This window comes from Absicoccus intestinalis (assembly GCF_033971885.1).
Lineage (GTDB): Bacteria > Bacillota_I > Bacilli_A > Erysipelotrichales > Erysipelotrichaceae > Absicoccus > Absicoccus intestinalis.
In genome coordinates this window covers 57,672-103,918 of record NZ_JALBUS010000008.1, presented here as the reverse complement: position 1 = coordinate 103,918, position 46,247 = coordinate 57,672, and the positions used below count along the sequence as shown (strand labels likewise).

Here is a 46,247-nt window from a genome sequence, read left to right as displayed (position 1 = left end):
TAATCCAATACAGCTTGTAGCTTTTGTTCAAATGTATATTTGGCTTTTCGTCCCATAATAAAATCCCCCAAAAGCAGGGCAGTACATTTTGTGTATTTGTACTGTCTACTTTTAGGGGATCATATCAGAGGCTTGCCTCCCTTTTTCTTTTCGAGTATAATACAGATTATTCTAGGAGGGGATACATCATGGCAAAAAAGACAATTCCAGACTGGGTTTATCAATGTTTGGATCAATATGGCAATTGTGCATGTGGTCGCAACTTAACAAAAAAATTAGGAAAAGAAGGTTTGATTCAAGAATTGGAAGCCAATGGCTATCCATGTGAATTAGAAATTCTCTCGGATTCAACCGATGAAGAGTATCCAAAAGAGGGCACCTATATTGTAGTATCAAAGAATCGTGAGATCTTATTGGATAGTGAAGATACAGAAAACGAAGAAGACTATTGATCTTCTTCGTTTTCTTTTTCCAATTCATTTTCAAACAGCAGGTATTTCCTTGCCGACAACAATAAGAATATGCAACAAATTTCAAAAAATAGAGCTATTGCTTCTGGATGGCCAACAATGATGCTTCGTGCAATCGCAAAGATCAATACTTCGGTGACACTTTCCATCGAATGAATCAACAACATGCGAACGAATTCAATCGTGATGATAAAGTTGAAGACATACGATAAAACATCAGAAAGCGGTACTTTATTAAAGAAGAAGGATGGCAATTGGGCAATGATATCAAAACATTGGATCACGACGACTAAGATCAAGATGATCGCCATGATCACTTCGATCCAATGGAGCAGCCAGATTGAGAATTCATTGATTTTTTTCATATCTATATTTTACCATATAAACAAGATTATGATACACTTTTGAAAAGGATGTGAAAAAATGGAAAATTTAACACAGAAGATTTTAAGAGCCCATTTGATCAAAGGGGAGCTAAAAAAAGGATCTCCGATCGAGATTCGTATGGATCAAACATTGACCCAAGATGCAACAGGAACCATGGCTTATATGCAGTTGGAAGCCATGGGGGTAGACCAAGTCAAAACGGATCTGTCCGTTAGTTATGTAGATCACAATACTCTACAAAATGGTTTTATGAATGCGGATGATCATGCCTATCTACAATCCGTAGCGGCTAAGCATGGCATCTATTTCTCAAAACCAGGAAATGGGATTTGTCATCAGGTGCATTTGGAACGATTTGCGACACCAGGAAAAACATTGATTGGATCGGATAGCCATACGCCCACTTCATCGGCCATGGGCATGATTGCGATTGGTGCTGGTGGACTGGACGTTGCCAAAGCGATGGCAGGGATCCCCTATCGATTGACCATGCCTGAAGTCATCGAAGTTCGCTTGAGCGGTCAATTAAAACATGGTGTTTCTGCCAAAGATATCATTTTAGAACTACTGCGTCAATTGAGCGTAAAAGGTGGCGTTGGCAAAGTCTTCGAATATACAGGTGAAGGAGTCAAGACATTAAGTGTGTATCAACGTGCAACCATCACCAATATGGGTGCCGAATTAGGTGCAACCACTTCGATCTTCCCGAGTGATGAGATCACCAAAGAATTCTTGACCCGTCAAAATCGGGTGAAAGATTGGCAACCATTGGCTGCTGATCCAGGCGCAAGCTATGATGGCCTGGTTGAAATTGATCTTGATCAATTAACACCATTGGCCGCTTGTCCGAATTCCCCTGATGCCGTCAAACCGATTACGGAATTGCGTGGAATCAAAGTTGATCAAGTAGCGATTGGGTCTTGTACCAATTCTGGCTATGAAGATATGATGAAAGTGGCCAATGTCTTAAAAGGCAAAACAATCAATCCTAATGTTTCGTTAGTCATTTCTCCAGGTTCTCGTCAAGTCTTAGAAAAATTGATTGAAACGGGAGCTTTGAGCGTATTTATCAAAGCGGGTGCACGAATTCTTGAATGTGCCTGTGGACCATGCATTGGTATGGGACAATCGCCGAAGAGCGATGGTATTTCTTTGCGTACCTTCAATCGTAATTTCTACGGTCGTTCCGGAACATTGAGTGCAGGTATTTATCTGGTTTCACCCGAAACCGCTGCGGTTTCTGCTTTGACTGGATCGATCAGTGATCCAACCCAAGAAGACTATGAAGATACCTTTAGCGCGGAACCCATCTTCATTGATGATTCCATGATCTTGCCACCAAGTGATCGACCTGAAGATGTGGAAATTGTTCGTGGTCCAAATATTAAACCGTTACCACAAAATACCAAGATGACCGAAAATATTGATAAGAAAGTTGTGATCAAGTTGCCTGACAATATCACGACCGATCACATTGCTCCAGCTGGTGCGAAAGTCTTGCCATATCGTTCTAATATTGAAAAATTATCTACTTTTGTCTTTATGAACAACAAAGAACATTTTGATGAAATTTGTAAGGCCAACCATGGCGGCATTATTGTGGCGGGTGAAAACTATGGGCAAGGATCTTCTCGTGAACATGCGGCTTTGGCACCGATGTATTTAGGCATCAAAGCAGTATTGGCGAAGAGCTTTGCACGAATCCATCATGCCAATCTAATCAACTTTGGAATCCTACCATTGGAATTTGTGGATAAAGCCGATTATGATGCGATCGATGAAATGGATGAATTGGAAGTTGTCCATGTTCCAGGGCTATATGACCAACCAACCATAGAAGTCAAAGATCTGACAAAACATAAAACGTTTAAGGCTACGGCACAATTGACCAAAGAAGATTTGGATATCTTGATGGATGGTGGTGCTTTGAATTATATTCGTAATCATCAATAAGAAGAGGACAAGCTCCTCTTTTTATCTTGTAGTTTTGCTTGGGAAATGATACACTCCATGCGGGAGTGACAATATGAAATTCAAAGAATTAACAATCCAAGAATATGAAGATTTTGCGACACATTGTGCAGGTCGTTTTTATTTAAATAGTTCCAAGATGATCGAATTAAAGAAACAAAATGGTTGGGAAACCTACTATGTGGGTGTGGTGGATGATGCCAACCAAGTTTTGGCAGCTGCCGGCTTTAGTAAAGTACCCGTCATGCGATTCTATCATTATGCCTATGCCCAACGTGGTATCTTATGTGATTTTCATGATCCGGAATTGACCACTTTTTTTACGGAAGCATTAAAGAAATATATTGCTGATCATGGCATGGCCTATCTACGAATGGATCCATATGTGGAGTATCAACAATTGGATGACGATGGACAAGTTGTTGAAAATGGTTGGAATCATCAAGCGATGACGGATTTTTTGGCCAGTCTTGGCTATGCACATCAAGGTTTCTTCAAAGGATGGCCCGAAGATCGACAAGTTCGCTATATGGTCGTGATGGATCTGGATGATCTAAGCGAAGACGATATTGTTGCGAATTACGAACCCAATACGAGAAGAACCATTGCCCGAGCTAAAAAAATGGGGGTCAAGACCAAAGAATTGGATCTTGATCATCTAGATCCTTTTATGGAATTGATGGACTATACCGCAAAGAAACGACATTTTACGGACATGGGATTGGCTGCTTATCAAAATCAGATTCGTGCGTTAGGAAGTGATCATGCCAAAGTTATCGTATCGTATTTGGATACGGTCGAAGTGCATGAAAAAAATGCCAAAGATCTTGCGGATATCCAAAAGGAACAAGAAAAAACCAATGCGATCTTAGTGAAGAATCCCAATAGTAAAAAGATGAATCGACGGCAAAAGGAAGAGTTGGAGCGAATCGCACAAATTGAACGTTGGGAACAAACAACGAAGGAATTGGAAGCAAAATATGGCAAAGAAATTATTCTATCAGGTGCCTATTTTGTGATTTATGATGGGGAAATGGATTATATTTCTTCCGGCTCTTATGATGAATTAAGAAAATATTCGGGTCCGTATGTGATCCAAGACCAAGCCATCCGAACGGCCAAGCGTTTGGGGCTGCATCGATATAATTTTACCGGAACCAGTGGAATCTTTAATGAAGAAGGTCCGGACTATGGAGTCTTCTTATTTAAAAAGCATTTGGGTGGTCGTCCCATCGAACTATTAGGGGATTTTGATTTGGTTTGTGATCCGAAAATGATGAAAAATATCAATCGGATGCAGAATTTAAAGCATGTATTCAAAAAATAGTCAGAAGTCAGTTATCAAATTTGGTAACTGGCTTTTTTTGTGTTGTCTTAAAAATCGAAAAAAAAGTAGCGAAAATGATGGGGATGGGGTATTATTGTGGTACAAAGTAGCAGTTTGTGTCAGAAAGTGGGGGTGATGACACGTGTTCATGGGTGAATATGCGCATAACATCGACCGTAAGGGGCGGTTGATCATGCCAGCTAAATTTCGTGAAGAACTCGGTGGACACGTTGTCGTAACACGTGGTTTGGATGGCTGTTTGTATGTCTATACGATGCAACAATGGGAAAAAGTTTATGAGGGGCTTTCAAAATTGCCAACCACAAACAAAAATGCACGTTGGTATCAACGTATGGTTTTGTCCAAAGCCGCAGAATGTGAAATGGATAGTCAGGGGCGAATTCTCATTCCATCGTCATTGGCCGCTCTGGCTAAATTAGAAAAAGAATGTTTGATCATTGGGATGGCTAATCATCTGGAAATCTGGGCAAAGGATGTCTGGGAAAATGAAGAAGCAGAACAAAGTGATGCTTTTGAAGATATGGCTGAACAATTATCAGAAATCATGGGGTAATTATGGAACATAAGAGTGTTTTACTAAAAGAATCCATTGAAATGCTTCAGATCAAAGACGATGGAATCTATGTCGATTGCACGTTGGGTCGTGGAGGACATAGTAGCGAAATATTAAAACGGTGCACCCAAGGACATTTATATGCGTTGGATTGTGATCAAAGCGCCATTGATGAAAGTACGAAGCGATTGTCTGCCATTGGTTCCAATTTCACGTGTATTCATACACCTTTTGAACGTTTGGCCCAAGTGCTGGATGAACAAGGAGTATCTGTCGTCGATGGGATCTTTATGGATCTTGGCGTTTCCAGTCCACAATTTGATGATGGTTCGCGCGGTTTTAGTTATCGGTATGATGCACGTTTGGATATGCGCATGGATCAAAGCCAGGAATTAGATGCATGGACCGTTGTCAATACGTATTCACAAGATGAATTGACCGGTCTTCTCAAATCTTTTGGCCAAGAGCCATTTGCGCATAAGATTGCCCAACAAATTGTACAAACGAGGCAAGAACATCCCATTGATACGACATTTCAATTGGTGGATGTGATCAAACAGTCTTTGCCACAAAAAGTCTTGAATAAAAAGGGACATCCTGCCAAAAGGACTTTCCAAGCGATTCGCATGGAAGTAAATGGGGAACTCCCACAATTGGAATCGGCTTTACATCAGGGCTTGCACCGCTTAGCTATAGGTGGGCGGATGTGTGTGATCACTTTTCATTCTTTGGAAGATCGTATGGTCAAACAGACGTTCAAGCAGGTGGCAACACCACCAAAAGTCAATCGACGAATACCAGTGATAGGGGAAGAAAGATTGGAATATCAGCTGATCAATCGCAAGCCCATTTTGGCAAGCGAAACAGAATTGGCAGAAAACAATCGGGCACATAGTGCAAAACTAAGAGGGATAGAAAGGCTGAGAAATTTTGAAAATGAAGCAAAAGAAAATAAATAATAATACATCAAGAAAAAAACGTATGAATACAAAGAAACATCGTTTTTCACAGGATTCAAAAGTAATTGCTTTTTTTGTTCTCGCATTGGTCTTCTATATCCTATCAAAGACGGTGATTTGTTCGCAAAATATGACATTGTCGATGCGTGACCAGGAATTATCAAAAAAATTGAGTCAAACGCAGCAACAAGTCGATCAACTAACGAGCCAAGTGAATAACTTGGAAGAAAAGTCACGCGTATTGGGTCTATTAAATGACAAGGTTGCAGAGAATCAAAAAAATGTATATATTATTGATTAATAGATGGGATTGATGATATGAAAATCAAAGCGACCAATAAGCGACTCTTTCGGGTGATACAAGTGATGATTATTATTGGAACATTAGTGAGTGCTAATGTTCTTTTTACCATGGTCACAAAAACCCATATATGGACCGGACACAATGTATTGGATCCGCGCATCAGCAATAGTATTGTCCATACGACAGTCTCGGCCAAACGAGGAGAAATCCTGGATCGCAATGGCACGGTCATTGCCCAAGATACACAAGCCTATACCGTTATTGCGTATGTGGATTCTAGCAATGTAGATGCCAATGGCAAGGCGAACTATGTCAAGCATCCCAAACAAGTGGCAAAAAAATTAAAGACGGTCTTGACCGATATTGATGTGGATCAAGTGGCCGACACCATTCAAAATGCGAAAGATAAAGGGTTGTCTCAAACCGAGTTGGGATCGGGAACCAAACGAATCTCAAAAGCGAAAATGAAAAAAATCAAGAAGTTAAAATTGACAGGCATTGATTTTGAGCAAACCGTTACGCGAAAATATCCAAGTACCCCTTTTGCATCCAATTTAGTTGGTTTTGCCGCATATGACGAAGACAAACAACAAATTGTGGGTAAATTGGGTTTGGAACAAACCTTAAACAAATATTTATCGGGTACCCAAGGAGAGGTGACTTACCAACAAACGGTCAGTGGTGATGTTTTACCAGGTACGACCAATGTAATCAAACAAGCCGAAGATGGTGCCAATGTTAAGCTGACCTTGGATGCCAATCTGCAAAAGACCGTGGAAACCCAATTGAAAAAAACAATGAAAGACAATGATGCCGAAAGTGCCTGGTGTGTGGTCATGGAACCAAGCACCGGCAAAGTATTGGCTTGGTGTTCGTATCCAACCTTTAATCAAAATACCCATAAAACAATTTCTACGTTTACCGATTTGATCAGTGAATCGGCGTATGAACCGGGTTCTGTCATGAAACCTTTTACGTTTGCGACCGCCATTGATACAGGTGTGTATCCAAAAGATCAAACCTATCGGGCTGGTTCTTTCTTGTATACTTATGATGAATCCACCAAGAAAATCACCCGGATTCAATCGGGAACGACACCATATCCTGCTATTAGCGATGCCTTAGGTGAAGACTTTGGAACCATCACTTTTGATCAAGCTTTGGCTTATTCCAGTAATGTCGGTATTTGTGAATTATTGGCCAATTATATCAACTATAAAGATTATGGCAAATACGTCAAAAAATTTGGTTTCTATCAAAAAGTCGGTACACCATGGATCCATGAGGTAGCGGGTCAAAAGAATTTATCCATGCCTATGGGTTATTTGAATTCCGGTTTTGGTCAAGGATCTTCGATCACGATCTTACAGTTGATGCAAGCGTATACGGCCATTTTTAATAATGGCCAAATGATGATGCCTTATGTGGTGGATTCCATTACGGATGCAGATACCGGAAAAACCATCAAGAAATATAGTCCAACCCAAGTTGACAAGCCGATTTCCAGTGACACTGCTAAGCAAGTCCGTGAATTAATGAGTCATGTATTGGATGATGGAGCCAGTGGTGAAAAATTTAAGATGGATGGTGTCGATATGGTCGCCAAGACCGGTACCGGACAGATTTATGATAGTAAGACCGGCACGTATAAGGAAGATACGTATACATCCAGTGTCATGGCGGCAGCACCTGCCGATGATCCAAAGGTCATGGTCTATTGGGGCATGGTCTCGGATAATTATTTAAATTATTCGGCCGATCCTTTCAAAACGATCATGCAGGCAGCATTGGTCTATGAAGGTGTGGGCGGTCAAGATGAGGAAAATGCGAAAAAGTATGCCTCTTGGGCTAGTTATACAATGCCTTCTTTATTGAATCATAGTGTGGACTATGCCAAAGAACAGATGGATGGAAAAAAAGTTCATGTGGTCTATATTGGCAATGGTACGAATGTCATGGCACAATATCCGAATGCAAACCAGACCATCAATTCCAATGATCGGATTTTTGTATTGACCGATGGCAATTCGATTTCGATGCCGGATATGACGGGATGGACACAAAAAGACATTACGGCCTATAGTCAATTAACGGGTATTACGATCAAGACTTCGGGCAGTGGTAAAGTCAGTTCGCAAAGCGTTAAAGCAAAACAACCAATCACATCGGATTCGGTGATCACGGTAAAGATGAAATAAGGATGGATGTGCCGAAAAAGTTCAGATAACTTTATCTCATTTTTGTAGAAATTATGGTATTATTGAACAGTAGTAAAGGAGAAGTCGAATGAGTATAAATAAAGTTTATGCATCTTTTGAACTTGCCGATCGTGAAGTTCGACTGATTGTTCTTGAAATTTTTGAAGGTCAATTCAATGTCTTACGTGTAGAACGTGTGGCGTGTGATGGCATTCAAAATCAAAAGATCGTCGATGAAACGAGTGTTGTACAAGCCATTCGCAAAGCAAGCAATAATGCGAATGCGGCAATGGGATATCGCATTGAAAGAGCTTTATTAGCGATTCCAAGTGTCAATGTACAACATGTAGAACAAAGAGTTCATGTGCAAGTGGAAGATGGAACCAAATACATTCGTTTATTCCATATACAACAGGGGTTAAACAAAGCTGTACAGAAAAAAATTTCCGATGATGTTGAACTTGTCAATATTGGTCGCATCACCTATGAGGTGGATGGACAAACATCCACAAAGATGCCGATCAGTGCACCCGTCGATGAATTTTATATGAATGTGGAATTGTTGTTTGCCGATAAGGAAACGATTTATTCTTTTGCGCGTTGCATTGAACAAGCCAACATGGAAATCTTAGATATTTATTTGGATGCCTATGCGATTGCCCAAGAAAGTGCAGTGGCTGTCAAATCACAAGATCGTTTGATGATCCAATTGGATCTGGAAGCCGATCATTGTGTGTTGACTTTATTTAGCCATGGCTTATTATATAGCAGTACCGTTTTGGAACATGGGTACCGTTGGTTTATTGAAGAAATCAAAGAGCAATATGGATTGAGTGATGCGGTATGTTTCCGTTTATTGCAGAATGTGTTTAATACCGAAGTGGATCCAGCTATTGATAAGATCATTTATATTGAACAGCGTAGTGAACAGCGCATTGAGATCACAGCCCATCAATTGACCGAAGTCGTTGTGGGTCGCATCAAGGAATGGATCAACAATGTGAATGATGCTTGTGAACCTATCCTTCAACAAGGACCAAGTGAATTTGTATTGACCGGAAAAGGGGCAAACATTGGCATTTTCAGTAAACTAACCAGTGAATTTCGTTCGAATGCAACGATCTATGCACCGCAAAATGTGGGAGCCCGCGATGCTTCTTTCACTTGTTGCATTGGCGTCTTCTATGCGTACAATGACATCAATAAGATCCGTCATTCCAACAAGATCTGTGCAAATGTCAATGAATTAGGTGCAAGTATCGATGCCATTAATCACAAAGCAAGAAATGGTGAAGAGGGCGGTTTCACGAAGAAACTAAAAAATGTCATTTTATCCGAAAACAAAGAAGAAGATGAATAGAAGGGAAGGTATAAACGATGCCAGAAATGAATCAAGTTGCGAATATTAAAGTCTTTGGAGTTGGTGGTGGTGGATCCAACGCCGTCAATCGTATGGTTGTCGATGGTGTGCAAGGTGTTGAATTTTATGTCGTTAACACCGATGTGCAAGTTTTGGAAACGTCGCCATGTGAAAATCGAATCGTAATTGGAAAAGATACAACTAAAGGATTAGGGGCTGGAGGCAATCCAGAATTTGGTCGAAAAGCAGCCGAAGAAGCAGAATCCGATATTCGTGCGGCAGTAAAAGGGGCCGATATGGCTTTTATCACTGCTGGTATGGGTGGTGGAACTGGTACTGGAGCGGCTCCATTCATTGCCAAGATCTGTAAAGAAGAAGGGGCTTTGACCGTTGCGGTCGTTACTCGTCCATTCAGTTTTGAAGGTCGTCGTCGTGCCAACAATGCCAAACAAGGAATTGAAGAATTAAAGAACTATGTTGATAGCTATATCGTTGTTTCCAATGATAACTTATTGGAAGTCATTGGTCGTAAACCAATTGAGGAAGCCTTCCAGGCAGCGGATAATGTATTGCGTCAAGGTGTCCAAACCATCTCGGATTTGATTGCTGTACCTGCTTTGGTCAACTTGGACTTTGCGGATGTTCGCTCCGTCATGATGAATCAAGGTCGTGCCTTGATTGGAATTGGTATGGCTGAAGGCGAAGACAAAGCGGTATCGGCTGCGGAAAAAGCAATCCAATCGCCTTTATTGGAAGCTCAAATTGCTGGAGCAAGATCAGCAATCATCAATATCACAGGTGGTGACAAGGTTAGCCTATACGATGCGCAGAATGCGGTTGCAGTCATTCAAGATGCAGCCGGTGGCGATGTGGATGCCATCTTTGGTATTGCCATCAATGAACAATTGGGTGATAGTATCATCGTTACCGTTATTGCGACGGGTTTTGATGAAAAAGCTGGAAAACATACCAACACCAAGAGCAACAACACGGTGGAAATTCCAACGGCCAATGGGCAAAACTTATTTACAGAACCTGGTATCAAAACACCTGGCAATCCAGGGGTGGTAACCAGTGTCGAAGATGGGAATGACGATGACGATTCCATTCCAAACTTCTTCTTCAATAATCGTCAATAAGTCAGGAACCAGGAAAACCTGGTTCTTTTTTTGAGAGGGAAATATGAAACTAAAAAAAGTCATTGTTCTTTTCTTGTGTGCATGTCTGGTTGCTGGTTGTAATCATCCATCCACAAAACAAAGCACGACATATACACCGACATTAAAACATTTTTTAAAAACAGCCATCAAACCCGTTGGTCAAACCATGTATGTATGGGGTGGTGGTTGGAATAAAGCGGATACTGGAGCAGGCAAAGAAGCTCGTCAAATCGGTTTGAGTTCACGTTGGAAAAGGTTTTATGAGCAACAAGATGCCAATTATGATGTGAGTCAAACCGCTTATCAAATTCATGATGGTCTAGATTGTTCGGGTTTTGTGGGTTGGGTGACCTACAACACCATGGAAACCAAAGATGGCCAACCTGGCTATGTGAAAGAATCGGGAAAACAGATTCAATGGTTTGAAAAAAAGGGATTTGGGAAAGTAATCCAGGCGGATGCGATCACCACGTATCATCCGGGTGACTTGATGGCTAACCAGGACCATATCTTTATTGTATTGGGACAATATAAAGATGGTTCGTTGTTGATCGTTCATGCCAGCATACCGGGTGTCCAGATCAGTGGAACACCGGATATCAATGGCAATATCAATAGTTTGGCCATCCAGAAAGCAACGGCATTGATGGAAAAACACTATCCAGAATGGTGTGCAAAATATCCTAATCATATGGTGGATTATTCCTATTTGACGGATTATGATCAGTTTGTTTGGAATACCAAAACTTTCAAGGATGCCAAGAAAATCCAAAAGATGAAACCTTCACAAATTCTATCGTTTATTTATTAAAAAAAAGTGTTATAGTTAATGCATTGAGTGAGGGATGCAAGTGATAAATAAACGAGGACAACACAAAAGAAAAAATCAACGATCGCTTATTTTAATAGGTATTCTTTGTATCGCTATGATTTGCACTTTCGTGTTTTTTTTACATCATACCAATACGGAAGTACAGGCAGGACAAGCTTATGTCGTTGCCCAGGAAAAGAAATCAACCAGTGCTTTAAAACCAACATTGGAAAAAAAGCGCCAGGCAGAAATGAGCCAAGCCATGGCGGAAGGGAAGTTAAATGTTTTTTCGATGTTTGATGATTATGTCTTTTTTGGCGATAGCCGTGTCATGGGGTTTGAAACATATGGCTATTTGGATGCCAATCGGGTATTGGGTGATAGTGGCGGAACGATCAAACGAGTGGATGATCATTTAAACGAAATCAAATCACTAAAACCGACACGCGTCTATCTTTCCTATGGTATGAATGATATGGGATTGAAGATCAATGATGAACAGGGCGGCTATGCCGGGGTTTATGAAACCGAAGTGAAAAAGATCTTGGCCATCGTACCCAATGCGAAGATTTATGTATGTTCCATCATTCCGTGTTCACCAGAAGCTTTACAAAAATCATCATCTTGGGGACAGGTAGGTACCTACAATCAACAATTGAAGGCCATGTGTAAGAAAAATAAGTGGACGTATATCAATTGTACCAAATTGGCTGATAATGGAAATGCCGATATTTATCAATCAGATGGCATCCATTTTTTGACGAGTTTCTACCCAATTTGGGCACAAACTATCATTGATGCAACGCAGAAAGCAGAAAGTTAGGGAAAATCATGAAGAAAGTACAAGTATTACGGTGGCTCGTATTGGTGTGCCTCATACTATTTGTGGGACAATATTTAATTGTTCCTAAAGATAGCACGACACCTTTTCAGACGGTCGCTAAGGATAGTGTAAAAGATATATCGGTATCTGATTATACCATTCAAGAAAATCGTAATATTCGTCGATTTTTAAGCTTAGATCCATCGACATATCAGCATATTCGCTACTACAAAAATAAAGATACGATGCAGTCGAGCGAAATTGTGATCGTTCAATTTAAGTCGGATGATCAAGCGGATGACTTTAAACAAGCCATGCAGAAGCATGTAGATGATCAAATCAAGATATTTGATGGGTATTTACCGAAAGAAGCGGATTTATTAAAACAATGTAAGATCGTGACGCAAGCGAATTATGGGATTTATGTCACCCATAAAAAAGCCGATACGGTTGTCAATGATTGGCAACAAAGTTTAAAGAAGGGGGACTGATCATGAGCTTTACGACCCTTGTCTTTTTATTCCTCTTTTTGCCAGTGGCATTGCTGCTCTATCGTTATATTCCCAAAGGAAAGAATCTTATTTTGGTTTTGCTGAGTTTTCTTTTCTATGCCTGGGATAATCCAGCCTATTTACTGTTATTGATCCTAAATGTTTGTTGGAATGATCTGAGTGCAAGACTTATTGATCAGGAAGAAGACAAAAAACGAAGGAACACATTGATTGGTTCCATAGTTGTCAATTTGGTGATTCTTGGTTTCTTTAAATACACCAACTTCTTGATTGATATCCTGAATGTATTGCCAGTGCAACTGCAACATTTACCAATTCATCTACCGATTGGACTGTCTTTCTTTACGTTCAGTTCGATTTCATATTTGGTGGATGTATACAAAAAGAAAACACCGGTTCAAACCAATTGGATCAATTTGGCCTTGTATATTGGTTTCTTCGGTAAGGTCAACATGGGACCCATCGTACAGTATGCCGATATGGCCGATCAATTGAATGACCACCCCCAAACAAAAGAACTTTTTTACCAAGGCATCATGCTCTTTTTAAAGGGTATGTTCAAAAAGGTATTGATTGCGGATCGATTAGCGATTCTGTTTGGTGCGATGGCAAGTGATACGACCTTACTAGGAACTTGGTTATATGCCATTAGCTATACCTTACAATTGTATTTTGATTTTAGTGGCTATAGTGATATGGCCATTGGCTTAGGTCGAATGTTTGGGTTTACCTTTGCACCTAACTTTGATCATCCTTATATTGCTACCAGTGCACAGGATTTCTGGCGTAGATGGCATATTTCTCTTTCACGTTGGTTCCGGGATTATTTATATATTCCATTGGGTGGAAATCGAGCCCATTACATTCGTAATATCTTTATTGTTTGGTTTGCGACAGGCTTATGGCATGGAGCCAATTGGACCTTTATTTTCTGGGGATTGTATTATGGCTGTTTCTTATTATTGGAAAAATATTGGTTAAAAGAACGACTACAGAAATTACCCAATTGGGTATCGCATGTCTATGCATTGGTTGTGATCATTGTGGGTTGGGTCTTCTTCTTTAGCCCAGATATCTTAACTGCTTTCCATACCGTAGGACGTATGTTTGGACTAGGCATTGGTGGTATTTGCAGCACGCAGACGCTCTTCTATATCAAGACCTATTTTGTGGTTTTATTGGCTGCTGTTTTCTTCAGTATGCCAATGAGCAAATATGGTTGGCGCTTTGTGTATGTGCTCTTTAAACAACGTGCGGGTTTGGTGAGTGTGATCGTGTATGTTTTCTTTTTCTTTGTTACGATTAGTTTCATTGTTTCCAGTACGTATCAATCATTCTTGTATTTCGCATTTTAGAAAGGAGGCATTCGATGAAGAAATTGGAGAAGCGTTGGTTACAAACGCAAGGTATCATTACGAAATTCTTTATTGTTTGTCTACTTGTTGTATTGGTTTTGAATGTTCTCACACCGGTGAAAAAAACATCGGAAATGGAAAATCGTGGATTGGCGCAACGTCCCACTTTAAGTTGGGTAACCCTTAGTGATGGTTCCTTTTTTAAGAATTATCAAACGTTTGAATCGGATCAGTTTGTAGCTAGAAATGGCTGGATCCATTTGAACTACTTGATGCAGAAACTTTCAGGTATTCGCAAGATCCAGGATGTCTATTTGTGTCATGATCAGTTGATGGAAGAAATGCCGCAACCCAATCAAACGCAATTGAAACGGAATATCAACGCCATCAATCAATTTGCTAGTGCGCATAAAGATGTGAATATGCAGATGGTCTTGGCTCCGAATGCAATCAGTGTACAAGATGACCGATTGCCGGCTTTTGCGACGGCAGACGATCAAGAATCTGAAATGAATCAGATCGTAAAAGCATTATCGATTTCATCGGTGGATGTTAATAGCGCATTAAAGAAACATAAGAATGAATATATTTATTATAAGTCCGATCATCACTGGACCAGTTTAGGTGCCTATTATGCAGCCCATGCGATCAATACGAATATCCAGTTGAATCAATACCAGAAACGTGAAGTTTCGAATTCCTTTCAAGGAACGTTAGCTTCCAAAGTAGGTTCGATCAATATCAAAGATGAAGTGGATATCTACACACCAAAACAGAAATGTGATTATATCGTGACGTATGGTTCTTCCAATAAACAAACGCGATCCATTTATAATTCCAAAGCATTTGATCATAAAGATACGTATCAAGTGTTCTTTGGTGGCAACGAAGGCATGATCAATATTTCAATCAATAATGATTCAGATAAACATTTATTGTTGATCAAAGATAGTTATGCCAATTCCTTGGTGCAATTCTTATTGCCTTACTATCGAACGATCACTATCATTGATCCACGCTATTATTATGACGATCTGGACCAGCAAATGAATAAAGACATCATTACCGATGTATTGTTTGTATATAACACCAATACGTTTGTACAAGATACCAGCCTGGCTGATTGTTTAGGCTATTAAAAATGTTGCTTGAAAAGGCAACATTTTTTCTTACAAAAAGAAATATGGTTCGTGTAAGATAGGAATTGTATGAAAAAGCTATGTATTTCTATTGTTCTTTGTTTCAGTCTTTGTTTATCCACACCCATTCAGGCGTATACAAACAAAATTCAAACGATTGGTCAGAAATCAGAGAAAGCGGAACAAGTCGTTTTAAAGAATGGGACAGGCAAGAAAATCAAATCGTTGCGGATCCAAAAAGCATCGAATGCGAAAACATCGGAAAATTATTTGAAACAATCGTGGAAGGCCAAAGAAAAAGTCAAACTTTCGTATGTTGTGGATGAAAAGGACCAATATAATTTGAAGGTGGGTATTGGTCGTACGATTTATGAAATCGAGGATTTTGCTTTTAGGGATACAAAATTATGTCTAAACGATCATACCTTGTATGCCGTTCCCAATACTATGCAAGAACTAAAAAATCAGATCAACGATTATTTAGATCAACACACAAACAATGGTGAAGATTGGTCGGTCTATGTGCAAATGGTGGATGATAAAAAGACCTATGTGAATATCCATTCTCATAGTCAACAGGCAGCGAGTGTCATCAAGTTGTTTGTGATGGGAGCTGTCTATGAAAACTATGAGAAAATCAGTGCAACATATGGAAAGGATGTTGTGGATCAAAACCTGACAGAAATGATCACCATCAGCAGTAATGATGCATGGACCAATCTAGTGAACATGTTAGGTGATGGGGATTATGCCCAAGGGGATCAAATTGTAACCGATTGGGCACATTCACATGGATATACCGATACAAGCACAACGAGTAATACGGGACAAAATTATACATCAACAAAAGATGGAACACGTATCATCTATGATATGTATCATCAAAAATTACCTTATTCTAATGAAATGTTGGCATTGTTGAAGCAACAAACCCGAACTACAAAGATTCCGGCTGGTGTTCCCGATGGGATTCAAACTGGAAATAAGACTGGAGAGTTGGGAGATACCGAAAATGACGTTGCGATCATTTATGGTAAAGATCATACCTATATATTGAGTATCATGGCAACAAACTTGAGGTCAACCGAAAATGCTCAACAAATGATTCGGGATATTTCGACCATGGTATATCAATTTTTAAATGAATAATATGTTTTGATGATGGGATAGTTGAAAGTAATTTGCTAACCCTTTTTATTTAATTTTATTTACATTTATTTGTATTCATAAGAATAAAGCATTAAAATACTCATGTAATAGAAAGGGGGGAAAAATGAAGTAATGTTACATAAAAAAATTGGAAAATATATGATTTCAATAGCACTGGGAGCTATATTTACAACAGGTGCATATACTTTGACAATTCATGCGGATGAAGTTGAACCAACTTCGGCTCAAACAGAGGTTTCCGATAATCATTTAGAATCCAATACGACAGAACCAGTTAAAATGAGTTCTACATTAGTGAATGATTCAAGCATGACAGTTTCAGACACAAATCAAATACAGGCTGGATGGCAGCAGAATAAGTATTTGATCAATGGGAAGCCTGTTACTGGCTTTCAATCGATTGATGGTGCTAACTATTTTTTTGATGCCGATGGAAATCGTATGTCGGGTATCATTGATGGAAAATATTTTGGTGAAGATGGAAAACAGCAATATGGTTTGGTAAATTTAACAAGCCAGGATGGAACAATACAGACATATTTTTATGATGTAAGCGGAAATAAGCAAACGGGATGGCAAACTATTGATCAAAATACATATTATTTTGACCCATCTACAGGTGTTTCATATACAGGGTTACGCCAAATTGGAAATGATAATTATTATTTTGAAAGCAATGGAACATTGTTAAAAAATGCGATTGGTAAAATTGTCAATAATTTACGATTTAATACAAATAACAATGGTCGTATTACATTTACAGAATTAGTGAATCGACCAACGTATTATAATCAGGCAGATCGTCGTTGGGCATTTAATTATGTTGCGGGTGTGCCATTCTGGCAAATAGGATGTGTCCCAAGTGTCGCATCTTCAGTCATTACTTATTTGGAAGGAAATGTAATTCAATCGCCTTATCAAGTAGGGCAACAATTTGTTAATTGGGGAACAATGGGATATTTCGGTTCTACAGAAATGTCTTGGTTCAAATTGGCAGAGAAATATCATTGGAATATTGGAAATCATTTAAATTTAAATCAGATCAAAAATGCTCTTTTGCAAGGCCAGCTGGTAACAACAGCGGTTCGATATGATGGTCGGTATTGTCAAGTACCAGGTGGTACACATCAATTATTATTGATGGGATATAATGAAGCAAATGGAAAAACATTTGTATATGATCCATACCATGGTTCCGGATCCTTTACGGGTGAAGGTGGAAATCTATGTGGTTGGTATTCATTACAACATATTTGGAATTATCAGAGTTCTATTGCGATTGATACATATGGTGGTGGTCCATTTTATGCCATCCGTAAAAATAAGAATATTTTTCTTGTAAATGATATAGAAGACATCTCACAAGGAGAAATTCATATTGGCGATCAAATCTATACAGGCCAAATGATTACACCAGTGAATGGTGTCGTTTTGGGAAATATACAATTGACACAAGGAATCGATTATGTGATTTCTTACCAAAATAACAAAGATATTGGTAATGCAGTCGTGTTGGTAACTGGTATTGGCAAATATGCAGGCGTTTTACATGGCAATTTTCATATTTTAAATGAAAAAGATACATTTGGTTCAAATTACAAAAATGCTAATTATCAGATTCAAGTTTCGGCCAATAAGTCAAAAGTTGTAGATATTGCATCTGGTTCAACACAAGAAGGTTCAAAAGTTCAAATTTATTCGTCCAATGGTACAGAAGCACAAGGTTTCTATATTGAAAAACAGGCAAATGGTTACTATACCATTAAAAATATAAAGTCCGGCCGATACCTAACGGCACCAACGAGTTATTCGACAGTAAGAAATGGCACACGAGTTTATCAACGATTGAATTGTTCAGAATTGTCCAAACAATGGATGATTCGAAAAACCAATGGTTCCTATATTCTTTCATCGGCTTATGATGGAAATTATGTATTGGATATCCCATCCGCTAAAATTGCAGATGGTACAGCTTTACAATTGTATAAAGGGAATGGAACAATAGCGCAACAATGGCAATTTGTACCTTATGAAACCGTTCAAGAAAAGACAGAACAATTATTAACAAATAGTAAAACAAATATTGAAAATAAGCTCATACAGTCAGGTAAAGCCTACAATATAGTGGGATATGGCTATACGAATTATGGCATCGAAACAGCAGGAGGCAGCTATTCAAATAGTGCCAATGTTCAACTGTATCATTTGAATGGTACAGAAGCACAGGGATGGTATGTCACATTTGATGGAAATGGGTATGCGACTTTCATCAATGTAAAATCAGGAAAAGCCTTGGATGTACAGGCAGCAAGAAGTACAAGTGGCACAAACATTCAGCAATATACTTCAAATCAAACCAAGGCACAGAAATGGATCATTACGGGTGATGCCAATCATGGATATGTCTTGTTGAGTGCATTGGATATCACCAAAGTATTGGATCTAACAGCGGCAAGATATGCAGATGGCTCCAATATCCAGTTGTATCAAAAAAATGGAACTGTGGCTCAACTATGGCAGTTTGTACCTTATGTGACCATCCAAGAAAAGACAGAACAATTATTAACAAATAGTAAAACAAATATTGAAAATAAGCTCATACAGTCAGGCAAAGCCTACAATATTGTCGGGTATAAGAATACGAATTATGGCATTGAAACAGCAGGAGGTAGCTATTCAAATAGCGCCAATGTCCAACTGTATCATTTGAATGGTACAGAAGCACAAGGCTGGTATGTCATATTTGATGATAATGGCTATGCGACTTTTATCAATGTAAAATCAGGAAAAGCCTTGGATGTACAGGCAGCAAGAAGTACAAGTGGTACAAACATTCAGCAATATACTTCAAATCAAACCAAGGCACAGAAATGGATCATTACGGGTGATGCCAATCATGGATATGTCTTGTTGAGTGCATTGGATATCACCAAAGTATTGGATCTAACAGCGGCAAGATATGCAGATAGCTCCAATATCCAGTTGTATCAAAAAAATGGTACATCAGCACAAACGTGGTTTTTTGTCGAATATGAGCCACGCAATTCAACAGTAGAACCGCCTACATCTGTTGTTAAGCATTGGGGTGTTGATATCAGTCAGTTTAATGAATCAAATTTTGATGTCACTCCATATGATTTTGTATTGATTCGATCCAATTATGGGACAACTACTGATCCATTATTGGCAACCTATGTCAATGCTTGTTTACAGGCAGGTATTCCTTATGGTTTTTACTGTTATAGCTATGCATTGAGTGTGGATGATGCACATACAGAAGCAGCTTATACATTAGCACTTGCGAATCAATATAAACCAACACTGGGTATATGGTATGACATGGAAGATGCGGATAACTACAAGACCAATCGTGGTGTTTGGACCAAAAATGCAACTTTATCTTTTTGTCAAACTTTCTGTAAAGATGTGAAAAATGCAGGTTGGTATACAGGTATTTATTCGAGTTCTTGGTTCATTCAAAATTGGTACAATACGGGTCTAGAAGACTATGATAAATGGGTGGCTCAATGGGATGCGAATGATGGAAACTATCATTCGGACACACATACGTTGGGATCGATCCATCAATATACATCGGTCGATGCGAAGTATCCAAATGGATTGGATAAAGATGCGATGTATGTAGATTTTGATTACTATACACTCGTTTGATTGGAGGATAACCGTTTGGTTATCCTTCTTTTTTATGCTACTATGTTTCTGTTATAAAGAATGGAGTTAATGTATGAATCAGGAAAATGCGATTGAAGTACGAAATATGTCGAAACGATTCAAGATCGAATATGATAAATCGCGGACTTTAAAAGAAAGACTCATTCGTAGAAAAGGGAAAGTAGAATACAATGAAGTATTAAAACATATCAATTTAGATATCAAAAAGGGAGAATGTGTGGCTCTGATTGGTACCAATGGATCGGGAAAATCCACTTTGTTGAAGTTGATGACCAAAATTATTTTTCCGAATGAAGGTACGATTGAGACCAATGGAAAGCTAACCTCATTGCTGGAATTAGGTGCTGGATTTCATGAAGACTTTACTGGGCGTGAAAATATTTATTTTAATGCGGCTATTTTCGGTTTAAGCAAAGAAGAAATTGATCGACGGATCGATGATATCATAGCGTTTTCCGAGTTGGGATCGTTTATCGATAATCCAATTCGTACCTATTCTTCGGGTATGTATATGCGTTTGGCTTTTTCTGTGGCCATCAATGTGGATGCAGAAATCTTATTGATTGATGAAATCTTAGCCGTTGGTGATCAGCACTTTCAAGATAAATGTTATGCGAAACTCCAAGAATTACGGGATTCCGGAAAAACCATCGTCATTGTTACGCATTCGTTGAATGTGGTGAAGGAATTGTGTTCTCGTGTAGTCTGGATCTACAAGGGAGAAGTTCGATTGGATGGCGATCCTGTATTTGTGATCCAGGAATATTTAGAACAAATTGCGAAAGATCATAAGGAATCGATCAAAAAGGCCATCGAAACGGGACAAACCCAAAAGAAAGGGGTTGTTTTTATTGATATGCCGCGTGATTTTGCTCAAATCGATCGGAAAGCCGATGTGATTAAATGTGGTGGCTGGATGGTTGCCAATGATGAAAAGGCAACGCTTGCCTTTGCACTGGATGATCAAGCGTTTGATCCAATTGTGTCGTATGTGAATCGACAAGATGTGTATGATATCTACTTTGAAGAATTTGGTGGTTTCTTAGATGCCGATCATATTGGTTGGGATTGTGAAATTGATCCAACCCAATTATCCAGTGGCAAACATACGTTTATGGTCAAATGTATGGATTGTGATGGAAACGAATTGGCGAATAAAACGATTGCGTTTTCAATAGGTGAGTGAGGTAGTTATGAAAGAAATCTTTAAAGAAATATATAATTATCGTGAACTATTAAAAACCAGTATTCAAAAAGACATTCGTGGTAAATATAAGGCATCCTTTTTAGGTGTTTTATGGTCGTTTTTAAATCCATTGCTGCAAGTCATCGTATATTGGATCGTTTTTCCTTATTTATTCCGTGCTGCTTCCATTCCGAATTATTTATGTTATTTGGTAACCGGTATCATACCTTGGACTTTTTTTACAACGGTTGTCAATACATCGACAACGTGTATCAATAGCAATGCGGGCATCATCAAGAAGGTTTACTTTCCTAGAGAAATATTGGTGCTTTCTTGTACCTTGAGTGCGATGGTCAATTTCTTTATCTCTTGTATCATCATCTTGATTTTTTGCCTAGGTACCGGTGCTAGTGTTTCCTATCATTTGATTTATTTACCCATCATCGCGATTATCCAAGCCATCTTATGCTTTGGGATTGGTTTGATCTTATCGGCCATCAATGTCTATGTGCGTGATATTGAAAATATTGTTTCTTTCGTCATTCAAATGGGATTTTATGGGACTCCCATCATCTATAGTCTGGATATGTTTCAAAATGCCTCCGGTATTTTGTTGGGATTGATTCAATGGAATCCCATCACAAAATTGGTCTATGCCTATCGTGATATTTTCTTATATCATCAAACACCGGATTTTGGGGCATTAGGCAGTGTCTTGCTTTTGGGACTTGTGGTATTGGTGATTGGCTATTGGATCTTTAAAAAATTGGAAAAAGGATTTGCGGAGGAATTGTAATGAAAAACGGTGATTTTGAATATAGCTTAGATGTGATTCGTTATAAAGATACGGCTCCATCCAAGTATATTCAGTTGAGTGGTTGGTGTTTTCATCATCAAAAAGAAGCGATTGACTATGTGGTTCAGATCAATGGGAAAGAAGTACCCATTAGTCAAAAACGTATCTTTGATCGTAAGGACTTGATCAAATTTTATAAAGATGTCGATTTGATCAAAGATTCCGGTTATGATTTGAAGATCGAAGTGTTTGAACCCGTACATGAAGTGGTTCTGATTGCCAAAACTTCATCGACATCGATCGTGATCGAGACCATTGGGGAAGCGAAATTAAAGAAAATTCGTGATACCAGCTTGATTGAATATGCGGTGGATTGTTACGAACGCAATGTGGATTCGGGCTTATCCCAAATGTGGGGATGGGCGTTTGCGGTCGATAAAAGTCCTTTGCAGTTTGAAGTGCATGATGCCCATGGTCATCTAGTGGCTCATACCTTCCGAAAACAAGAACGTACGGATTTTATGGAAGATTGGCAAATTCAAAGTGGTTTTTATATCGTTTTTAAGAGTGATCCCGATGCCAAATATACCTTGGTCATTAAAAATGAGAAGGAATCGAAAACGGTTGATTTAAATAAGATCAAGAGCACGAATCAAAAATCATTGATGGGTTATATCAAAAGTATCAATGGACAAAATGTCAAAAAGGCAGGTATGTATTTAAAACGGAAGGGATTCAAAGCGTTTGTTCGTCGAATTCGTCGTGGTCCGCAAGATGAAAAAGTTTCTTATAATACGTATTTCCATCTGCATGAACCGACCAAAGAAGAATTGGATCGTCAAAGAAAGCATGTCTTTTCTTATCAACCCAAAATTTCTTTGATCGTTGCTACGTTTAATACGCCATTAAACTACTTAAAAGAAATGATTGAAACGGTAACCCATCAAACCTATGCCAATTGGGAATTGTGTATTGCCGATGGCAGTACCAATGATGACGTCGAAAACTATATCAAAGAACAATATGCAAAGAATGATCGCATTCGATTTGTACGTCTGAAAGAAAACTATGGAATTTCTGGAAATATGAATGCAGCCATGGATTTGGCAACCGGTGATTATATAGCGTTGTATGATCATGATGATACGTTAACTTTGGATGCTTTATATGAAAACGTAAAGGTCTTAAATGAAGATCCAAACATCGAATTTATTTATTCGGATGAAGATAAAATGGATTCCGAAGGCGAACGTTTTTTTGAACCACATTTTAAACCCGATTTCAACTATGATTTGTTGTGTTCCACGAATTATATTTGTCACTTTTTAGTCGTAAAGAAAAGTTTGATCGATCAAGTAGGCAAACTACGTAAGGAATTTGATGGCGCACAAGATTTTGATTTTGTTCTTCGATTATCCGATGCGTGTGGTCCAGAAAAGATCCATCATATTCCAAAAGTCCTCTATCATTGGCGTTTTCATCAAAATTCAACTGCAGCCAATCCAGAAAGCAAGATGTATGCGTTTGAAGCTGGAAAACGTGCTGTGCAAGCTTTCTATGATGCAAAGGGCATTCATGCCAAGGTGGAACATGGTGCAAGCCTAGGGATTTATCGAACCAAATATATCTTGGATCAACATCCAAAAGTTTCAATCATCATTCCGAATAAAGATCATGTGGATGATTTATCCCGTTGTATTGATTCTATTGAAGCAAAATCGACCTATGATGCTTATGAATATATCATTGTCGAAAATAATAGTACGGAGCAAAGTACATTTGATTACTATAAGGAATTGACTAATCAGAATCCAAAAGTAAAAGTTGTCACATGGAAGGATGAATTTAATTATTCGGCCATTAATAATTTTGGTACGCAATATGCTTCGGGCGATTATTATCTGTTGTTGAATAACGATACCGAAGTGATCACACCTGATTTCATCGAAGAATTATTAGGCTATTGTATGCGTGAGGATGTTGGTGCCGTGGGTGCTCGTTTGTATTATCCCGATGATACGATCCAACATGCCGGTGTGATCATTGGTTTACAAGGGATTGCCGGCCATGCTTTTGTCGGATTGGAACGCGACAATCCAGGCTATTTTGCCCGACCTATGACCCAACAAGATTACAGTGCCGTGACGGCGGCTTGTATGATGGTGGATAAAAAGGTATATGAAGAAGTGGGTGGTTTGAATGAACAACTTAAGGTGGCATTCAATGATATTGATTTCTGTTTAAAGATTCGTGAAAAGGGATATAAGATTGTCTACAATCCATATTGTGAGTTGTATCATTATGAGTCCAAATCACGAGGAGAAGAGAATACGTTTGATAAGGTTGATCGATTCAATGGAGAGATTGATTATTTTGAAAAACGTTGGCATGATATCTTGACCCATGGTGATCCATATTATAATCCAAATTTAACCTATAAAAAGAATGATTTTTCCTTGACGACAGATTAATTTCTGTCGTTTTTTTGTTTATTTAAGGGAAAATTTGACAATTAAAAAAAGAAATGATTGAATGATTTTATGAGTGCAAAAAAACATCCACGGAAAATGTGGAATCCAAAAAGACACAATCCCATCTTGCGTTTGATTTCTTTATTGAGCTTAGTAGCCATGATCATGCTCATTCTACAAATTGTTCATTTGGGCATTTTACCTGCTCGCTTTGAAATTCCTATCTTGGGATCCATCATTTTATTGACATTGATCATCTTTTTATTCTATAACTTTACGTCTCGATCTCGTCTTTCCCGCTTTATTAGCGGCTTGCTCGTGATTGCTTTGACGTTTGGCTATGGATTGGGAAGCTATTATATTTATCGTACGGATAGTGCGATTTCATCGGTAACGGATCTTTCCAATAAAGTCATCAACAATGTTTCCTTTGTGGTCATGAAGGAATCCAGCATTAAAAAGTTAAGTCAAGCTTCGGGAGCTAAAGTTGGAATCACACCAAGTATTGATTCCAAAGCCATGAAAGAAGCATTAGCAGATGTGGAATCGTCCATATCGATAAAAACAGTGAAATACAAATCGTATCTAGATGAAGTGCAGGCTCTATATGATGGCGATATTGATGCGATGTTGTTGAGTGAATCGTATCGAGGTACGATTTATGATCAAGAAGCATATCAGGATTTTAATCAACGGACCCGAACGGTACACACCACGCATTATACGACCAATCGGAAAAAAGCCATCCAACAATCCACGGATGCGGTAGATGTGACCCAAGAACCGTTTACGATTTATGTGAGTGGCAATGATTCGTTTGGTACGATCCAAGAAAATAGTCGAACCGATTCCAATATGTTGATCACGGTCAATCCCACCACACACACGATCTTGATGACAAGTATTCCAAGAGATTATTACGAACCGATTGTTTGTAGCGCCGATAGTGATTCGGATTGTCCAGATGGTGAAAATGATAAATTGACACATTCGGGTATTTATGGCATTTCGACTTCGGAACAAACCATTGAAAATTTCATGAATGTCGATATCAACTATTATGTTCGTGTGAATTTCTCAAGTTTGGTCAATATCGTAGATGCCGTTGGCGGTGTGGATGTCAAAGTAGGAAAAGGATTGGCAGTGAAACAATTCTATACGGATCATACCGTTGGTGGCGTGCATGAAGGAACCAATCATTTGAATGGACAAAAAGCATTGGCCTATGCACGGGAGCGATATTCGTATACGAATGGAGATATGCAGCGTGTCAAAAACCAGCAACAAGTCTTAAAGGCACTAATCAAGAAGATCAAATCACCATCGATGATCATGAATTATGGAAATTTGATTGATGCGTTGGGTGGGGCTTTTGAAACCAATCTATCCAGTGATGATATCCGATCTTTTGTCCGGATGCAACTCTTATTAAATCCAGACTGGACGTTTGAAAGCTATGCGATGATTGGAACACCAGATACGCGAATGTCGGCAAGTATGGGTACGTATGCCTCAGTTACTTTGCCAAATAAAAATTCCATCACGACCGCAAGAAAGAAGATCGAAGCGGTCATCAATGGGAAATCATCCAAAACGGTAAAAGATACGGCCAAACAAGAAGATGCGACATCAACGCAGGATCAGAGTACAGAAAATTACAGTACGGATTCTGGTAATGATCAAGTCTATGATTATAGCCAATCCACCCCGTCATATGATGAGTATTCACAAGCACAAGATTATAGTAGTTATTCCCAACAAACGGATGATACCACTGCAATCGATCCATATGCCGATCAATAATTAGGGTCTTTTGACCCTTTTTTATGTGCAGTCTTGACAAATGTGGTAAAATAGTTCTGATTTGTATCGTGAAAGGAATCCTTTTTATGAAAAAGACGAAGATATTTCGAGTGTTTTCCATATTGATTTCCATCTTATTGGTTATCTCTGCTGTATTTGTAGCCTATCAAGCGTATGCTTTAAGTATTCTGCCAAACAATATTCTATGGATGATCATCATTATCTTGGTGTTGATCGTTGCCATCTTATTACTATTGTTGAATTTTTCGAGTAAACGATTATGGAGCCGTTTGATTTCTTCCATTTTGGTCATTGCGTGTAGTTGTGGCCTTTTTATCGGAACACAATATATGTCGGAAGCCAATGGGTTTATCGATACGGTGACCAACACGTCAGGAAGAATCAAACATACGGTGCAGGTATATGCATTAAAATCGAGCAAGATTTCTGAGCCGGCTGATCTTACGAATAAAAAAGTAGGGGTATTAAAGGATATCGATACAACAAGCACAAGCAAGTCGTGGAGTGATTTAAAGCGTAAATCGGCCAATGTGACGCAAAAGAAATATAAGAGCGTGGAGGCATTGGCCAAAGCATTATATGACAAAGAGGTATCAGCTATTATTGTTAGTGATTCCTATGTTTCTGGGATTGAAGAAATCGACAATTATAAGGATTTTGGTTCCAAGACCGTGTCGATCCTAAAAACCATTTATTATACGAAAGATAATTTATCAGCCAATGCCGTTAGTGACATTACTTCAAAACCATTTACCATTGAAATTAGTGGTAATGATAATTATGGCGGTCTAGAATCGGTCGCTCGTTCGGATGTCAATATGTTGGTAACGATCAATCCGAAGACGCATGATGTATTGATGACAAGTATTCCTCGTGATTATTATATTCAATATGCTTGCGAGGATGGGGAATGTCCAGTAGGTGAGTTGGATAAATTGACCCATACCGGAATGACAGGATTGGATACGACACGTGATACCTTGGAACAAATGTTAAATGTAGATATCAATTATACTGTTCGATTGGATTTTGAAGCGGTCAAAGCGGTTGTTGATGCCGTTGGTGGCATTGATGTGTATGTCAAAAAAGGATATGCCGTTGACCAATTCTATACCAATCCGGGTGTGGAAGGTGTCCATGAAGGCAAGAACCATTTAGATGGAGCACGGGCTTTGGCCTATGCCCGAGAGCGCTATGCCTATGAAGAAGGCGATCGACAACGGGTCAAGAACCAGCAACAAGTCTTAAAAGCATTGATTAATAAGGTGCTTTCAAGCAATGCTCTGACCCACTACAATGACTTGCTCAAAGCCATGTCCGGCGTATTTGAAACCAATATGACGGATAGTGAGATCAAACAATTTGTACAATATCAACTACAAGATAATCCAAAATGGAATTTTGAAAGCTATGTTTTAGATGGTCAAGGTGATATGTTGTATTGTGCCATGGCTGGACAAGCCGCTTCCGTTTTGGTGCCTGATCAAAGAACCATTGATATTGCATCCAAAAAAATCAAAGCAGTTGTTGCGGGCAAGAAGGCTTCCAGCGTTTCTTCTAAGCTGACGGGTGAATTTACGATGCCAGATTATATGAATGGTGTCCAATCCCAAGATACGTCGAGTAGTTATTCTTCGGATACGTCCCAATATGCAACGGATCAATCCGCGGATTATTCGGGATCTTCCTATTATGATGCATCCAATCAAGTACCAGCACAAACACAAACCTATACGCCAACCGAAGATACCACCTATCAACAAGATGCGAGTGTAGAAAATACAACAACTTTGGAATAATCGCTTTCAGGCTCTAATGTTTAGTTAGGGTCTTTTTTTATCGATTTCACTTTTTTGTTGGAATATGTTTTAATTAAAGTAATGCTTACAACAGGAGGCATTGTTGCTTATGACAAAAATAGGTATATTAAACTTTATTGTAGATACATTATTTGCGGCTTTTCTTTTGGTCGCGTTGCCATGGTTAGACAATGATTTTCAATCCCGTTTATTCGTGGCCTATATCTTAATGCAGATCATCGTGGGGCGCTATCGTCGCATCGTTCTTTTAGCAACCGATGAGTTGCGTTTATGTATCATGAGTCATGTCTATGCATTCATGATCGATTTTTTGATCATTTGGTCCTATTCACCCAAAGATTGGAAAATGTTGGTTTTATTCATTCTTCTATGTTTTGTCTTTGATGTATGGTTTGCCATCTTTTCTAGACACCATTTCCGTAAGTATTTCGAACATCGTGTCATGGTCATTGGCGTTGGTCCTTCTGCCGAACGGTTTCGCACGACCGTAGCACACAATCGGTTTTCGATGTTTGATATTCGTGCTTTCATCAACTGTAATCATGTCCCTGAATTTGAAAATATCCATCAGCGCGAATTTGTCCAATCGCGTCGTATTTATCCCTTCTATGAAATGGATGCTTTATTAGAAACCCAGCATATTGATACGGTGATTATTGCGATTACCCAGATGAATCAAAGAGATATCCAACGCATCATGAATAAAGTGCAGGATGTTGCCGAAAATGTCTATTTTGTTCCTCGTTTGGAAAATTTAATTACGTTTGATACAAAAGTGGAAGATTATGACGGCCAATTGTTGGTGGCCAATTCTTCTGGTTCGATCACAACGTTAAGTGCGTTTTGTAAACGGTTGATGGACATTGTCTTTGGCTTTTTGGGTTGTATTCTTTTGCTTCCATTGTCTTTATATGTCAAGCTTGTTAATCTAAAAAATGGTGATCATGGACCCATCTTCTTTACACAAAATCGCATTGGCAAAAATGGAAAATTGTTTAAGATTTATAAATATCGAACCATGGTGCCCCATGCAGATCAGATCTTGGATGATTTAATGGCAAAAGATCCAGCCATTCGCAAAGAATATACCATCAATAAGAAATTAGAACATGATCCACGCATCACCAAAGCTGGCGAATTCTTACGCAAAAAAAGCTTGGATGAATTTCCTCAATTTATCAATGTCTTAAAAGGGGAAATGAGTTTAGTCGGTCCTCGACCTTATTTACCAAAAGAAAAAAAGGATATGGGGGAACATTATAAATTCATCATTCAAAGCAAGCCGGGTCTTACGGGGATGTGGCAAACCCATGGTCGTAGTGATGTCACGTTTGATGAACGCTTGATGCTGGATAACTATTATTCCCATAACTGGAACATTTGGTTAGATATTACGATCATTTATCGAACCATCAATATTGTCTTGGGTGGAAGAGGTGCCATGTGATGCAGCCATTATCTATTTCAATTGTAGCGTTTCATGATTATGACGACATCAAAAAAGCCATTACATCGATCGTTCAATATACATCCATTCCCTATGAAATGTATGTTTTTGATAACAGTGTCGACGATCCTCAAAAAGAAGAATTTCAATCGTTTTTGCAGGTCAATCATGTACACTATGTGGATAACCACGAAAATCAAGGCTTTGGGAAAGGACACAATCATGCACTGGAATATATCGATTCTAAGTACCATGCCATCATCAATCCCGATATCGTGATCCAAGAAGATGTGTTTGGCCCCATCTTTCAATATCTAGATCATCATCCAGAAGTCGGCATGGTCATTCCCAAGATCGTGGATGATACGGGACATCTGCAAGAAGCGTATCGAAAAGAAATCACTGTTTTTGATATGTTTACCCGCTATTTTGGACGGCCCATCTTCAAAAAACGGATTCAAGACCATACCCTATCGTATATGGACTATTCCAAACCCTTTCAAGTTCCTTTTGCGCAAGGATGTTTCCTTGTTATTCGCACAGATCTATTTCGACAAATCCATGGTTTTGATGATCGTTTTTTTATGTATATGGAAGATGCGGATTTATCCAAACGCATCAATCAAGTATCGAAAGTCATGTATTTGCCCGATGTCGAAGTGATCCATCATTGGCAAAAGGGTTCGCATAAAAACAAGCGTTTATTTAAGATTCATGTACAATCGGCACGAAAATATTTTCATAAGTGGGGTTGGAAATTATGGTAAAAAAGGTTAAAAATGTCATCGTGATTTGTGACTTTGCGTATATCGAAGGCGGGGCTTCTCGCGTGGCACACGAAAGTGCCATTGCCCTTTCTAAAGACTATCATGTAACCTTATTTGCAGCGGTTGGACCGGTATCGGATGAACTGCAAGCATCCAAAGTAAATGTGGTGTGTTTGGGACAAAAAGATATCTTACATGATAAAAATCGTTTGCATGCGGTGCTACAAGGTTTATGGAATAAAGAAGCAAAAGAAAAATTATCGACAGTATTAAACCATTTTTCTTGTGAAGATACCATTGTTCATGTCCATACGTGGACCAAAGGAATCTCTAGTTCTATCTTTGCACTATTAGAGGAAAAAGGATTTCAAGTGGCACTGACGACGCATGATTATTTTTTGGTGTGTCCGAATGGTGGATTATATAATTATCCCCAACATCATATTTGTGAAATTGAACCAATGAGTGGAAAGTGTATTCGCACAAATTGTGATGCACGAAACTATGGACACAAATTATTTCGAGTTTGTCGACAAAAGATTCAAAATGATCACATTCGTCCACGCAAGAATATTTCGTATATTTTTATTTCCGATTTTGCCTCAAAACAATTATTGAAAAGATACCCCCAAATTCAGAAGCATTATTTTTTAGAAAACCCCATCAATTTTACGAATCGTTTTCAAGTAGATTGTGCGAAGAATACAATGTTTCTATATGTAGGACGATTGACCGATGATAAAGGTATTCGCATTTTTTGTGAAGGTGTCACCAAAGCCCATGTACCCGCTGTCGTCATTGGCAAAGGTGTTTTATATGAAGAATTAAAAGAAAAGTATCCAAATATTGAATTTGTGGGCTGGAAAGAAAAGAAAGATATGGTGCCTTACTTAAAAAAGACACGTTGTTTTGTGTTTCCTTCAACCTACTATGAAGCTAGTCCTTTAACGCCATTGGAAATGTTGGCTTGTGGCATTCCTTGTATTGTCTCGGATAAGAATGCATCCAAAGACATCATTGAAGAAGGAAAGAATGGCTTTTTGTATGATGGCTATCAAAGTGAAGCATTAAAACAAGTCATTGAACGATGTCAAGAGGATGATTTGATCAAAACAATGAATACTTATATTTATCAAACTTTTGATACCACGAAATATTCCATAGACAATCATATTCGTCATTTAAAAGAAATCTATCAAAGTATCTTAAATGGAGGTGACTAAGATGGAATTGTCCGTCATCTTGGTTGCGTATAAAAGTGGCCCCATTGTCCGACAAGCGTTGGAATCCATTGTCCAATACAATGATATTGGCGATGAGTTGGAAGTCATTGTGGTTGATAACAGTCCGGAAAAGGAAAGAATTTATCCAGACATTCAGAATATTCCTCTTCCTCATTTTCAATATATTTCCAGTGACAATCGAGGCTTTGGAGCAGGCAATAATGAAGGTGTCAAAGTATCGAAGGGAAAAATCCTTGCCTTCTTAAATCCGGATATCATCTTGGTGGAACCCATTTTTCAAAAAATCATCGAACGCTTTCAGAAAGAGTCCATTGGTATGTTAGGCATTCAATTGTGTTATGAAAATGGCAAGCCAGGCTTTTCGTTCTATTACGATTATCAAATGTCTATTCTAAAAAAGTGGACATTGAAGTTATGGAACAAACTAGGAAGATTCGATGCCAATCAAATGTATATATCGGGAGCCGATATGTTTATTCCTCGAGATTTATTTATTCAAGCAGGCATGTTTGATGAACATATGTTCATGTATTATGAAGAACCCGATATCAAACGGCGTATCGAGAAATTGGATCCAACCAAGAAAAGTGTATATGATGAATCTTTAAGAATGATTCATTTGGAAAAAAAGAGCACACCGTCTTCTTTACAAATGATTGGTCATGAAATGGATTCCAGTGTGTATTATGGCAAGAAATATGGCTTGGATCATGAACAAAAACTGTTGTTTGAATATAAGTATTATGGCATCAAAGAAAAGGTATATCGAATTATCAATAAAAAGAAGGCCAAACAAATGCATGAAATTCGCATGTATATGAAAGAGAGGATGGATGCACATGATATCGGTTGCGATGGCAACGTATAATGGGGAAGTTTATTTACGAAAACAATTGGATTCCATTCTTCATCAATCTTTATCCGTGAATGAAATTATTATTTGTGATGATCAATCGAGTGATGGAACGGTGGATATTATTCAAGAATATATAAAACAATATCCTCACATTCATTTATATAAAAATGAACAAAATTTGGGATATAAACGTAATTTTAAAAAAGCTTTGTCCTTATGTTCGCATGAACATATCTTTCTTTGTGATCAAGATGATATCTGGTATCCAGATAAAGTCAAAGAAATGATGGCTATCATGAACAATCATCCCGAAATGGAAGCACTAGCTTCTTCCTTTACCTTTATAGATGAGCACGACCAACCGATTTCCATTCGTAAGAAAAAAGGTTTTTCCAACAACAATCTGTATATCAAAGAAGTGAAAGAAAATGATATTGTCGAAGTAAAATTTGATGAATTTTTGAATCATAATTACTTTCAAGGCTGTTCCTTATTGATTACGTCGTCTTTACGCGATGGCTTTATCCAACGCTTTAGTACGAAACTTCCACATGATTGGATCATCAATTTGATTGCTTCAAAGCATGGAAGCATGTATTTCTACAATCGATCCTTATTTAGATATCGTATCCATGCGAAGAATACCATCGGAGCCAAAGATGCCAATCTAACAACCAGTGAACATGTCAAAACAGCCAATGAAGAAAATACAAGGACCTTGGTTTGTCAAGATGGCATAAAAGTTCTAGAAACGATCAAAGAAGTGAATCCAACCTTTTATGAAGAGAATAAAGAACGTTTTGATGCGTATTATCAATTTGATAAAGAACATATCGAAGCTATCCAAAATCGGAAGTTTTTTCGTTTGTTGAAACAAAATTTCAATCCCTATTATCGACAATTAAAATCAAGAAAAGCACGTTGTATGGATTTACTCTTTGTCTTAATTCATTGAAAAGTATGTAAAGAATCTATATAATGGACATGTTTGAGGGAAAGCATGAGTGATTTAAGAACATTGGTAATCATACCTGCCTACAATGAGGCATTAAATATTGAAAAGACGGTCCAAGATATCATTGACAATGCGCCACAAGTTGATTATATAATCATCAATGATGGATCCAAAGATAATACATTGGAAGTATGTCGCAAAAATCAGTTTCATACCATTGATGGCTTTTGTAACTTGGGATTGTTTGGTGCGGTGCAAACGGGATTTAAATTGGCGATGGAACAAAATTATGATGTAGCCATTCAATTTGATGGGGATGGCCAACATTCCGCAAAGTATATTCCCGCTTTGGTCGATGAAATCAAAAAGGGAAACCAAATTGTGATTGGTTCCAGATTTGTAACGGAAAAGAAGCCTTGGACGGCACGTATGGCTGGTTCAAGATTGATTGCGGGTGCCATTAAGTTAACCACAGGAAAAACAATCAAAGATCCAACGAGTGGGTTTCGTGCCTATGATAAAACATGTATCAAAGAATATGCGTTGGACATGAATAATCCACCGGAACCAGATACACTTGTATATATGTTAAAGAAACATTGTAAAGTGAAAGAAGTTCAAGTCCAAATGAGTGAGCGAGAATTTGGCGAATCCTATCTAAATTTAAGCAATACGATCAAATATATGAGTCGTATGTTGGTTTCGATTTTCTTTATTCAACCATTTCGAAAGAGGTAAGTATGTCATTGCGTTTACAATTTGTGTTTATCTGTGCTAGTATCTTAACCTTTATTTTTGTGATTCATAAGATTCGCAAACAAGGATTAAATATCAGTCAATCCATTGTATGGATCTTATGGGCCATTTTATTATTGATTCTTAGCGTATTTCCAGGCCTTGCCCTATGGGCATCCAATAAACTGGGATTCATGAGTGCAAGTAACTTTATCTTTTCTTTATTTATTTTCTTTCTATATATCATCACATTTTCACAAGCCAGTGAATTATCCAAAGTACAAGATAAGAATAAAGAATTGATCCAGAAGTTAAGTATTAAAGAATATTTGGACGAACAAGAAAAGAAGTAGAGAAAGGGTTTTTGTATGTATTGGCTATTATCATTGGTATTCTGGTTTTTCATGTTTAATTTCTATTATTTTCTAGGAGACGTCCTTCTAGATTTTTTTGGTTATGAGAAAGATACGGGAAAACGATTTATAATTGGATTTTTATTTACCTACTTATTAACATTTTTGGTGGTTTTTCCTTCACAAAATCTTCATTTGAGTTGGCATATCTATTTTATCGTTCAATGCATAGTATTTGGTGTTGTTTTAGTATTATTAATAAAATCAGAAAAAACGGTGATCAAAGATACGTATCAAAATATTCGCCATAATTTTAAGACAAACTTACGACAGTTTGTTCGTGAAAACTGGGTTTTATGTATTTTTGTATTTTTGTTTTTAGTATTCTCTATTTCAAATCAGGTGTCTTTTTATCATATGAACTATGATGATGGCTATTATATTGGAAAAATGGTTAATTCGATAGGAAGTACGGCTTTAGATAATGAAAATTATTACAATGGGGCTTTATTGCATAGCTACCATTTTGATTTGGCACGAGGTATCAATACTTATGAGATAAGTTATGCTTTCCTTTCAAAGTTATTTTTCATACAGCCTCCTTTTTTCTGTCGAGTTACGATGCAGTTACATAATTATGTCTTTTTTTGTATTATCTACAAAGAATTAGCAAAATTAATGTTGAAAAAGGAATATGCACAATACGCCTTAGTGCCTTTTTTTCTATTTTTAATTGCACATGGCTTTTTAATGTATGGGACAACCAATATTCATATTCGATCCTTTGATCTATGGCAATTCCAGACTGCAATGTTCTATGGGGGTAGTGTTGTACGTACTTTTTCATTCCCTGTATTAATGATTTTTAGTTGGCCACTATTAAAAAAATTTCAGTGTAAGTCATTCATATGTGTTTTATTGCTTTTTTTATCCTTTCTTTCTTTTTCGAGTATTGCGATACCAAATATTATTTTGTTTGTTGTGTTCATTCTTACCATTAAATGTTTTGATTCAAGCTATCAATTGTATAAGCAAAAAAATAAAAGAAAATTCATCATTTCATGTTTTTTATTTGCATTATTTATTCTTTGTGTTCTAGCAACAAAGAAACTGGATCATTTACCATTAGGTGATATGGCTGATAAATATGCGGGATGTGTACAGAATTTTAATGCGTATTATCATGAGTATTATTTAAATGATGTTTGCTGGGTATATGGCTTTGTTCCCATTATTCTTGCCTTTGAATATGGAAAAGATCGTTATCAAAGATATGTTCCAACTTTTATCTTCTTGTTTTATCTGTTTTTTAAAACTTTATATCTTAAAGAGTTGGCCATGTATTCTGCTTTTAACATTTTTTTTGTGGTATTGCGTACAGTATCATCATTACAATACTTATTAGTATTTATTTTCGGAGTATGCATTGTGCAACGTATTATTTTATTAAATAAACGCAAAGTATGGGTCAACATTCTTAGTGCTTTTACTATTGTATCGACTCTTACCTATATACAAGTGAATCGTGCTCAAATGAATACATATGATTTTTTAGGCTCAGGAATAAGTAGAGATGGATATTACTTTAAACGAGTATTGGATGTAAATACAACCATGACACCAAGAATTACCAATGAAATTGGGACATATTTTAATGCACTTCCATATGGAAATTATCGATTGTACACACCGGATTTATTTCCTTATGATGGAACGATGATGCCAGATGCTTCATTTAATATTGTGTCCAATCGCATTCAAATACATTCAAGATCTGGATTTGGCAAAATGGATAGAGCTGAAGCAAAAAAATTAAATGATTTTTGTGTAAAAACAAAACATGAATCTATAAATGAAATATTACCAATTTTAGAGAAATATAAAACCGATTATATTTTGGTTTTTACAAATCAAGCACGAGATCAATTAGAAAATCAAAATCAGCAATTGGTATTGGAAAGCAAAGAATCAAATAACCCTTATTATCTGTTTAAATTGAGGTATTAAAATGATTTCAGTTATCATGTCAACATATAAAGAGGATGAGTCGCAATTACGGCAATCTATTGAATCAATCTTGAATCAAACGTATCAAGATTTTGAATTTATCATCATATTAGATAATCCAGAAAATGATATGCATCGTAGAGTGATTCATGATTATGCTGCTAAGGATTCTCGAATACGGTTTTATCCAAACGAAAAAAATATGGGTTTGGCTAGATCTTTAAATCGAGGATTGGAATTTGCAAACGGAGAATACATTGCACGAATGGATGCGGATGATGTTTCATTACCAAATCGTTTTGAAAAACAATTGGATTATCTTAGATCTAATTGTTTTGATTTAATTGGCGGATTAACCGAAGTGATTGATGAGAATGGAAATATATTATATAAAATCAATAAAGTTCCTTCTGATCCAGATAAAATCAAGAAATGTTTGCGCTATGGGCAGGTAGTTGCACACCCTACTTGGTTTGGTAAGAAAGCCATATTTGATGATTTGCATGGCTATCGATTGATTCCACTTTGTGAAGATACAGATTTTGTGTTACGTGCTGTATTAAAAGGATATAAAATGTCGAATATCAATGAATCGGTATTAAAATATCGTATGTCTTCAAATAGTGTTTCACGATCAAATTTATATGAACAATATTTATATTTGTGTTTTATTACGGATGCATATAAACAGGGAAAGGTTGCGAATATTGCGGATGCGATGGATTATGTACAATCGCATAATAATGAGAAGATTGCTAAGAAGTATTCGGAATCCAATGTCTTGTTTAATCAGATGTTAAAAGAAATGCGAACCAAGCAGGTCATTCCTTTTATTAGTCATGGGTTTGAATTGTTGTTTCATTCTCGTCCTTTTTTAGATCGTATACGCCGATTTGCGTTATTATCGATGAATAGCTAATATGAACTATTATACAACTGGTCAATTTGCGAAATTGGCGAATGTCAGTCAACGAACGATTCGCTATTATGACAAGATTGGTTTATTAAAGCCTTCTTGTATCTTAAAGAATGGATATCGTCAATATAGTGATACGGATCTTATTCGTTTACAGAAGATCATTACGTTACGAAATCTAGATTTTTCGATTGAAGAAATCTTTTCGATGATGTCTTCGGAAGAAACGTTAAAGGATTCGTTGCATTTACAATCGAGTTTGGTACAGGCAAAGATCACTAATTTACAGAATTTAAAAGAGGCTTTAGATATTGCATCTTCTTCTTTGGAAAATGATTCTTTTGATTGGTCCAATTTGATTTCATTGGTCCAAATGAGTCAGGATAACTCATCTATCATTAATCAATATATGACATCAAAGAATTTGGATGTACGAATTGCACTACATGAGAAATATTCACAGAACCCAATGGGATGGTTTCCTTGGTTGTATGCACAAATCGATTTTACGGGAGTGAATCGATTACTTGAAATTGGTTGTGGTACAGGTGAATTATGGAAATACAATACATTAAATTTACGCAATCGTGAATTCTTCTTATCGGATAGTTCGGAAGGGATGGTATCTGAGGTTCGTAAAAAATATGGTTCTGCATTTAATTGTATTGTGGTCGATTGCGAAAAGATTCCATTTAAGGATGCGTATTTTGATTGTGTGATTGCCAATCATGTCTTGTTTTATTTGCAGGATCTGAATCGAGGGCTTTCGGAAATAGATCGGGTATTAAAACCAAATGGGGTATTGTATTGCAGTACCTATGGACCAAACCATATGAAAGAAATTACAGCTTTAGTACAGGCTTTTGACTCTAGGATCACATTGTCTCAAACGAATTTATATGATGTATTTGGATTGGATAATGGGAAAGATATGCTGAATCCTTATTTTTCAGAGGTTCATGTTTCCTATTATCCAGATGCATTGATCGTGGATGAAGCACAACCTTTGGTGGATTATATAATGAGTTGTCATGGCAATCAAAGTGAGATCATTGGCCCAAGACTTATGGAATTTAAATCATTTGTACAAAACCAATTACCTCTTCATATCACCAAAGAAGCCGGTGTCTTTATTTGCAGGAAATAGTCTTTTATGTATACAGGTTAAATAGGCAATTGAAAGACTAATTAGATAGATGAATGTATAAGAGCAAAAGGAAAGAGAATGAAAAGATGAAAAAATACAAAACGAAAAGATTCAAAAAAATCAATCCATTAGCTGTAATTTTTTTTATAATAATTATTACAGGAATTTATCGAATTGTTTTAGGTCAATCTATTGGAAATCATTTTTATTGTTCTGAGTCATTTGATGATGTACTTTTAATGCGTTATTCCAATTTTAATACACATTTTCATGATCCAAATGTTTGGTCTCTAGTAAAAACAATGAGTTTTCCGCTATATGTTCGGTTGATTCATAGAATGCATTTAAATTATACATTGTCTGTTTCGATATTATGGGTATTTGCGGCACTTAGTGTATTTAATGTAGCACAAAAGTATTTTAAAAATAAGTATTTATCATTAGTATCATATTTATACTTTTTGTTTTTGCCGATGGCATTTGATAGTTGGATGGGTACAAGAATTTATCGTAATTCTATTATTGCGCCATTTTAATTATAGTATTTAGCCTAATTTTGATAAATGTTAAAGATATAATATCAAATGAACAAAAAAAGTTTCTTCAATATATTTGTACCATTATTCGAACTTTTATTTTAGGAATTCTTTTTACATTTACTTATTTTATTAAAGAAGACGGATTATGGATGTTCGCATGTTTAATCTTTTTTTCAATCGCAAGTGTAATAGCGATTATTTATCATTTGATAAAAACAAGAAATTGGCAAAGAACGATTTTGTATAGTATTATCATTTGTATTCCATTTGCTTCCTTTAATTACGGTACAAATAATTATAAAGAAATAAATGAAAAATATTTCGGAGTATCTGCAATTCAGACTAGAACTTCAGGAGAACTTGGTGAATTTGTTAATAATGTTTATAAAGTAAAATCCCAAAAACAGAATTGGTATGTTTGGGCACCAAAAGATTCTATTGAAAAGGTATTTAAAGTTTCTCCTACTTTACAAGAATATCCAGAATTATTACAATCTATTGAACATACACCTTGGTTTGCAGGAGATATTTCAAAAAAACCAATTCAAGGTGATTTTTTAACATGGGTTTTACGGAGTTCTTTAAGTGATACAGGGATTTGGAAATCTGAAAAACAAATAGATAAATTATTTTCAAAAGTTAATAATGAAATTGAATCTGCCTTCAATACTGGAGAATTAGAAAAAACAGATAAAATACAATTATTGTCTTCGGCTGTAGGTAGAAATAAGACTGAAATTGAAAGTCTATTCCCATTAGTTATACATAATTTTAGGAATGTAATGTTTTTACAAGGTTATACTCCAGGTGCTATTGTTGGCAATACAGCGTATCATCCTGAGGTTGGTAAATATGCTTCTACAGTAACAGGAATAGAATATTTAAAAGATTATAGTTTATGCAATCAAAATGCAATGAATCATGCAAATGAACAGGTTTCAATCATTTTTAAAATTTATAGTATGTTAAATCCATTGTTATTTGTTGGAATGATCATTATTCTCTTTTTTCAACTAATTTTATTGCTTTATGTTTTGATAAAGAAGCGATGGAAGATAGCGCATACAGAATGCTTATTACTAATTGGACTTGTTGTAGTCTTATTTGGTATTTGTATTGCATATTCATTTTCTATTAATGTTTTTCACAATTTATATATAAAGAATATATTGATGACACAATAATGAATTATTTTACAGTTGCTATGCCACCATTAATGGGGCTTGCATATCTGTTTTCCATAGGAAATCTATTACAAATCGGAAATAAATAAAACGCTTGACCCTTACGTTACGTAAGGGTTTATTATTATCTTGTTGAGGAGGTCTTCTTATGAAAGGCATTATTCTAGCTGGTGGTAGTGGAACAAGATTGTATCCATTGACCAAAGTAACAAGTAAACAATTACTACCTATTTATGATAAACCAATGATTTATTATCCAATGAGCATTTTAATGAATGCAGGTATTCGTGAAATTTTAATTATTTCAACGCCAGATGATACGCCTCGTTTTCAAGAATTGTTAGGGGATGGTCATGATTTTGGTGTGGAATTATCTTATAAAGTACAACCTTCTCCGGATGGTTTGGCACAAGCTTTTATCTTAGGTGAAGAATTTATTGGGGATGACAGTGTCGCTATGATCTTAGGTGACAACATTTTCCATGGACATGGTTTGACAAAACGTTTGCGTGCCGCAGCTAAAAAAGAAGTGGGTGCTACCGTGTTTGGATATTATGTCGAAGATCCGGAACGTTTTGGCGTCGTAGAATTTGATAATAATGGAAAAGCCGTATCTTTGGAAGAAAAGCCTGCACATCCAAAATCAAATTATGCAGTTACTGGTCTATATTTCTATGATAATAAAGTTGTAGAATATGCGAAAAATTTGAAACCAAGTGCACGTGGTGAATTAGAAATTACCGATTTGAATCGAATTTATCTAGAGAATAATGAATTGAATGTTACTTTACTCGGTGATGGCTTTACTTGGTTGGATACAGGTACCCATGAATCCTTAGTAGATGCAACCAATTTTGTGAAGACCATTGAAGATCATCAACATCGTAAAATTGCTTGTTTGGAAGAGATTGCTTTCAAAAATGGGTGGATCGATCGCAAACAATTGGAAGAAATCTATGAAATTTATAAGAAGAATCAGTATGGTGCGTATTTGAAGAAAATCATGAATCAAGAATATGTAGAACAGGAGTGGGCAGAATAATGAAAGTAACAGAAACAAAAATTCCCGGTGTATTAATCATTGATACCGATGTATTTGGAGATCATCGTGGATGGTTTACGGAAACCTATGAAAAACCAAAATACGAGAAAATCGGTGTAGATGTCACATTTGTCCAAGACAATATGTCTTTTAGCGCAAAGAAGGGAACCCTTCGTGGCTTGCATTGGCAAAATCCGCCTTATGCACAATCCAAATTAGTCAGTTGTATTAAAGGAAAAGTCATTGATGTTGCGGTAGATATTCGTAAGGGAAGTCCTACTTTTGCACAATGGGTCAGTGTCGAGTTGAGTGAAGACAATCATCGTCAATTCTTTATTCCACAAGGTTTTGCCCATGGATTCTTAACGTTAACGGATGACGTAAAGTTCATGTATAAAGTTGATAACGTATACAACAAAGCAAGTGAAGGTGGCATGCGCTATGATGATCCAACTTGTGCTGTGGATTGGGGATCTTTATTAAATGGTATCGAACCTGTATTAAGTGAGAAAGATCAAGTCGGACCAACCTTAGAAGAATCCAACAACCAATTTGTTTATGAAAAGTAAAACCAGATTGTACTGGAATATTACGTGCACAAACATTGCGATAGTATTTGTCGTTATGTGGATCCATCATTATCTATCGAATTCAGGATTGATTCTACCTTTTGGAATGGTCTGCATTATCTTGAATTCCATTCGATATCGCTGGAACGACCAATGGATGCATGGTTTCGATTGGATCATTAAATATCGATATCCCATTGCATTGGTTGTATTCATTGTTTGTGTGTGTTGCCATATTCATGGCTCTGCCATTGGCTGTTATGACATGATTCTTCCAGATCAGACGAAACAATCCATCGTATTTGGAGTTGCGCGTCCTATTCGAGGCGATGAATTCAATGTCCAAACACCTTATTATTTCAGTCAATACTATAATCACTATAAAGAAGTTAGCCATTATATGAGCATAGCTGGCCAAGATATGATCATTGGCTATAATGCGCCCGTATTAAATCTAACATTGATTGGAAAGCCATTCACTTGGGGATATCTAATATTTGGAAATACAATTGGATTATCTTGGTATTGGTGTATGAAAGTCATCTTGTTTCTCTTGATGGTATATGAATTATTGTATGTTTTGATCAAGAATTCGCATTATGCCGTTTTTGGTTCCTTATTGATTGTATTTTCACCTTCTATGCAATGGTGGTTTTGCCCACATATGTATGATGTATTCTTTTGGGCCACCACACTGTTTGTAGTCGGATACTATTTTTTTACAAGTCAAAAAAACTGGCAAAAGATTGGATTTACCCTATTAGCTATTTGTGTATTAACCGGCTTTGTATTGGCTTTGTTCCCATCGTGTCAGATTCCAACGGGCTTGCTCATGCTGGCTTTGTTGATTGTTTGTTTGTATCGAGATCGAAATCAATGGTCTTTTGAAAAAAAGGATGTGATTCGTATTTTCTGTGTTGTGGGCGGTGTAGTTCTGGTATTGGGACACTTTGTCTGGAATGCACAAGATCAAATCAAACTTTTGTACAATACCGTTTATCCTGGAAGACGCATATCTACGGGCGGAAATTATCAACTTTATGATTTGTTTTCGAATTTTCGAACGCTGTTTACGCCGTATCGAGATCCTTCGACTAGTAATTCGCCGGAACTAAGTACATTCAACCATCTAGGGCCATTCTGTATGATTTATTTTCCATATCTATGGTCAAAAATGAATCAAAGTCAAGATACAAAAGATAAACCAGTCGGTATGACTTTATTTGTTGTATTATGCATTGAAATCTTCTTTATGTTGATTGGCTTTTCGGAAACATTTGCGAAGATTACTTTGTTCTCGTATATCAACCGAATGAAAATTGTTTATGGATTTACGGCGACGCTATTCACGATTTGGACAATGTATACGGTATATCAAAACAGGAAGTATTTAGACAAAAAAGTCAATGCGATATATCTTATTGCATTTACAGGTATGATCTTATTTGTAACAAAAGCAATGATCGATCCTGCCTTGATGCGACATACGATCGTATATTATTGTATTGCTTTGGGATTTGTAGGTTTAGGTGCATTTCTTATCTTTTCGTATCAACAAGCATTGATCACGACCTTTCTCGTGTTGATATCGATCACGTCAATGACGGTCAATCCAATCGTTCATGGAACAGCATCAATCTATAATCATGCGTATTCACAATTTATACAAAGCATCGTATCCAAAGATGATAGTTATTGGTTAGTGGCGGATTCTGCTTATTTGCAGAATTTCACGATGGCCAATGGCGCAAAAGTATTAAATGCGGTAAACTTCTATCCGGATTATGGAAAATGGAAGAAAATTGATCCGAAACTAAAAAATGATGCATATTATAATCGATATATACACATGAATTTGACGTTGACCACAGATCAGACCAAATTTCAATTGATCACACCGGATTCGATTCAAATCCAATTGAATGTCAATGACTTAAAAAAATGGCATATCAAATATTTAGTGACCAATGAAGATATTTCTACATTGTTGGCACAAACAGATATTCAATCCAAAAGTTTGTACCAAATTATAGGTGGTGAGAATGTATATCAATTGTCGTATTGAAAGAGAGAAGGAATTGATTATGGATATAAAAGATAAGAAAATTGCTATATTGCTACCTTGTTACAATGAAAGTTTGACCATTGCTAAGGTTGTTCATGATTACAAGGAAGCTTTTCCAAGTGCCGATATTTATGTATATGACAACAATTCAACGGATGGTACCGATGAAATCGCACGACAGGCAGGTGCCATTGTACGATATGAATACCAACAGGGAAAAGGCAATGTCGTACGTAGTATGTTTAAGGACATTGATGCGGATGTCTATGTCATGGCTGATGGAGATGATACCAATCCGCCTGTACCAGAAATGGCACAAATGATCTTGGATGGAAAGTGTGATATGGTCATTGGTGATCGTTTGTCGTCTACGTATTTTACAGAAAATAAACGACCCTTTCATAATACCGGCAATCGTCTAGTTCGTTCTTTGATCAATCATTTATTCAAGGTCAATGTGAAAGATATCATGACAGGAAGTCGGGCATTTAGTTATGCCTTTGTGAAGACATATCCGGTCTTATCGCAAGGTTTTGAAATTGAAACAGAAATGACAATTCATGCTGCTGCTCATCACTTAAGTATGGAAGAAGTTCCAGTTGATTATCGTGATCGTCCGGAAGGTAGTGAATCAAAATTGAATACATTTAGTGATGGTGCCAAAGTATTAAAGACGATTGCACGTTTATTTAAGGAATATAAGCCAAATGTATTTTTTGACATCTTTGCATTAATTTTTTTGCTCATTGCTATTGGTTTTGGAGTGCCTGTATTCCAAGCTTATTTTAGAACTGGCCTTGTTGAAAGATTCCCGACCTTGATCTTTGCTGGTGTGATGTTGATCATAGCCATCTTGCTTTGGATCACTGGTGTCATTTTACAAGTCATTGTTAAAAAGGATCTCCAAATGTTTGAATTGATTTGGATACGGACCAAACGTGAAGAATCTCATTAAACAGTTATTTCGTTTTGGCATTGTCGGGGGTATTGCTTTTCTGATTGATTATTCGGTATTATTTATTTGTACAGAATATTTAGGCATCTATTATTTAATATCCTCATTTATTTCATTTACAGTATCAACTGTTTTTAATTACATCGCAAGTGTACGATGGGTATTTGATGTCGACCAGAAAAAAAGCCAAGGACGAAACTTTGTATTATTTATTGTATTTAGTGTGATTGGATTAGGAATCAATCAATGTATCATGTGGTTTGGTGTGGAAAAATTAGATCTTTACTATATGTTAGTAAAGATTGGTGCAACAGCCATTGTCATGGTATTTAATTTTGTGACGAGAAAAATGTTTTTGGAGTAGGTGATGATGTGAAGAAATTACAATATTTGTTATCATTTGCGATTCTGCTTTTTGGGATATGTTTTATTGGAATTGTTCTCCTTTTTTCAAGTTATAAGTTTACAAACATAAATAAAATACAACAACATGCCATTGAGTCGGTAGCTATTATTGATTCAGAGGGTTTATATCCATCTGATTATATATCGGGTACGACACGTGATAATTTTACTGATTATTTAATGTTTCGAACCGCAGCCTATGAGCAACAACCAGATGAATCGAATTTAAGAAAGGCAATGGGATGTTATCGATTGAATGCAAAAGAGAATATGTCTGCAACAAACGTGTTGACATTGACGAATCAAAAACAATTCTCAAAATTAAAAAAGCTTGATTATGCTAGATATTGGCACGGATATTTGATTTTTTTGAAACCATTATTAGTCTTTCTGAACTATACTGAAATTCGTGTTGTATTGCTGTTATTCATTTTTTTGTTGCTATCTGCAATTGTGGTGCAGATGATGCGATTTCACTTAAAACAATATATTGTACCTTTTTTATTAGCATTATTATCGTTGAATATTCAATTAATTTATAAATCGTTACAATATTCAACGGTAATAACACCAACACTATTTTTCATTTATTTACTGATTAAATATAAAGATAAAATAGTAGACACGAAATATGCTTTTTATTTATTATTTATTTTAGGGACAGTAATTAACTTTTTCGATTTACTTACCTATCCAATTGTAAGTTTGGGATTTATTTTATGTTTCTATCTTATATTAAGTGAAAAAGAAA

The 46,247-nt window shown here is 36.9% G+C and carries 40 protein-coding genes (1 of these 40 only partly in view); 39 read left to right on the top strand and 1 reads right to left on the bottom strand.

Annotated elements, in window-relative coordinates; translation table 11 throughout:
• The first annotated feature begins 188 nt into the window (after positions 1–188).
• Positions 189–452, top strand: coding sequence for a hypothetical protein (locus MOZ64_RS06750; protein WP_320325822.1), 264 nt, complete (start codon positions 189–191; stop codon positions 450–452).
• Here the strand turns inward: MOZ64_RS06750 and MOZ64_RS06745 are convergent.
• On the bottom strand, positions 446–835 hold the full coding sequence (locus tag MOZ64_RS06745) for a hypothetical protein (protein WP_320325821.1): 390 nt from the start codon (positions 833–835) through the stop codon (positions 446–448). The genes MOZ64_RS06750 and MOZ64_RS06745 overlap by 7 nt on opposite strands.
• 58 nt (positions 836–893) lie before the next feature.
• Here MOZ64_RS06745 and MOZ64_RS06740 point away from each other — a divergent pair, with 58 nt between their 5' ends.
• The 38 genes from MOZ64_RS06740 to MOZ64_RS06555 all read left to right on the top strand — a co-directional run.
• Complete coding sequence (locus MOZ64_RS06740; RefSeq protein WP_320325820.1) at positions 894–2,810, top strand: aconitate hydratase; 1,917 nt, start codon at positions 894–896, stop codon at positions 2,808–2,810.
• Between the two features lie 73 nt (positions 2,811–2,883).
• Positions 2,884–4,155, top strand: a complete 1,272-nt coding sequence (locus tag MOZ64_RS06735) for a peptidoglycan bridge formation glycyltransferase FemA/FemB family protein (RefSeq protein WP_320325819.1) — start codon at positions 2,884–2,886, stop codon at positions 4,153–4,155.
• Positions 4,156–4,303: 148 nt separating this feature from the next.
• Positions 4,304–4,729 carry a division/cell wall cluster transcriptional repressor MraZ gene (gene mraZ / locus MOZ64_RS06730; RefSeq protein WP_441293712.1) on the top strand — a complete coding sequence of 142 codons (426 nt, stop codon included), beginning with the start codon at positions 4,304–4,306 and terminating at the stop codon, positions 4,727–4,729.
• Positions 4,730–4,731: 2 nt separating this feature from the next.
• The gene (gene rsmH, locus MOZ64_RS06725; RefSeq protein ID WP_502547943.1) at positions 4,732–5,688 is read left to right on the top strand and encodes a 16S rRNA (cytosine(1402)-N(4))-methyltransferase RsmH; all 957 of its coding nucleotides are present in this window, start codon (positions 4,732–4,734) and stop codon (positions 5,686–5,688) included.
• Positions 5,689–5,710: 22 nt separating this feature from the next.
• A complete protein-coding gene (locus MOZ64_RS06720) occupies positions 5,711–5,989 on the top strand; it encodes a hypothetical protein (RefSeq protein WP_320325817.1) in 279 nt (92 codons plus the stop codon).
• Positions 5,990–6,006: 17 nt separating this feature from the next.
• The gene (locus MOZ64_RS06715; RefSeq protein WP_320325816.1) at positions 6,007–8,190 is read left to right on the top strand and encodes a penicillin-binding protein; all 2,184 of its coding nucleotides are present in this window, start codon (positions 6,007–6,009) and stop codon (positions 8,188–8,190) included.
• An 88-nt stretch (positions 8,191–8,278) separates the two neighbouring features.
• Positions 8,279–9,550: a cell division protein FtsA gene (locus MOZ64_RS06710; RefSeq protein WP_320325815.1), complete on the top strand. Its 1,272-nt coding sequence runs from the start codon at positions 8,279–8,281 to the stop codon at positions 9,548–9,550.
• A gap of 17 nt (positions 9,551–9,567) precedes the next feature.
• Positions 9,568–10,689, top strand: a complete 1,122-nt coding sequence (gene ftsZ, locus MOZ64_RS06705; RefSeq protein WP_320325814.1) for a cell division protein FtsZ — start codon at positions 9,568–9,570, stop codon at positions 10,687–10,689.
• Between the two features lie 43 nt (positions 10,690–10,732).
• On the top strand, positions 10,733–11,521 hold the full coding sequence (locus MOZ64_RS06700) for a hypothetical protein (protein WP_320325813.1): 789 nt from the start codon (positions 10,733–10,735) through the stop codon (positions 11,519–11,521).
• A 130-nt stretch (positions 11,522–11,651) separates the two neighbouring features.
• On the top strand, positions 11,652–12,344 hold the full coding sequence (locus MOZ64_RS06695) for a GDSL-type esterase/lipase family protein (RefSeq protein WP_320325812.1): 693 nt from the start codon (positions 11,652–11,654) through the stop codon (positions 12,342–12,344).
• Positions 12,345–12,352: 8 nt separating this feature from the next.
• Positions 12,353–12,835, top strand: a complete 483-nt coding sequence (locus MOZ64_RS06690; RefSeq protein ID WP_320325811.1) for a DUF4358 domain-containing protein — start codon at positions 12,353–12,355, stop codon at positions 12,833–12,835.
• A 2-nt stretch (positions 12,836–12,837) separates the two neighbouring features.
• Complete coding sequence (locus MOZ64_RS06685; RefSeq protein WP_320325810.1) at positions 12,838–14,211, top strand: MBOAT family O-acyltransferase; 1,374 nt, start codon at positions 12,838–12,840, stop codon at positions 14,209–14,211.
• A gap of 14 nt (positions 14,212–14,225) precedes the next feature.
• The gene (locus tag MOZ64_RS06680) at positions 14,226–15,350 is read left to right on the top strand and encodes a DHHW family protein (RefSeq protein ID WP_320325809.1); all 1,125 of its coding nucleotides are present in this window, start codon (positions 14,226–14,228) and stop codon (positions 15,348–15,350) included.
• A gap of 69 nt (positions 15,351–15,419) precedes the next feature.
• Positions 15,420–16,499, top strand: coding sequence for a serine hydrolase (locus tag MOZ64_RS06675; protein WP_320325808.1), 1,080 nt, complete (start codon positions 15,420–15,422; stop codon positions 16,497–16,499).
• Between the two features lie 132 nt (positions 16,500–16,631).
• Positions 16,632–20,192: an RICIN domain-containing protein gene (locus MOZ64_RS06670; RefSeq protein WP_320325807.1), complete on the top strand. Its 3,561-nt coding sequence runs from the start codon at positions 16,632–16,634 to the stop codon at positions 20,190–20,192.
• A gap of 73 nt (positions 20,193–20,265) precedes the next feature.
• Complete coding sequence (locus MOZ64_RS06665; protein ID WP_320325806.1) at positions 20,266–21,399, top strand: ABC transporter ATP-binding protein; 1,134 nt, start codon at positions 20,266–20,268, stop codon at positions 21,397–21,399.
• Between the two features lie 7 nt (positions 21,400–21,406).
• A complete protein-coding gene (locus tag MOZ64_RS06660; protein ID WP_320325805.1) occupies positions 21,407–22,195 on the top strand; it encodes an ABC transporter permease in 789 nt (262 codons plus the stop codon).
• Positions 22,195–24,666, top strand: coding sequence for a glycosyltransferase family 2 protein (locus MOZ64_RS06655; protein ID WP_320325804.1), 2,472 nt, complete (start codon positions 22,195–22,197; stop codon positions 24,664–24,666). Before MOZ64_RS06660 ends, MOZ64_RS06655 begins: the two co-directional genes overlap by 1 nt.
• A 69-nt stretch (positions 24,667–24,735) precedes the next feature.
• Positions 24,736–26,469 carry an LCP family protein gene (locus tag MOZ64_RS06650; protein ID WP_320325803.1) on the top strand — a complete coding sequence of 578 codons (1,734 nt, stop codon included), beginning with the start codon at positions 24,736–24,738 and terminating at the stop codon, positions 26,467–26,469.
• An 86-nt stretch (positions 26,470–26,555) separates the two neighbouring features.
• Positions 26,556–28,289, top strand: a complete 1,734-nt coding sequence (locus MOZ64_RS06645) for an LCP family protein (RefSeq protein WP_320325802.1) — start codon at positions 26,556–26,558, stop codon at positions 28,287–28,289.
• 109 nt (positions 28,290–28,398) lie between these two features.
• Entirely contained in the window at positions 28,399–29,757 is a 1,359-nt protein-coding gene (locus MOZ64_RS06640) for an exopolysaccharide biosynthesis polyprenyl glycosylphosphotransferase (RefSeq protein ID WP_320325801.1), read from the top strand.
• A complete protein-coding gene (locus MOZ64_RS06635) occupies positions 29,757–30,524 on the top strand; it encodes a glycosyltransferase family 2 protein (RefSeq protein WP_320325800.1) in 768 nt (255 codons plus the stop codon). Before MOZ64_RS06640 ends, MOZ64_RS06635 begins: the two co-directional genes overlap by 1 nt.
• Positions 30,518–31,747 carry a glycosyltransferase family 4 protein gene (locus MOZ64_RS06630; protein ID WP_320325799.1) on the top strand — a complete coding sequence of 410 codons (1,230 nt, stop codon included), beginning with the start codon at positions 30,518–30,520 and terminating at the stop codon, positions 31,745–31,747. The genes MOZ64_RS06635 and MOZ64_RS06630 overlap by 7 nt, the downstream gene beginning before the upstream one ends.
• A 1-nt stretch (position 31,748) precedes the next feature.
• Positions 31,749–32,636: a glycosyltransferase family 2 protein gene (locus tag MOZ64_RS06625; protein ID WP_320325798.1), complete on the top strand. Its 888-nt coding sequence runs from the start codon at positions 31,749–31,751 to the stop codon at positions 32,634–32,636.
• A complete protein-coding gene (locus MOZ64_RS06620; protein WP_320325797.1) occupies positions 32,602–33,579 on the top strand; it encodes a glycosyltransferase family 2 protein in 978 nt (325 codons plus the stop codon). The genes MOZ64_RS06625 and MOZ64_RS06620 overlap by 35 nt, the downstream gene beginning before the upstream one ends.
• Before the next feature lie 45 nt (positions 33,580–33,624).
• Positions 33,625–34,317 (top strand): glycosyltransferase family 2 protein, encoded by a 693-nt coding sequence (locus MOZ64_RS06615; RefSeq protein WP_320325796.1) that lies wholly within the window; start codon positions 33,625–33,627, stop codon positions 34,315–34,317.
• A 2-nt stretch (positions 34,318–34,319) separates the two neighbouring features.
• Positions 34,320–34,667, top strand: a complete 348-nt coding sequence (locus MOZ64_RS06610) for a DUF2304 domain-containing protein (protein ID WP_320325795.1) — start codon at positions 34,320–34,322, stop codon at positions 34,665–34,667.
• A gap of 15 nt (positions 34,668–34,682) precedes the next feature.
• Entirely contained in the window at positions 34,683–36,674 is a 1,992-nt protein-coding gene (locus MOZ64_RS06605; protein ID WP_320325794.1) for a DUF6077 domain-containing protein, read from the top strand.
• A gap of 1 nt (position 36,675) precedes the next feature.
• Positions 36,676–37,593 (top strand): glycosyltransferase, encoded by a 918-nt coding sequence (locus MOZ64_RS06600; RefSeq protein WP_320325793.1) that lies wholly within the window; start codon positions 36,676–36,678, stop codon positions 37,591–37,593.
• 1 nt (position 37,594) lies between these two features.
• Positions 37,595–38,737 (top strand): MerR family transcriptional regulator, encoded by a 1,143-nt coding sequence (locus tag MOZ64_RS06595; RefSeq protein ID WP_320325792.1) that lies wholly within the window; start codon positions 37,595–37,597, stop codon positions 38,735–38,737.
• Positions 38,738–38,823: 86 nt separating this feature from the next.
• Entirely contained in the window at positions 38,824–39,273 is a 450-nt protein-coding gene (locus tag MOZ64_RS06590; RefSeq protein WP_320325791.1) for a hypothetical protein, read from the top strand.
• A gap of 152 nt (positions 39,274–39,425) precedes the next feature.
• Entirely contained in the window at positions 39,426–40,460 is a 1,035-nt protein-coding gene (locus MOZ64_RS06585; protein WP_320325790.1) for a hypothetical protein, read from the top strand.
• 148 nt (positions 40,461–40,608) lie between these two features.
• The gene (gene rfbA, locus MOZ64_RS06580; RefSeq protein WP_320325789.1) at positions 40,609–41,502 is read left to right on the top strand and encodes a glucose-1-phosphate thymidylyltransferase RfbA; all 894 of its coding nucleotides are present in this window, start codon (positions 40,609–40,611) and stop codon (positions 41,500–41,502) included.
• Positions 41,502–42,071, top strand: coding sequence for a dTDP-4-dehydrorhamnose 3,5-epimerase (rfbC, locus tag MOZ64_RS06575; RefSeq protein WP_173445770.1), 570 nt, complete (start codon positions 41,502–41,504; stop codon positions 42,069–42,071). Before rfbA ends, rfbC begins: the two co-directional genes overlap by 1 nt.
• A gap of 121 nt (positions 42,072–42,192) precedes the next feature.
• Positions 42,193–44,136 (top strand): DUF7657 domain-containing protein, encoded by a 1,944-nt coding sequence (locus MOZ64_RS06570; RefSeq protein WP_320325788.1) that lies wholly within the window; start codon positions 42,193–42,195, stop codon positions 44,134–44,136.
• Between the two features lie 19 nt (positions 44,137–44,155).
• Complete coding sequence (locus MOZ64_RS06565; protein WP_320325787.1) at positions 44,156–45,091, top strand: glycosyltransferase family 2 protein; 936 nt, start codon at positions 44,156–44,158, stop codon at positions 45,089–45,091.
• Positions 45,075–45,455: a GtrA family protein gene (locus tag MOZ64_RS06560; RefSeq protein WP_320325786.1), complete on the top strand. Its 381-nt coding sequence runs from the start codon at positions 45,075–45,077 to the stop codon at positions 45,453–45,455. Before MOZ64_RS06565 ends, MOZ64_RS06560 begins: the two co-directional genes overlap by 17 nt.
• Before the next feature lie 8 nt (positions 45,456–45,463).
• Positions 45,464–46,247 carry the 5' portion of a hypothetical protein gene (locus MOZ64_RS06555; RefSeq protein WP_320325785.1) on the top strand. It continues 509 nt past the right edge of the window, so only the first 784 of its 1,293 coding nucleotides appear in the window; it begins with the start codon at positions 45,464–45,466; its stop codon lies off the right edge, out of view.

What these genes read in the sequence shown, in the direction of transcription:
- MOZ64_RS06750 (WP_320325822.1), top strand. Translation starts at nt 189, where the DNA reads ATGGCAAAAAAGACAATTCCAGACTGGGTTTATCAATGTTTGGATCAA.
- MOZ64_RS06745 (WP_320325821.1), bottom strand. Translation starts at nt 835, where the DNA reads ATGAAAAAAATCAATGAATTCTCAATCTGGCTGCTCCATTGGATCGAA.
- MOZ64_RS06740 (WP_320325820.1), top strand. Translation starts at nt 894, where the DNA reads ATGGAAAATTTAACACAGAAGATTTTAAGAGCCCATTTGATCAAAGGG.
- MOZ64_RS06735 (WP_320325819.1), top strand. Translation starts at nt 2,884, where the DNA reads ATGAAATTCAAAGAATTAACAATCCAAGAATATGAAGATTTTGCGACA.
- mraZ (WP_441293712.1), top strand. Translation starts at nt 4,304, where the DNA reads ATGGGTGAATATGCGCATAACATCGACCGTAAGGGGCGGTTGATCATG.
- rsmH (WP_502547943.1), top strand. Translation starts at nt 4,732, where the DNA reads ATGGAACATAAGAGTGTTTTACTAAAAGAATCCATTGAAATGCTTCAG.
- MOZ64_RS06720 (WP_320325817.1), top strand. Translation starts at nt 5,711, where the DNA reads ATGAATACAAAGAAACATCGTTTTTCACAGGATTCAAAAGTAATTGCT.
- MOZ64_RS06715 (WP_320325816.1), top strand. Translation starts at nt 6,007, where the DNA reads ATGAAAATCAAAGCGACCAATAAGCGACTCTTTCGGGTGATACAAGTG.
- MOZ64_RS06710 (WP_320325815.1), top strand. Translation starts at nt 8,279, where the DNA reads ATGAGTATAAATAAAGTTTATGCATCTTTTGAACTTGCCGATCGTGAA.
- ftsZ (WP_320325814.1), top strand. Translation starts at nt 9,568, where the DNA reads ATGCCAGAAATGAATCAAGTTGCGAATATTAAAGTCTTTGGAGTTGGT.
- MOZ64_RS06700 (WP_320325813.1), top strand. Translation starts at nt 10,733, where the DNA reads ATGAAACTAAAAAAAGTCATTGTTCTTTTCTTGTGTGCATGTCTGGTT.
- MOZ64_RS06690 (WP_320325811.1), top strand. Translation starts at nt 12,353, where the DNA reads ATGAAGAAAGTACAAGTATTACGGTGGCTCGTATTGGTGTGCCTCATA.
- MOZ64_RS06685 (WP_320325810.1), top strand. Translation starts at nt 12,838, where the DNA reads ATGAGCTTTACGACCCTTGTCTTTTTATTCCTCTTTTTGCCAGTGGCA.
- MOZ64_RS06680 (WP_320325809.1), top strand. Translation starts at nt 14,226, where the DNA reads ATGAAGAAATTGGAGAAGCGTTGGTTACAAACGCAAGGTATCATTACG.
- MOZ64_RS06675 (WP_320325808.1), top strand. Translation starts at nt 15,420, where the DNA reads ATGAAAAAGCTATGTATTTCTATTGTTCTTTGTTTCAGTCTTTGTTTA.
- MOZ64_RS06670 (WP_320325807.1), top strand. Translation starts at nt 16,632, where the DNA reads ATGTTACATAAAAAAATTGGAAAATATATGATTTCAATAGCACTGGGA.
- MOZ64_RS06665 (WP_320325806.1), top strand. Translation starts at nt 20,266, where the DNA reads ATGAATCAGGAAAATGCGATTGAAGTACGAAATATGTCGAAACGATTC.
- MOZ64_RS06660 (WP_320325805.1), top strand. Translation starts at nt 21,407, where the DNA reads ATGAAAGAAATCTTTAAAGAAATATATAATTATCGTGAACTATTAAAA.
- MOZ64_RS06655 (WP_320325804.1), top strand. Translation starts at nt 22,195, where the DNA reads ATGAAAAACGGTGATTTTGAATATAGCTTAGATGTGATTCGTTATAAA.
- MOZ64_RS06650 (WP_320325803.1), top strand. Translation starts at nt 24,736, where the DNA reads ATGAGTGCAAAAAAACATCCACGGAAAATGTGGAATCCAAAAAGACAC.
- MOZ64_RS06645 (WP_320325802.1), top strand. Translation starts at nt 26,556, where the DNA reads ATGAAAAAGACGAAGATATTTCGAGTGTTTTCCATATTGATTTCCATC.
- MOZ64_RS06640 (WP_320325801.1), top strand. Translation starts at nt 28,399, where the DNA reads ATGACAAAAATAGGTATATTAAACTTTATTGTAGATACATTATTTGCG.
- MOZ64_RS06635 (WP_320325800.1), top strand. Translation starts at nt 29,757, where the DNA reads ATGCAGCCATTATCTATTTCAATTGTAGCGTTTCATGATTATGACGAC.
- MOZ64_RS06630 (WP_320325799.1), top strand. Translation starts at nt 30,518, where the DNA reads ATGGTAAAAAAGGTTAAAAATGTCATCGTGATTTGTGACTTTGCGTAT.
- MOZ64_RS06625 (WP_320325798.1), top strand. Translation starts at nt 31,749, where the DNA reads ATGGAATTGTCCGTCATCTTGGTTGCGTATAAAAGTGGCCCCATTGTC.
- MOZ64_RS06620 (WP_320325797.1), top strand. Translation starts at nt 32,602, where the DNA reads ATGCACATGATATCGGTTGCGATGGCAACGTATAATGGGGAAGTTTAT.
- MOZ64_RS06615 (WP_320325796.1), top strand. Translation starts at nt 33,625, where the DNA reads ATGAGTGATTTAAGAACATTGGTAATCATACCTGCCTACAATGAGGCA.
- MOZ64_RS06610 (WP_320325795.1), top strand. Translation starts at nt 34,320, where the DNA reads ATGTCATTGCGTTTACAATTTGTGTTTATCTGTGCTAGTATCTTAACC.
- MOZ64_RS06605 (WP_320325794.1), top strand. Translation starts at nt 34,683, where the DNA reads ATGTATTGGCTATTATCATTGGTATTCTGGTTTTTCATGTTTAATTTC.
- MOZ64_RS06600 (WP_320325793.1), top strand. Translation starts at nt 36,676, where the DNA reads ATGATTTCAGTTATCATGTCAACATATAAAGAGGATGAGTCGCAATTA.
- MOZ64_RS06595 (WP_320325792.1), top strand. Translation starts at nt 37,595, where the DNA reads ATGAACTATTATACAACTGGTCAATTTGCGAAATTGGCGAATGTCAGT.
- MOZ64_RS06590 (WP_320325791.1), top strand. Translation starts at nt 38,824, where the DNA reads ATGAAAAAATACAAAACGAAAAGATTCAAAAAAATCAATCCATTAGCT.
- MOZ64_RS06585 (WP_320325790.1), top strand. Translation starts at nt 39,426, where the DNA reads ATGTTCGCATGTTTAATCTTTTTTTCAATCGCAAGTGTAATAGCGATT.
- rfbA (WP_320325789.1), top strand. Translation starts at nt 40,609, where the DNA reads ATGAAAGGCATTATTCTAGCTGGTGGTAGTGGAACAAGATTGTATCCA.
- rfbC (WP_173445770.1), top strand. Translation starts at nt 41,502, where the DNA reads ATGAAAGTAACAGAAACAAAAATTCCCGGTGTATTAATCATTGATACC.
- MOZ64_RS06565 (WP_320325787.1), top strand. Translation starts at nt 44,156, where the DNA reads ATGGATATAAAAGATAAGAAAATTGCTATATTGCTACCTTGTTACAAT.